Origin of the sequence: Prevotella sp. E9-3, assembly GCF_022024015.1 — a bacterium.
GTDB lineage: Bacteria > Bacteroidota > Bacteroidia > Bacteroidales > Bacteroidaceae > Prevotella.
In genome coordinates, this window is the sequence record NZ_CP091786.1 from 3690972 (window position 1) to 3733400 (window position 42429).

The 42429-nt window shown below is 48.5% G+C and carries 25 protein-coding genes (1 of these 25 cut by a window edge); 17 read left to right on the plus strand and 8 right to left on the minus strand.

What is annotated here, in order from left to right; all coding sequences use genetic code 11:
- The 13 genes from L6475_RS14360 to L6475_RS14420 all read left to right on the plus strand — a co-directional run.
- Nucleotides 1-1302: the 3' end of a hypothetical protein gene (locus tag L6475_RS14360; protein WP_237821220.1), read on the plus strand. The gene continues 1872 nt to the left of window position 1, outside the view; the window shows 1302 of its 3174 coding nt (coding positions 1873-3174); its start codon lies beyond the left edge, outside the window; its stop codon occupies nucleotides 1300-1302.
- 427 nt (nucleotides 1303-1729) lie between these two features.
- Entirely contained in the window at nucleotides 1730-4696 is a 2967-nt protein-coding gene (locus tag L6475_RS14365) for a fasciclin domain-containing protein (RefSeq protein WP_237821222.1), read from the plus strand.
- Between the two features lie 37 nt (nucleotides 4697-4733).
- The gene (locus tag L6475_RS14370; protein ID WP_237821224.1) at nucleotides 4734-8117 is read left to right on the plus strand and encodes a SusC/RagA family TonB-linked outer membrane protein; all 3384 of its coding nucleotides are present in this window, start codon (nucleotides 4734-4736) and stop codon (nucleotides 8115-8117) included.
- 119 nt (nucleotides 8118-8236) lie between these two features.
- Nucleotides 8237-10045: a RagB/SusD family nutrient uptake outer membrane protein gene (locus L6475_RS14375; RefSeq protein WP_237821226.1), complete on the plus strand. Its 1809-nt coding sequence runs from the start codon at nucleotides 8237-8239 to the stop codon at nucleotides 10043-10045.
- 112 nt (nucleotides 10046-10157) lie between these two features.
- Entirely contained in the window at nucleotides 10158-12281 is a 2124-nt protein-coding gene (locus L6475_RS14380; protein WP_237821228.1) for a fasciclin domain-containing protein, read from the plus strand.
- Nucleotides 12282-12410: 129 nt separating this feature from the next.
- Entirely contained in the window at nucleotides 12411-14204 is a 1794-nt protein-coding gene (locus tag L6475_RS14385) for a fasciclin domain-containing protein (RefSeq protein ID WP_237821230.1), read from the plus strand.
- A gap of 24 nt (nucleotides 14205-14228) precedes the next feature.
- Nucleotides 14229-17525 carry a SusC/RagA family TonB-linked outer membrane protein gene (locus L6475_RS14390; RefSeq protein ID WP_237821231.1) on the plus strand — a complete coding sequence of 1099 codons (3297 nt, stop codon included), beginning with the start codon at nucleotides 14229-14231 and terminating at the stop codon, nucleotides 17523-17525.
- A gap of 30 nt (nucleotides 17526-17555) precedes the next feature.
- Nucleotides 17556-19457 (plus strand): RagB/SusD family nutrient uptake outer membrane protein, encoded by a 1902-nt coding sequence (locus L6475_RS14395; RefSeq protein ID WP_237821233.1) that lies wholly within the window; start codon nucleotides 17556-17558, stop codon nucleotides 19455-19457.
- Between the two features lie 183 nt (nucleotides 19458-19640).
- On the plus strand, nucleotides 19641-21320 hold the full coding sequence (locus L6475_RS14400) for a tetratricopeptide repeat protein (protein WP_237821235.1): 1680 nt from the start codon (nucleotides 19641-19643) through the stop codon (nucleotides 21318-21320).
- A 159-nt stretch (nucleotides 21321-21479) separates the two neighbouring features.
- Nucleotides 21480-22493, plus strand: a complete 1014-nt coding sequence (locus L6475_RS14405) for a DUF4369 domain-containing protein (RefSeq protein WP_237821237.1) — start codon at nucleotides 21480-21482, stop codon at nucleotides 22491-22493.
- 87 nt (nucleotides 22494-22580) lie between these two features.
- Complete coding sequence (gene folP, locus L6475_RS14410) at nucleotides 22581-23375, plus strand: dihydropteroate synthase (protein WP_237821239.1); 795 nt, start codon at nucleotides 22581-22583, stop codon at nucleotides 23373-23375.
- 5 nt (nucleotides 23376-23380) lie between these two features.
- Entirely contained in the window at nucleotides 23381-24160 is a 780-nt protein-coding gene (gene cdaA, locus L6475_RS14415) for a diadenylate cyclase CdaA (RefSeq protein WP_237821242.1), read from the plus strand.
- Nucleotides 24161-24163: 3 nt separating this feature from the next.
- On the plus strand, nucleotides 24164-26236 hold the full coding sequence (locus L6475_RS14420; protein ID WP_237821245.1) for an AAA domain-containing protein: 2073 nt from the start codon (nucleotides 24164-24166) through the stop codon (nucleotides 26234-26236).
- Between the two features lie 106 nt (nucleotides 26237-26342).
- Here L6475_RS14420 and rnc read toward each other — a convergent pair whose 3' ends face one another.
- The 6 genes from rnc to L6475_RS14450 form a co-directional block, all read right to left on the minus strand.
- Nucleotides 26343-27476, minus strand: a complete 1134-nt coding sequence (rnc, locus tag L6475_RS14425; RefSeq protein WP_237821247.1) for a ribonuclease III — start codon at nucleotides 27474-27476, stop codon at nucleotides 26343-26345.
- A 135-nt stretch (nucleotides 27477-27611) separates the two neighbouring features.
- On the minus strand, nucleotides 27612-28874 hold the full coding sequence (fabF, locus tag L6475_RS14430; protein ID WP_237821249.1) for a beta-ketoacyl-ACP synthase II: 1263 nt from the start codon (nucleotides 28872-28874) through the stop codon (nucleotides 27612-27614).
- Between the two features lie 196 nt (nucleotides 28875-29070).
- Nucleotides 29071-29307: an acyl carrier protein gene (locus L6475_RS14435; protein ID WP_237821251.1), complete on the minus strand. Its 237-nt coding sequence runs from the start codon at nucleotides 29305-29307 to the stop codon at nucleotides 29071-29073.
- Between the two features lie 235 nt (nucleotides 29308-29542).
- Entirely contained in the window at nucleotides 29543-29638 is a 96-nt protein-coding gene (locus tag L6475_RS14440; protein ID WP_370641685.1) for a smalltalk protein, read from the minus strand.
- A 63-nt stretch (nucleotides 29639-29701) separates the two neighbouring features.
- Nucleotides 29702-30223 (minus strand): HU family DNA-binding protein, encoded by a 522-nt coding sequence (locus L6475_RS14445; RefSeq protein ID WP_237821256.1) that lies wholly within the window; start codon nucleotides 30221-30223, stop codon nucleotides 29702-29704.
- Nucleotides 30224-30394: 171 nt separating this feature from the next.
- On the minus strand, nucleotides 30395-30808 hold the full coding sequence (locus L6475_RS14450) for a hypothetical protein (RefSeq protein ID WP_237821258.1): 414 nt from the start codon (nucleotides 30806-30808) through the stop codon (nucleotides 30395-30397).
- 565 nt (nucleotides 30809-31373) lie between these two features.
- On the opposite strand from L6475_RS14450, the gene L6475_RS14455 reads away from it, so the two are divergent.
- Together L6475_RS14455 and L6475_RS14460 are read left to right on the plus strand one after the other, a co-directional pair.
- Nucleotides 31374-35396 carry a hypothetical protein gene (locus L6475_RS14455; protein ID WP_237821260.1) on the plus strand — a complete coding sequence of 1341 codons (4023 nt, stop codon included), beginning with the start codon at nucleotides 31374-31376 and terminating at the stop codon, nucleotides 35394-35396.
- Nucleotides 35397-35429: 33 nt separating this feature from the next.
- Nucleotides 35430-35606: a hypothetical protein gene (locus L6475_RS14460; protein WP_237821262.1), complete on the plus strand. Its 177-nt coding sequence runs from the start codon at nucleotides 35430-35432 to the stop codon at nucleotides 35604-35606.
- A gap of 144 nt (nucleotides 35607-35750) precedes the next feature.
- Here L6475_RS14460 and L6475_RS14465 read toward each other — a convergent pair whose 3' ends face one another.
- Together L6475_RS14465 and L6475_RS14470 are read right to left on the minus strand one after the other, a co-directional pair.
- Nucleotides 35751-36215 (minus strand): hypothetical protein, encoded by a 465-nt coding sequence (locus L6475_RS14465; protein ID WP_237821264.1) that lies wholly within the window; start codon nucleotides 36213-36215, stop codon nucleotides 35751-35753.
- 83 nt (nucleotides 36216-36298) lie between these two features.
- A complete protein-coding gene (locus L6475_RS14470) occupies nucleotides 36299-37132 on the minus strand; it encodes a hypothetical protein (protein ID WP_237821266.1) in 834 nt (277 codons plus the stop codon).
- A gap of 850 nt (nucleotides 37133-37982) precedes the next feature.
- Here L6475_RS14470 and L6475_RS14475 point away from each other — a divergent pair.
- Together L6475_RS14475 and L6475_RS14480 are read left to right on the plus strand one after the other, a co-directional pair.
- Entirely contained in the window at nucleotides 37983-41597 is a 3615-nt protein-coding gene (locus L6475_RS14475) for an alpha-L-fucosidase (protein ID WP_237821268.1), read from the plus strand.
- Nucleotides 41598-41843: 246 nt separating this feature from the next.
- Nucleotides 41844-42329: a D-Ala-D-Ala carboxypeptidase family metallohydrolase gene (locus L6475_RS14480; protein ID WP_237821270.1), complete on the plus strand. Its 486-nt coding sequence runs from the start codon at nucleotides 41844-41846 to the stop codon at nucleotides 42327-42329.
- The last annotated feature ends 100 nt before the right edge of the window (nucleotides 42330-42429 follow it).

Consider the following 42429-nt stretch of genomic DNA (forward strand, 5'->3'; position numbering starts at 1 on the left):
CTGAACGACAGCATTGCCAAGTTCAAAGGCTCTTCTGACTATGCTCCTGCTATTGCAGGCATGAACGCTGCCCTCGACGAGGCTGTGAAGAGTGAGAACAAATATGCTGAGTACTGGATGAACGGCAAGACCCTGCCCACCCTGCGTGACTCACTGAAGACTGAAGGCGCTTATGGCGCTGCCAAGGAACTGGTAGAGTTCGCTTACAACTATGCTATGAACTGGCTGAAGAGTGACAGCGCTTCTTATAAGAACATCGATGCTGAGGTAAACCTGACCAAGAACTACGTGAACAACTACGCTCCCGTATTCAACGAGGCTGCTGAACTGGCTGCTAAGTCTTCTAACCAAGGCAAGGACTACCTGGAGACTATGATGAACCACCAGAAGGAACAGCTGCTGATCAAGATGCAGGACGAGACCGTCGTAAACACCTACGTAAGCAAGCTGAAGGCTGCTATCGCTCTGGTAGAGATGCAGAACATCGCTGACGACAAGGATGCTACCGACTTCACTGCATTCATCATCAACCCGAACGCTGAGGGTACCGACGGATGGAACATCGAAAAGGGTAACGGCGACGGCCCAATCAAGACCTCTGGTCAGTGGATGGACGACAGCAAAGCTCCTTTCTTCGATTCTTGGAACGGCAACGGTCTGAGCGGTCACAGAGTTTCTCAGGATATCGCTTCTCTGCCTAACGGTACTTACACACTGGGTGTATATGCACGTACTCCTGCCGAGGGTGCTTACCTGTTCACTAAGGTTGATAATGACACTGTCTTCGTTGAGATTCCTCTCTACACCTATACAGAAATTGATAGTGAGACACAAGAAGAGGTTGAAAAGGTTGCCAGCGATTCTCACGGTCCAGTATGGGAAGAGGCTAAAGCAAAGATCGACGAACTGTCTGAGGAAGATGACGAATATGCTTACTACTATGCTATTGCACAGGCTAACGGCGGTATTGGCCGCGGCTGGCAGCATCTAGAGATCAAGGATATCGTAGTTACTGACCACAAGCTGACTATCGGCTTCCTGGCTGGTGGCGAGGCTTTCGGTACTGAGAAGACATTTGCCGGTTCTTGGTACAGCGTAAACGGTTTCACCCTGACTCGCACCGCTGAAGGCAATAACGATGGCTGGGCTGGTCCTATCGCCGACGGTATTGAGAATGTGAAGAACAACGCAGTTGCTCTGGATGGCATCTACACTCTGAACGGTGTACGTGCAGCCAAACTGCAGCGTGGTTTGAACATCGTGATCAAGAATGGCAAGGCCATGAAGGTAATTGTGAAATAACATACTCTCTTATAGTCCTGTGCGCTCGCAGCGAGCGCACAGGACTATTCAAAAAATCAGAATAATCGGAATAATCGGAAAATTCAGAATAATCAGAGTATTCAGAGTATTCAGAATAATCAGAATAATCAGAAAATTCAGAATAATCAGAATATTCAGAATAATCAGAATAATCAGAGCAATCTGAACAATCAGAGCAATCAAAGCTCTAACAGAAACTGGCAGCTCTCCGGGCAGCCCACCAAAGAAGAAAACAACGAAAGCCACCTTATATATATAGCGCGTACGCGCGAGGAAAGGCTTCTTAAGATAAAGACTATTGAGGAGATAGTGACTATAGTACCTATAGTACCTATAGTTCCTATAGTTCCTATAGAAAAAATAAAAAAAACAACAAGAATAAAATACAAATAACTTATCAAAACGTATGAATAACCACTTTACTCTACTGGCCAGGCGAACCTGTATGGGATTCTGTATGGCCATTGTTTGTGGAGGATTCACCGCCTGTAAGGACGATTATGATCTGGACGATGAGGGTAACTATCCCTCTTGGCTGGGTGGCAGCATTTACGAAACGCTGCAAAATCCAGAAATGGTGAACACCGACGAAAAGGTCATTCTCTCGGGAACCTTCAAAAACTACTTGCGGCTCATCGACGATTTGGGGTATGACGAGACATTGGCAAAAACTGGTTCGAAAACCATTTTCCCTGCTAATGACGAGGCTTTTGAGCGTTTCTTTGCCAACAACCAATGGGGAGTGAAAAGCTATGAGGAACTGACAGAGCCCATGAAGAAACAACTGCTCTATGCCTCAATGCTCGACAACACATTGTTGGTGGAAATGCTTTCGAACATTCCCAACGACAACACCTCAGTAACTCAGGGCCAAGCCATGAAACACCAGACGGCTGCCAATATTATTGACACCATCTCCTTCTGGAACACAGAGGAAAAAATGCCCAAGAACAATAGTTACTGGACAAAATATATAGACCGCGGTATTCACCTGGTAATGGACGCCACCCGTCCGATGATGGTGCATTTCACCGAGGAACAGATGACCACCAACGCTATCACCACACAGGGAAAGAACAGCGACTTTGAGGTGATCACCGGTACGCCTTATAACGCACAGGAACATTCGGCCTACATTTTCCGTAACAAGATTATCGGTCCCGATGTGACCTGTAAGAACGGCTATATACACCAGATGCAGGACGTTCTGGTGCCACCGGGAAACCTGGCAGAGCTGATTCGCAACAATGGCGAGAGCAACCTGTTCAGCCGTATGCTCGACCGTTTCTCCGCCCCCTACAAGAACATGGGTGTTACGAAGAACTACAACGACTATGCCCAGGCCAACAACCTGGCACTGGTAGATACCATCTTCGAGATGCGCTATATGAGTGTGTACTCACAGGGCGACTCTCTGAACAAGGACCCCAACGGCATCAACTTCCCCGAACTGTTGCCTTACGATCCAGGATGGAACAACTATAACAATGGTACGGGCGAGAACAGCTATAAGGATATTGCAGCCATGTTCGTGCCTACCGATGACGCACTGGCCAACTTCTTCCTGCCCGGCGGCGAGGGTGAGTTCCTGATCAAACAGTTCGGCAAACAGGCCAACACACTTGGAAACCTGTCTGAGAACATCGACTCTATCCCCTTGAAGAACATCAACCAGCTGGTGAGCAACCTGATGAAGAAATCGTTCGTGAACACCGTTCCTTCAAAGTTCGGACACGTGATGGACGAAGCCAGCGACCCCATGGGCCTCTCGCTTGACGTGATCAACAAGAACGCCGACGGTTCGTTCGACGTGAAGATTGCCAACAATGGTGTGGCCTATATGCTGAACAAGATGTTTGCTCCACCCTCACTGGTGGCCGTATCAGCTCCTGTCACACTGAAGGACAACATGAAGGTGATGAACGAGGCAGTGTATGACGGTAAGACCCGTAATGTGATTAAACTGGGTCTGAACTACTATGCCTATCTGCTGGCCATGAGCGCCAACTACGCTTTCTTCATTCCTACCGACGAGGCTTTTGCCACCTATTATGTGGACCCTGCCTACCTGAAGGAGAGTCAGCCCCGCGCCCTGAAGTTCTACTGGCAGAACAAGACTCCTTACCTGTTCTGTGAGCAGTATGAGTACGACCCCGTGAACAAGACCATTGGTAATCTGATTCCAAAGTCTGTTTCGGCTTCGGAATACAAGTCACAGCTCATCGATATTCTGAACTACCACACCGTGGTACTCGGCAACGGCGAGACCATTGGTTCGAATGGCAACAAATACTATAAGACCAAGCACGGCGGTGCCATCTGTTATATCCATAACAACGAGAAGGTGCCCACTACCGACGGCAAGGTGATCTATAAAGGCGGTACCGTTACTGGCGGCGCTCCCATTGACGGCGACATTGTACTGCCCAACGTGACAGAAGCCGAGAACAAGCAGAACGGTGTGGCCTATACGCTGGACCACATTATTCAGGCTCCACAGCAGTCGGTGCTCAACGTACTGCAGGACAACACGCAGTTCAGTGAGTTCCTGAAACTGTGTAACTGGCATATTGACACCACCGATGAAGACTTCAGCATAGAAGACCTGATGGAGTTTGCCAGCGACAAACTGGTGAAGGAGAGCAATATCACCCACAAAAAGGGTATGGATGCCTATCGCACCTTCATTGCCAAAGGTGGTCTGACCGACAATGTGAACTATTTCAACACCTATAACTACACTGTTTATGCGCCTAACGACAATGCCATGCAGACCGCTTACGGACTGGGACTGCCCACTTGGAACGACGTGAAAGCCGTTTACGACGTATGGTCAGAACAGTGGAAGAACGAGAAAGCAGAAGGCAAGAAGACCGGTTCGTTCAGCGAGGATGTACAGAATGCCCGCAACCAAGTGCTGGCCATGGTGGAGGAAATCAACACCTTCGTGCGCTATCACTTCCAGGACAACTCGGTATTTGCCGACAATGTAGTGGAGAGTGGTGAGTATCCCACCGCTACTTCCGATACACTGGGTATTCGCCAGAAACTGAACGTGAGTGGCGGCAGCAACAAACTGGTGGTCAAAGACCGTCGCGGTCAGACCATCACCATCAACGCCAATGATGCCAGCCACTTGTCGAATGCACTGACACGTGACTACATATTCACCAATCATGCCATCTCAACCTCATCGTTTGCCACTGTCCATGAAATCAGCACTCCACTGAACACCCATACCAACCGCGGTGTGGCCGGACAGGACAATGGTCGCTATGACTTTATGTGGAAGGCCAAGGGAGCTGCTGCCCGACTGAACAAATTCAGGAAGCAGTACGAGAGCTACTTATGGAAACGATATATTAAGGATTGAAAAATGGAAATTAAGAACCTAAAAGATTGAAGACATTATGAAACGACTGATATTATTCATATTTTCATTTTTTAATCTGATGATGGCCATGGCCCAGGAAGTGCGCGTCTCTGGTACGGTGAGCGACGACATGGGTCCTATCATGATGTGTAACGTGGTCGAGATAGACAACAACAACCGTATCGTGTCGAACGTACAGACCGACTTCAACGGTAACTTCTCGATGACGGTAAAGAATGCCAAGAACAAACTGAAGATATCGTATGTGGGCTACAAGACTCAGGTGCTGCCCATCGGCACACGCACCAAGTTCAATGTAGTGATGAAAGATGCCACTCAGATTCAGGAAGTAACAGTTACCGCTAAGCGTAAGTTCAACAGCGGCGGTCTGGCCATTCCCGAACGTGAGGTTTCAGTAGCCGCACAGACTTTCAACATGAGTGAAGTGGAAGGTCTGGCCTTCACCTCTGCCGACGAGGCCCTGCAGGGTCAGATTGCCGGTCTGGACATTGTGGCCAATTCAGGTAACCTGGGTGCCGGTACTTCCATGCGCCTGCGTGGTGTGACCACCATCAACGGTTCGTCAGAACCCCTGATCGTTGTTGACGACAATATCTTCGACAACCCCGACGAGAACTTCGACTTCCAGAACGCCAATGAGGAGACCTATGCCTCACTGCTCTCTGTGAACCCCTCCGACATTGAGGATATCCAGGTACTGAAGGATGCTGCCGCTACGGCCATCTGGGGTTCGCGCGGTGCCAACGGTGTGATCAGCATCCGTACCAAGCGCGGCGCCCGCGGTGCTACCAAGGTTGACTATTCGCTGCGTGTGCAGGCCTCTTGGCAGCCAAAGGGCTACAACCTACTGAATGGTGACGACTACACCATGATGCTGAAGGAGATGTACTACAATCCTGCTCAGAGTGCTAACGCCACTACAAACATCAACGAGATTAACTACAACAAGTCGTGGGCAGAGTTTGAGAACTGGAACAACAACACCGACTGGGTGAAGGAAGTGACACAAACGGGCATCAGCCAGTATCACTACCTGACCATCACCGGTGGTGGTGAGAAGGCCAACTTCCGTATCTCGGCCGGTTACGACCACCAGAACGGTACCATTATCAAGCAGACCCTGGACCGCTTTACCACTAAGCTGGCCTTGGACTACTTCGTTTCTGACCGTATCAAGTTCTCGACAACCTTCCCCCTGACCTATACAGCCAACAACCGCAACTATGACGACAACATTCTGGGACGCGCACAGACCACGGCTCCAAACATGAGTGTATATCGTCAGAATGCCGACGGTACAGACACCGACGAGTATTACATCATGCTGCCTTCGGGCGAGAACAATGAAATCGGTTCAAGTGTGGCAGGCACCTCAGCCAAGCAACTGAGCGATATTCGTTCAAAGGGTAACCCTGTGGCTATTGCCAATCAGGCCTGGCGCAAGGAGAAAACCTATCGCATCTCGCCTGAGTTCAAGATTGACTATGAGCTGTTAGGCAAGAGCGACGACAAGACCCGACTGAAATATACCGGTCTTGTTTATATCGACATCTTCTCAAAGAGCGAGCCTAAATACTGGCCCGGCTCACTGAACACCGACGGATGGACCTCAAGCGACTACAACAAGTCACAGGTATATGACTATAACTCACTGGCACTGACCACCCGTCATCAGCTGACCTTCGTTCCTCATTTCAACAACGAGGACATCAAGGCACAGATGCTGGCCAAGTGGGAACTGATTACCGGCAACGATAACAGCCAGAACGTGGTGACAGAGAACGTGCCCAACGGCACCACCTCACCCACCCTCGACACCTACCTTTCAGGCATGTCAACAGGCAACGGCCAGTGGCGCTCCATGTCAATGGTCTATACCGGTCACTTTGCCTATAAGGAGCGTTACATCCTCGGTCCGTCACTGCGTGCCGACGGTACTACAAAGTTTGGTGACTCTAAGAAATGGGGCTGGTTCCCCGGATTGTCAGCAAAATGGATTATCGGTGACGAACCGTTCATGAAATGGATGAAGCCTGTGGTCTCTACCCTCGCCTTCCGTCCTTCTTGGGGTATCGTAGGCCGTCAGCCAGGATCTCAGTACCTGCAGTATGCCAAGTATAACACTTCGGGTGTTTACGGTAACGTCAGCAATACCCGTCCTGTTACCTACCTAGAGGGTCTGCAGCTGAACAAACTGAAATGGGAGCGTACCACACAGATCAACTTGGGTGGTGACTTCGGATTCCTGAACGACCGTATCACCGGCGACTTCAACTACTATTTCAAACGCACCCGCGACCTGCTGATGTCGGGCGTACGCATTCCATCAACCGCCGGTTACACCTCACTGGCTTGGGCCAACGTGGGCGAGATGACCAACAAGGGTTGGGAACTGAACATTCAGGCCAACAAGTTCATCAAAGTGGGCAAGTTCAGTGCATCGGCCAACTTCAATATCTCTCAGAACTTCAATGAGATTACTGAAATGGACGAGAGCGTGCTGGAAAGCATCAACTCTACTTGGGACTCGAGCAAGCGCGGTCAGTACCTGAACCGTATTCAGAAGGGCAACCCACTCGGTTCTATCTATGGTCTGCGCTATAAGGGCGTTTATCAGTACACCTATGAATACCTGACCAACCTGAAGAAACGCAATGGTTGGGATGGCGAGCAGCTGCGCAACTTCATCAACAACGAGTTCCTGCCCAGCGGCAAGACAGCTCCTATCGCCATCGACAACAACGGACAGGTGATGATGGACTCAAGGGGGCTGCCCATCCGCATGGTTTACAACTATAGCGGCAGTGGCGATGATGCCTACAAGTTCCAGGGTGGTGATGCCATCTATGAGGACGTGAACAACGACGGACAGATCAACTCGCTGGATATCGTTTATCTGGGCAACTCGAACCCCCACTTCAATGGCGGTTTCGGTTTCAACCTCCAGTATGCTGACTGGTCACTGAAAACCAGCTTCAACTATCGTGAGGGTATCAAGATTGTGAACTCAGCGAAGATGAACCTGGAACAGATGTTCAATGCCTACAACCAGAGCTCGGCTGTAAACTGGCGCTGGCGTAAGAACGGCGATGTGACCACCATACCACGCGCCATGTTTGACACAGGTTGGAACTTCCTGGGCAGCGACCGATACGTAGAGGATGCATCTTTCATCCGTATGAGCTATGTACAGTTGAGCTATAACTTCAACAAGAAACTGCTCAAGCCTCTTGGCCTGCGCCGTCTGACAGCCAGTCTGTCGGGACAGAACCTGCTCTGCTTCAGCAAGTACAGCGGCACCGACCCTGAACACTCACCCGGTTCGTGGGGTATTGCCTACGATAACTCGCAGACTCCACGTTCTAAGTCAGTAACTTTCAACCTGCAGGTGGGATTCTAATGATAGACTCTCCCCCGGCCCCTCTCTATGAGGGAGGGGAGTAGATAGAAGGGGAAATTCATCTATCGTTTAAAAATAAATAAGAAATAAACATTGTAATAATTAATCAAGTATTGATTATGAAAAAATATATCACAAAAAAACTCAAGGAATCACTCAGTCGCCGAGTCTTTTCACTCCCCTCCCTCGCAGGGAGGGGCTGGGGGAGAGTCTTGGGGTTAGGTCTTCTGGCCATGACCATGACTTCCTGCAATGATTTCCTTACCATATATCCCACCGACCGCATTGTGGGTCAGGACTTCTGGAAAACGAAGTCGGACGTGGACCAGATGGTTGACGGTGTTTATAAAAGCATGCTCGACTACTCTATCCAGACACGTGCCATCATGTGGGGAGCCTATCGCTCCGACGAACTGGTGAAGCGCAGTGATTTGAGCGACCAGACTCTCGATAATATCGATGCTGTGAACCTGTTGCCTACCATGAGCTATTGCTCGTGGAGTGCCTTCTATCACGTTATCAACAACTGTAATGTGGTGTTGAAGCATGCGCCTGAGGTGATGGAGGAAGACCCCGAGTTCACTCAGGGCGACTATCAGACAGTTCGCGCACAGATGCTGTCACTTCGCTCATTGTGCTATTTCTATCTGGTACGTGCCTTCCGCGATGTTCCCTATATGGAGGAAGCCATCGAGGACGACAGTCAGATTGAACCGGTGGCTCAGAGCACGCCCGCTGTGGTACTGCAGCACTGTATAGACGACCTGAACGAGGCCCTGCCCTACCTAATGAAGAGCGGTGCCTTCGGCTATGGCGACTGGCGCAACTACGGATATATCACCCGCGATGCCGCTAACGCCCTGTTGGCTGATATCTATCTGTGGCGTGCTGCAATGACACACAGTAAGAGCGACTACCAGCAAGTAGTCACTTTGACCGAACGTGTGATTACTGCCAAGGATGAGTATTTCAAAGCCAACAGTACTTCCAGCAACATCGGTACTGGTTTTGTAGATCGCTACCACTTACTGGAAGAATATATGTACATGTACATCTTCACCAGAGGAAATGCCCCTGAGAGCATTCTGGAATGGCAGTACAACGGTCGCAACAATGCTAATACGGCCATTCGCGACTATTATTATAATAATGATGAGAAGGAGCGCAAGAACAGTATTGTCATGGCTTCGCCCGTGTTCAACTCTGCGGCCGACAATGCCGATACCGAACAGGGACAGAAAATCTATCTCTCGACCAACGATTACCGCATGTGGAACAATGTGTATGATGCCGGCGAGGCTGAAGCTGAACAACTGGGCGTTCGCAAGATGGTGACCACAAGTCCGCAACCCATGCTGGAGAATACCTCAAAGACCTACAGTCGTGATTTCAAGGAATTCCAGCAAAACTGGGTGGTATATCGCCTGACCGATGTGATGCTGATGCAGGCCGAAGCTCTTGTGGAACTGGCCACCGACGATACTGATCAGGCTACACTGCAGAAAGCCTTCGACCTGGTTGACGCCGTGAACAAGCGCGCCATGACCGAAAATGCTACCGATGTGCTCGACTTCACCAAATACAACACCAAGGAGAAGATGGAAGTGCTGGTACTCAACGAGCGTGAGCGTGAGCTCTGCTTCGAGGGCAAGCGCTGGTTCGACTTGTTGCGCTATAGCTATCGCCACATGACAGGTACCGACATCAACAGCCTGATGGCCGATCAGACCGTATGGCCCGAGACCTATCAGCCCATGCTGAAAATGATTGTCCGCAAATACGGCGATGGCGGTCTGGGAGCTGCTGTCTATAAGATGAAGACAGAGCCCTTCTTCTACTGGCCAATTCAAGAGTCTGAAACGAAGGTGAACAGCCTGCTGAAACAGAACCCCGTGTGGGAGCAGGAGAAGAGCACTTCGAAGAATTAAAGACCCTCCCCTCGCTCGGCCGTAGGACGCTCGCAAGGCGAGAACCCCTCCCTGGAGGGAGGGGAATGGATATTATAACAAAATAATCAAAAAAGCTTAAGAAATTAAGAATATGAAAAAAAGTTTGTTACAGATAATACGGAACTATATACTCCCCTCCATCACAGGGAGGGGTCTGGGGGTGGGTCTCCTGTTGCTTACTCTCAGCTCCTGTAAGGAAGACATTGACGAGTCGAACCTATATACCTTTACCGGTGAGACCATCGAAGACTATCTTGTTAACCGAAATGATCAGTTCAGTGCTTTCAACCAGATTCTGACTCGCATCGGCTATGACAAGATTCTGTCGGCCTACGGCAAATATACCTGTTTTGCTCCTAACAACGAGGCACTCAACAGCTATATTGACAGTCTGTATAACGACATGAGCAATAAAGACCTGCCCCACAACGGCATGAGTGGTCCTGGTCTGGACGGACTGACCGACTCATTGTGCAAGGATATTGCCCTGTTCCACCTGGTGAGCACAAAGGTGTTCACTGTCAACATGGGTAACGGTATGACCATACGCACCATCCTGGGTCGTGACATCAACACCAAGCTCGACACCATTACCCATAATGTGGTAATCAACCGCGATGCCTTCATCAAGGCCAATGCCATGGATGTTGAGCTGGAGAACGGTGTTGTGCACGAGATTAATCATGTTATTACCCGTTCAAACAGCCTCATCAGCGGTGAGCTGGCCGGACTGGAAAACCTGAGCATCTTTGCTAAAGCCTTGCAGCAGACAGGTTTGATGGATTCACTTACCGCCGAGAGCAACACCAACTATGAGGCGCCCACCAATACTTACGACTTCTACGTTCCTGAAGAATGTCAGATGGGCTACACCATCTTGGCTGAAACCAACGATGCCCTGACGGCTAAACTCACTGCCGAAGGTTTCACACCCGACTTCGATGGACTGGTAGCCTATGCTAATAAGGTGTATGGAAACTGCGCCAAGAGCAAAGATACTGAAAACAAAGAAGGCTGGTACGACTACTATCGCAACCACGGCATCACTGTGAGTACCAGCAGCGACTTTGAAAAGAGCAACAACGCACTAAACATGTTCGTACGCTACCACATCTTGAAATGTAAGGTTCCTTACGAGAAGTTTGTATATGCCTATAACGAAACGGCCGGTATGACCCGTTTCGAATATTATGAGACCATGCTGCCCTACACCCTGCTGAAGGTGACCAACGTAAGCGGCAAGCGCCTCATCAACCGCTGGATAGCCAACAACACCCTGACCGACCGTGTAGGACTGCTGGGAACCAGCTCTATGCACAACGTGATGCCTGGAAAAGAAGGCATCGAGATTCTGAACAACCAGACAGCAGCCAAGAACGGCTATATACACCCCATCAATGGTGTACTTGTCTATGACTGGGACGTACCCAACGGAGTACTGAACGAACGCCTGCGCTTTGATGATGCAGCCCTGTTTGGTGAAATGATGTCCAACTCGTTCCGTCAGGTGAAAGACTCATTGGTAAAAGCCATGAACGGCAACAAGAGTGGTAAGGACGGTGGTCTGGGTGGCGACTATATCCGCATTCCCTCAGGCTACTTTGAGAACCTGCGTATCTATAACGGTGAAGATACTCGCCTGTACTACCTCTCCGGACAGGTGAACAGCTGGAGTAACTACCAGGGTGATGAGTTCAACTGCATGGGCTCGTACGACTTTGCCATGCGCCTGCCACCCGTTCCTGACGGTACCTATGAGTTGCGTCTGGGCTATACTGCTGAATCATCACGCGGTATGGTACAGTTCTATTTAGGCTCATCGCCCGAACTGACCTCAATGCGCGCACTCGACATCCCGCTCGACATGCGTATCATTCCTGCTAACAACAGCGACGGCACTCCCGACGTACAGACCGGATGGTGCAATCCCAACACTACCGACGACCAGGGCGTTGCCACTGATATCAGTATGCGCAACCTTGGTTATATGCGTGGTCCGCTCTTCTACCGACTGGGTGCTCAGGGAGTACAGGCCCGTTTCCACTATAAAGACCTGCGTCGTATTCTGGTGAAACAGAAGTTCGAACAGGGTGAATACTGGCTGCGCTTCAAGAACGTGATTGAAGACGACAAGGCTCAGTTCCACCTCGACTACATCGAACTGTGCCCCGAGAATATATACAATAACTCACTATACGTGGAGGATATGTATTAAGAAGAAAACTCTCCCCCAGCCCCTCCCTGTGAGGGAGGGGAGTAGATAGAAGTGAAATAAAGGGGAATATATCTATTTCTCAAGAATAAATAAGAAATAAACATTGTAATAATTAATCAAGTATTGATTATGAAAAAATATATCACAATAAAGCTCAAGGAATCAGTCCATCACCGAGTCTTTTCACTCCCCTCCCTCACAGGAAGGGGCTGGGGGAGAGTCTTGGGGTTAGGCCTACTGGTCTTCTCCATTGCTTCCTGTTCCGACTGGGACGACCACTTCGATGCCAATACTTCGGTGACGGAATCACAACGTGGATCGCTGCTGACCAACATTCAGAAGAACGATCAGCTCAAACAGTTTGCCGACCTGCTCGAGAAGACCGGATATAGCAGTCAGCTCGACCAGGCACAGACTTTCACCGTATGGGCACCAAAGGACAACACGTTCGATTATGAAGCCTTGAAGAACGAGCAGAACGACCGTGTGCTGCACCAGTTCATTGAAAACCATATAGCTCGTAACAACTATCCTGCTTCAGGACAGATAGACGAGCACATCTATATGCTGAACAAAAAGGTGATGAACTTTGCCTCGGCTGCCGGCGGCTACACCATTCAGGACGTGGCACTGCAACTGCCCAGTATTGGCGGCAACAACGGCATCATCCACATGATCGACGGAAAGATTCCATTCCTGCCTAACATCTACGAGTCACTGAACAACGAACAGTTTAAGTTAGACTTTATCAGCAAATTCTATCATAGCTTTGATACACTGATGCTCGATGAGAATCGCAGTGTGAAAGGTCCGGCTGTTGATGGCGAGATTACCTATCTGGATACCATCTATACGGCGCATAACGACCTTTATAGTTTCTTCAACGCTTACATCAACCGTGAGGACAGTAGCTACTCGATGCTGATGCCTACCGACGATGCATGGAAGAAGGAATATGCACGCGTCAGCGAGTATTTCAAGTATCCCGATGAGTTCCGCGTACGTAAATTCGTTGATATCACCACGAAAAAGGATACCACCATCCAGATTGTTGACCCTGTACACCTGCAGGACTCTATCTCAAAAATGTGGATACTGGAGAATCTGTTCTTCAACAACCGTTTGTATGACAATAAGAAACTGGCAAACCTGAAAGATGGTGAGCCCTTGGTATGTGACTCATTAGTAAGCACTACGGGTAGAATTTTCACTGCCAAAGATGCTGCTGAAATGCTGAAAGGAAGCACACGTGTTGACAAGAGCAACGGTAACATCTTTGTAACAGATGAAATTAAATCTCCTGTATGGTACGGCATCTGTCCGCCAGTGAAAGTGGAGGCCGAATACAGCAACTGGCTGGCCAGCTACGAGAACACCTACGGCACCCCCAGCCGCGAATCGGTGACAGCGGCCAACAGAAACCCTGATGTGCCTGGCACCGTTTCAAATAACTACTATCTGGAGGTACAGCCCTATAGCTCTACTTCCGATGAGAAAGTGACGTTCTATCTGCCCAATATCCGCTCGGCTACTTATCATGCCTTTGCTGTGATGCTGCCCAGCAACATTACCAACCGCTATGCAACAGAGGTACTGCCCAACCGTTTCAAGCTTTTCTTTGGCTATAGCAACACCAATGCCACTTCAGGACGTCTGGAACTGAAAGAAGAGCAGATGAGAAATTCTGAAGGCTCAGCTAACTTCCTTACCAACCCGAATAAGGTTGATACCCTCGATCTGGGCGAAGTGACCTTCCCCACCAGCTACTATGGCTTGGGCGAGAATTATCCTTTCATCCGTTTTGAGAGTAACCCACGCCGAGGTGAGCACGATCGCACCCTGCGCATCGACTGCATCATCCTGTTGCCCAAGGAACTCTATGAACGGTTCTTGGAGGATCCCAACTATAAATTCATTATGTAACCTCACAGTAGAAGATAGAAGATTATGAAACGATACGGAATATTGCTTTTTGCATTCGTTAATGCTTTTGCTTTCCAGACGGTCTATGCTCAGGACAACACGGCCGATGATGAAGACTTGGCTGTTGCTGTAAAGAAAAAGACTGAGATCAAAGTTCCCGACTATCCCACTATGGAGATAAAGGGTATCTGCGTAGATGCCGTCAACAAGGCACCATTGGAGGGTATCATGATACGCACACTGAACGATTCGCACTACACCGCCATGAGTGAGGAGGACGGTTCGTTTACCATCAAGGTACCTTTGTTTGCCACTGCACTGTATGTGCATGCCCCACAGTACCTGAGTCAGCAGGTGGGTCTGGGCGGCCCCGATGCTTTTGTACGCATCGAGATGCTCCCCGACAAGTTCCGCACCATGTATGAAGACGGAACGAATATCACTGCCTCACAGACACAGGCTTTCGGCAACACTACCTCGCTCACCGTTGAAACAGATATTCAAGGTATATTGGGTGCTGATGTGCGCGCCATCGGTCGTTCAGGCGGTCCTGGCTACGGCGCAGCCATGTTCATCCGCGGTTTGAATTCGCTCACCGCCAATGCCCAGCCTCTCATCGTCATCGACGGTATTCCACAGGACATGCAGCAGACACGTTCATCGCTCCACATGGGCGACTACACCAACTTGATGCTGAACCTGAACCCTGAGGATGTGGAGAAGGTTACGGTATTGAAGAATGCTACCGCTATCTATGGAGCCAACGGTGCCAATGGTGTGATTCTTATTCAGACCAAACGCGGTCACTCTATGGCCACACGCATCGATGCCAATATCGGCGTAGGAGTTACACTGAAGCCCAACATCCCTTCAATGATGGATGCTTCGCAGTACCGACTCTATGCTTCGGAAATGCTGGGAACCTACCCCAACATCAATAAATACACCGATGCCAATACCTTCAAGTTCCTTGTAGAAGACCCTTCAAAGTATTATTATAGCACTTATCATAATGATACCGACTGGAGTAAGGAAGTCTATCACTCGGCTCTCACCCAGAACTATAACATCAATGTGCAGGGTGGTGACGATATCGGTATGTACAACCTCTCACTGGGCTATACCGACGGACAGTCAACAGCCAAGGAAAACGGTTTTGACCGCCTGAACGTGCGCTTCAATACCGACATCAAGGTGATTAAACGACTCACTACCCGTTTTGACATGTCGTACACCAAAATCAATCGCGACGTGTTCGACGATGGCGCCCCCGAGGATTTCACTCAGGGTGTGGTATCATCGCCCACCTTCCTGGCTTTGATCAAATCACCGTTCTTGAATCCCTATACTTATAATAATGTGACGCGCCAGTTGTCGTCAACCCTCTCTGAGGCCGACGACTTCCTCACCATGCTCGACGGCGACCTGTCGTTAGGCAACCCCACTGCATTGTTGACAAACGGATCGGCCATCAACAAGAACCGTGTGGAGATGACCCATTTCAACACCGTCATCGCTCCACGTTGGGAAATCAACGACAACCTCTCGCTCACCGAGGCATTCAACTACACCCTCGACCGTATCTCACAGCGCTACTACCGTCCGAAAGGTGGCATGCCTACCTTCCTCATCGATGGTATTGGCCGTGTACAGACCAAGGCGATGTCTATGTTCTCTAAGGAGACAACCATTATCAGCGACACCCGTCTTGAATTCAGCAAGCAGATGCGTGAGCACTATCTGAAAGCTTTTGCCGGCTTGCGCTTCTCTTCTTTTGCCTTTGACGACAACCAGCCGCAGGGCCAGTACTCTACTGCCGGTAACGACAAGACGCCAAATATCTCGACCAACATGGACTTTGTGGAAGCTTCCGGTGCCAACGATGAGTGGCGCTCACTGAACTGGTATGCCAACATTGACTATAACTTCCGCAACCGCTACTTCCTTGAAGCAACCCTTTCGATGGAAGGCAATAGCCGTTTCGGTAAAGAGGCCAACGGTCTGAAACTGGGCGGTGTACGCTGGGGACTCTTCCCCAGTATTCAACTGGGTTGGGTGATGACCAACGAAAAGTGGTTCCCCAAGACCAACCTGCTGAACTATCTGATGCTGCGTGCCGGATGGGATCTGAGCGGCAACGACGATATCAACAACTATGCTGCACGCACCTCATTCAGCGTAAGCAAGTACTTGTGGCGTACCACTGCTGCCCAGCTCGACAATATCGGCAATGAGAACATCTCTTGGGAACAGACACGCCGCATCAACCTCGGTTTCAAGGCCAACCTGCTTCAGAACCGCATCAGCATTGACTTCGACTACTACCAGAACCACACGTCGGACCTGCTCACCCTGAAGCATTTCGACAATCCTATTGCCGGTATCAACCAGTATTGGAGCAATGGCGGCGAATTGGACAACAAAGGTTTTGAGCTGACCTTTACCGGCAAACCCTTGGTATCGAAAAACCTGAACATTGAGGTAGGCGCCTCTATCGGCCACTACGTGAACGAAGTGAAGGCCCTGCCCAACGACAGTAAGCTCTACGTGGACGGGCAGCTCTCGGCCAATGGCTATACCAACAGCATCTATGGCACAGACAATGTGGCTACCATCATCGGACAGCCCGTTGGCGTGTTCTACGGCTATCGCACCCATGGTGTGTTCAGCACCGATGCCGATGCTTTGGCAGCAGGAAAAGGCGGTTATCTGTATCAGTTGGATGCTACCGGCGCTCCTCAGTATTTCAAGGCTGGCGACGTATGGTTTGACGACTTGAATGGTGACGGTATCATCAGCGAGGCCGACAAGACCATTATCGGCGATCCCAATCCCGATATCTATGGTAACATCTTTGCAAACGTAAGTTGGAAAGACTTCACGCTGTTTGTCGGACTGAACTACTCACTCGGAAATGATGTGTTCAACTACCAGCGTAGCATTCTGGAGGGAGGCTCTAACTTCTACAACCAGACCACTGCCATGACCAACCGCTGGCGCATCGATGGTCAGAAGACCGATATTCCCCGTATCAGCTATGACGACGCCATGGGTAACTCACGCTTCAGCGACCGCTGGATTGAGGACGGTTCATACCTCCGTCTGAAGACCGTTCGCCTGAGCTATAAAGTTCCTGTGAACTTCGAATGGCTGCAGGGTCTCAGTGTTTGGGCCGAAGCCAATAATCTGCTCACCCTGACTCATTATCTGGGCAATGATCCCGAGTTCTCTATCAGCAACCGCGTGCTCTATCAGGGCATCGATGCCGGACAACTGGCCATGGGACGTTCGTTCACTGCCGGTGTGAGAATTAACCTGTAATTTTTAATTGAAAATTGAGAATTGAGAATTATGATTACTTTCAAAAATAATATTGCCAGTTCTGTTTGCTGCGGCCTCTTCGCAGCCCTACTGGCCATGCCACTTTTTTCTTCATGCTCCGATTTCTTCGAGACCGACTCTGACCGTCAGATTTTCGATCCTGCACTCGACCAGAAAACGGACTCCATGTTCTACACCCTTGGCATTCTGAAGGGTCTGCAACAAGTGGCCGACCAGTATGTGCTGACGGGTGAGATGCGCGGTGACCTTGTTGCTGTGAACAACTATACCGAGACCGACCTAAAGAAACTGGCCGACTTCACTGCCGATGCCACCTGTAAGTTCGACTCGGCCTACAAGTACTACCGTATCATCAACAACTGTAACTACTATCTGGCCCATCGCGACACCTCATTGCTCACGGGTAGCCGCAAGGTAACCATTCCCGAGTATGCCGAAGCACTGGCTGTTCGTGCATGGTCCTACCTGCAGTTAGCAAAGAACTATGGCGAGGTGCCTTTCTATACCAATCCGCTGACCAGTATCGGCGATGCCAACAGTTCTATCCCTACCAAGAACCTGCAGGCTATTGTTGACGAACTGGCCCCCGAAATGATAAAGTATAGCGGTACCCCCGTTCCCAGCTATGGTGAAGTGAGTGCCGGTGTGCTGAACAGTAGCGACAGCGACAATCCAACCGAGAAAAAGATACAGTCGAAATATGCCATGCTGCCTATCGATGTGGTACTGGGCGATCTCTTTCTGGAGACTCATCAGTATGAACAGGCTGCTCACTACTATTTCCAGTATATCAAAAACAACAATCTGGTGGCCAATCAAGCCAAGGTTAGTCCTACCACAAAAATCATGATGCTCCTTGAAGAGAAATGGCCTTCACAGTTTTCTATCATCGGTACTGGTTTTACATGGCAAGGTATCTTTAACGGCGGTACCAACGATATTGTTACCTATATTCCACTGGCTGCCAACCGCCTGCGCGGTGCCGTGACCGAACTGCCCCGCTATTTCGGCTACGACTTCTACAGCACAACCAGTGGACAGTCTGAGTCGAACGAGCGTTATCTGCTGGAACGTCAGGTAGATGCTTCAGCCTCTTATATTGCACTGGCTGAAGCTCAGGATTTCTACTACACTCCAACCAACAGCACTACAGGTACCATCAATGTGAATATTGCTCAGTTGGGCGACCTGCGCCGTCGTGTCACGATGAACCAGATTTCGAAGAACGATTCCACCTATTCGGTGATGATCAAGTTCAACTCGGCCAATATTCCTCTCTACCGTTCAGCTACCGTCTATCTGCGACTGGCCGAGGCCATCAACCGCATGGGCTATCCCGACGTGGCTTTCGCTATTCTCAAGGACGGTATCTATGATGGTTTAATCGACTTTATTATTAAAGAGGATGGCCAAGATGATACGAAAAAGCGTTATATTCGCAAAGACGACTTCGTATATAACGGTGCCACCAAATCCAGTCCTGAGAAGTTGCTCACCTCTACCCTGCCCTTCCTCTCACCTGAGAATATCAATAAGTTCAAAAACAACTGGGGCATCCATGGCCGTGGCTCCAACTATACCCGCGGCACTGAATCGCCCTATCAGATGGACAGTGTAGTAACGAAGAAGATAGCCGAACTGCAGACAGTCTATGGCATTACCACTACGGGAACACTCAACGACACCATCAATGCCATGGAAGATATCATCTGCGACGAGATGGCACTCGAACTGGCCTACGAGGGAACCCGTTTCGGCGACCTCACCCGTATTGCCCGCCATAAGAATCAGGAAGCGCTCTATGGAGCCAACTTCGGTTCGGCCTGGATGGCAAAGAAACTGGGATACAAGGCTGCCGGTCTGGAAGAGCGTCTGAAGACAGAACAGAACTGGTATTTGCCATTTAAATGAATCCTTTAAGGAGTCTAAACTCTTAATAAAACCCCTATAAGCGCTGCAAAAGAGATTTGCGGCGCTTATTTTATTAATAAAAACAAAAAAACAAAGTGATTCTTCACGTATCACGATTTTATGCGTACCTTTGCATGAAAATGCATAAAAAAGTGTTTTATAAAACAATAATAAACTAAAAAAATGAAGAAACAACAAATCGTTTTGTTATCAGCAGCTGCTTTGTTGCTGACATCATGCTCCGGAAAACTGGGAGCTCTCTCTGCTGACAATTTCAGTGTAAACCCTAACCCCCTTGAGACCCAGGCTGGCGAAGTGCCTGCTACCATCAATGGTCTCTTCCCCGAGAAGTATTTGAAGAAAAAGGCTGTAGTAACCGTAACTCCTGAGTTGCGCTATCAGACTACTGCCGGTATGAAGTCTGTACGTGGTGAAGGTGCTACCTTCCAGGGTGAGAAAGTACTGGGCAACGACCAGACCATTTCTTACAAGACTGGCGGTCGTTACACCATGAAGACCAACTTTAAATATCAGCCCGAAATGCAGCAGAGCGATCTCTACCTGACATTCCAGGCTAAGGTTGGCAAGAAAGAAGTAGAAGTTCCTGCTGTAAAGGTGGCTACTGGTATCATTGCTACCAGCGAACTGTACAAGCGCACTCTTACTCAGGCACAGCCCGCTATTGCTCCCGATGCTTTCCAACGCGTTATCGAGCAGAAGCAGGAGGCCAACGTGAAGTTCCTTATCGGTCAGGCTCAGCTGCGTAAGAGCGAGCTGCAGAACAATTCTGTACAAGAGTTCGTTCGTTTGCTCACTGAGATTGCTAAGGATCAGGAAGGTAAGGTACTTAATGGTATCGAAGTTTCTGCCTACGCATCTCCCGATGGTGGCTATCAGCTGAACGAGAAGCTCGCCGGTCAGCGCCAGAAGGTGACCAGCGACTTCTTGAACAAGCAGATGAAGAAGACCAAGAGCGACGCTCCTGTTGACAACAAGTACACCGCTGAGGACTGGGAAGGTTTCCAGGAGTTGGTAGCTGCTTCAAACATTCAGGACAAGGACGTGATTCTGCGCGTGCTCTCTATGTATCAGGATCCTGAGCAGCGTGAGGAGCAGATCAAGGCCATCTCTTCAGCTTTCCGCGAACTGGCCGACGGTATTCTTCCTCAGTTGCGCCGTGCTCGTCTGATTGCCAACTACGAGCTCATCGGCCGTGACGACGAACAGATTCAGTTCCAGCTCAGCAGCGATGCTACCCAGCTCTCTGTAGAGGAACTGCTCTATGCCGCTACTCTCTATGACAACGAGCCCGCTTCTGCTGAGAACGCTTACAAGAAGGCAGTTGAGATCTATCCTAACGATGCTCGTGCTTACAACAACCTGGCTGTTCTGGCTTACCAGAAGGGCAACTATGCCGAGGCTAAGGTTTGGGCTGAGAAGGCTCTGAAGGTGAACGCCAACCAGGCTGAAGCCAATGCCAACCTTGGTCTGCTGGCTCTGCAGGAGGGCAACCTGAACAACGCCGAGGCTCTGATTGCTAAGTCTTCAAGCGCCAACGGTGTAAACGAGATTCTGGGCAACCTGCACCTGGCTCAGGGCAAGTATGCACAGGCTGAGCAGGACTTTGGCAAGGTAGCCAGCAACTCAGCTGCTCTGGCTCAGATTCTGAACAAGAACTATGCCGCTGCTGCTCAGACTCTGAAGCAGATCAAGAATGGCGATGCCACTACAGAATATCTGAAGGCTATCCTGGCTTCTCGTCAGGGCAACAAGTCTGAGGCTTCCAACGCTCTTCAGGCTGCTTTCGCCAAGGATGCTTCTCTGCGTCAGTATGCTGAGAAGGATCTTGAGCTGAACAAGTAATTCATTTACCCTCTATAGGACTTACCCCCTCACTTGCCATTATGGCAAACGGGAGTAAGTCCTTTTCTAAATATAGTGGCTATAGTAACTATAGTATCTATAGTATCTATAGTACCTATAGAATTTATAGCTACTATTCCTATCAAAAAAACTACTTTTATGCAACGTCGTTATCTGTTTTTACTCCTCCTTGTACCACTGCTTCTTTTCTCCTGTAAGAAAGAGGGCAGGAATTTTCGTATAGAGGGAGAGTTCAGAAACATGAACCAGGCCCAGTTGTTCCTCATCGATCCCGCCACAGGCTATAAAGATACTATCAATGTAGAGCGTGGACGGTTTTTCTATGAGAGCGAACGCCAGGACACTACCCTCCTCTTGCTCATGTTTCCAAACTTCTCGTTCATGCCCGTTTTTACCGGACAAGGGATATCGCTGGAGTTGAAGGCCGATGCCTCTCATCTGAAAGAGGCCACCCTGAAAGGTTCTGACGATAACGATGAGATGACGGCTTTCCGTCTGCGTGCTGCTCAGATGACTCCTCCAGAAGAGATTCAGGCAGCTAAAGAGTTTATCACTGAAAATCCCGCCTCACTGGTCAGTCTGTTTTTGTTGCGCCATTATTTTGTTGATGTGGCCGAACCAGACTATCACGAGACCCTCCGTTTGTGCCGCCTCATGGTTCAGGCCAATCCCCGTCAGCAGGCCGTTCTGCAATTGTACAGACAGTTGCGCATTTTGAACAATGGTGCTGTTGGCAACAAGATTCCCCTATTTGCTGTACTTGATATCAAGAATAGGGTTCTCACCAACGAACAATTTCGCAAGGATGTCAACGTATTCTGTTTGTGGAGCACATGGAACTACGAAAGCCGTATGCTGGTCAATGCCGTTCGCAAACTTCAGAAGAAACACCCTGGTCACATCTCCCTGATGGCTATCAGCATTGATGCCACCCGTCAGGAAGGAGCCGACTGGTTGCGCCGTGACACCATCGGCGACTATGTGGTGAATGACGGCCGTATGTGGCAAACACCAATGGCCAAGGGACTCGGTTTCACCACGATGCCCTCCAATGTCATTGCCGACCGTCATGGTCGCATTCTTCTCCGCAACCTGACGAAACAGGAATCCCTGGAAAAAGAAATAGAAAAACTCCTCACTTCCAAACCCTAATATACATCCACCTCTCATCTCTCACCTCTCAATTATCAATTATCAATTATCAATTATCAATTATCAATTATCAATTATCAATTAAACATGTCCTCCACTCTCAACATCAACGGTCGTCTTTTCGACCTCAGCCGTCCCTGCGTGATGGGCATACTCAATGCCACACCCGACTCCTTCTATGCAGGAAGTCGTACCCAGACCGAACAGGCCATTATAGAGCGTGTACATCAGATTATCGATGAAGGAGGAGCCATGATTGATGTCGGTGCCTACTCTACCCGTCCTGGCGCCAGTGAGGTGAGCGAAGAAGAAGAAATGAAGCGCATGCGCTTTGCCCTTCAGATTATCAATTCCGAATTATCCACCCTCCATTCTTCCCTCCCTATCTCCATCGATACCTTCCGTCCTTCCGTAGCACGGATGACGGTAGAAGAGTTCGGTGCCCACATCATCAACGATGTCAGTGAGGGTGGTGACGAGATGTTCCGTATGGTGTCTCGCCTTGGAGTCCCTTATATTCTGATGTCGGTACAGCCCGACCTCCGTCAAACCCTTCTGGCTTTTTCCCGGAAAGTTCAGCACCTGCGCGACCTTGGTCAGAAAGATATCATCCTTGACCCCGGTTTCGGTTTTGGCAAGACCCTCGAACAGAATTTCCAGCTTATGAACGAGATGGAGAAACTATTGGTCTTCGACCTTCCCCTACTGGTAGGCATCTCGCGCAAGTCCATGATATTTAAAACGCTCAACTGCACGCCTGCCGAGGCTCTGAACGGCACTACGGTATTGAACACCATATCGCTGATGAAAGGCGCCTCCATCCTTCGTGTCCACGATGTCAAAGCCGCTGCAGAGTGCATCACGCTCACCCAATTCCCCTAAAAAAAATGTTCCTACAATTCAGTTTAAAAGACTTCATCGACATTCTCCTGGTAGCACTGATGCTCTACTACCTCTATCGTTTGATGCGCGAATCGCGCAGCATCAACGTCTTTGTAGGCATCATGATATTTGTGCTGGGATGGTTTTTCGTGTCACAGATTTTTGAGATGCGCCTGTTGGGTGGAATACTCGACAAACTGGTCTCTGTGGGTGTGATTGCCCTGATTGTGATTTTCCAGGACGATATTCGCAAGTTCCTCTACGATTTAGGAACACGCCAGCGCATTCAGACTTTTTTGCGATTCTTCTCGTCTGGTCATACCAACAAGCGTAATACTGAAGGCCTGAAGCGTGCCATCCTTCCTATTGTGATGGCCTGTATCTCCATGTCGAAGGGAAAGGTGGGCGCCCTCATCATCATCCAGCGCCATTCCCCCCTCACCGATATTGTGACCACGGGTGAGACCATCAATGCCGATATAAACCAGCGACTCATTGAGAATATCTTCTTTAAGAACTCTCCCCTCCACGATGGTGCTATGATCATTGCCAACCAGCGTATCTGCGCTGCCGGCTGCATCCTGCCCGTGAGCCATAGTCTCGATATTCCCAAGAGCATGGGATTGCGCCACCGTGCCGGACTTGGCATCACACAGGAGAGTGATGCACTGGCCATTATTGTTTCTGAAGAGACAGGCAGTATCACCGTAGCGCAAAACGGACAGTTCCGCAGGCGCATCTCGTCAGAAGAACTGGAGTCCATACTCACCCAGGAAATGATTTAGACCATGCCCTCATCATCGCCTATCCTTGAACTGCAGCACCAGCAACTTTTGCTGCAGATGGAATACGAAGAAGAGAAGAAGGCTTTCCAACAGAAAGTTGATGCCATCGGTTTGCAGCGCCGTATTCAGCGTGGTGATGCCTGGTGGCCCATCCGTGTTGGCCGCAGTTATTACAACTCCTTGAACCAACTCTGTGTGGAAGTGTTCCGTGCCACCAACTCCGATGAAGACATTGAACACAATTTTGAATACGGCCGTCCGGTGAGCTTCTTTAGAATTGATAATTCAAAATTGACAGCTGACAATTACTCTCAGGGCGAGAAAAACGTCGGCAAAACTAATCATACCTCTCAACTCTCACCTCTCAGTTCTAAATTCTCCGGCTCCGTCTCTTTCTGCGATGGCGACCGCATGGTGGTTGTAGTGCCCGACAATTTTCCTGTTGGCAACCTCCAGCAGGAAGGAATTGGCATACAGCTAAGTTTTGACGAAACTTCCTATCGCATGATGTTCGATGCCCTTGAACGTACCATGCGAGCCAAGGGACGACTGGGCTATCTGCGCGATCTTTTCTACAGTCCGTCCATGAAGGCCGAGACCTTTTCCTTCCCCGATATGCATTTCCCCTACCTGAATGTCACCCAGGAGCAGGCTGTCAACAAGGTGCTCAGGGCTAAGGATGTAGCCATCGTCCACGGTCCTCCAGGAACAGGCAAGACCACCACCCTTGTAGAAGCCATCTACGAAACCCTGCGCCGTGAGAGTCAGGTACTGGTATGCGCACAGAGCAATATGGCCGTTGACTGGATATCAGAGAAACTCGTTGACCGTGGTCTGAACGTGCTACGCATCGGCAATCCCGTACGTGTTGACGACAAGATGCTGTCCTTCACCTACGAACGGCGCTTTGAGGCCCATCCCGACTACGAACTGCTGTGGTCTATCCGAAAGACCATCCGCGAACTGCGCAAGAACCGTAAGCGAGGCGATGAGAAGTTCCACCAGAAACTGGAGCGCCTGAAAGAACGCGCTACAGCCCTCGAAATAGCCATCAATCAGGAATTGTTCGGTGAGGCCCGTGTTATCGCCTGTACGCTCGTTGGAAGCGGTCACAGGCTCCTTGACGGTATGAAGTTCGGCACGTTGTTCATCGATGAAGCTGCACAAGCCCTTGAAGCTGCCTGTTGGATTCCCATTCGCCGGGCCTCACGCGTTATCTTTGCCGGCGACCACTGTCAGCTGCCTCCCACCGTGAAGAGCTATGAAGCCCTGAAGGGTGGTTTAGGCAAGACCCTCATGGAGCGTATTGTTGACCAAAAGCCCGATGTAGTCACCCTGCTCACTCTTCAGTATCGTATGAACGAAGAGATTATGCGTTTCTCCAGCGACTGGTTCTATGATAATATGGTGGAATCGGCTCCAGAGGTGAAATACCGTAGCATCCTCGACCTGGATCTGCCGATGACATGGATAGAAACGAGCGCCTTTCTAACTGAGAACTCCGAACTTGGAACTGAGAGGTATGATCACCTTCCAGATTCCAAAACTAATCATACCTCCCAATTCTTGGACAAGTCAAGCGGCAAAGCCGAAGGCTCAACTCCCGATTCTCATTTTTCCAGTGAAGAATTCGTCGGTGAGTCATTTGGAAGAGTGAATAAGGTTGAGGCCCGTCTCACGCTCCTTGCCCTTCAGGCCTATTACGAAATGATTGGTAAGGAGCGCATACTCAGTGAGCGCCTCGATGTAGGTATTATCTCTCCCTATCGCGCTCAGGTACAGCTGTTGCGTAAGATGATCAAGAAGAGTGAGTTTTTCAAGCCTTTCCGCAGTCTTATCACGGTAAACACCATTGACGGTTTTCAGGGACAGGAGCGCGATATTATCGTTGTATCACTGGTAAGAAGCAACGACGAAGGCCAGATAGGATTTCTCCGTGACCTTCGTCGTATGAATGTGGCTATCACCCGTGCTCGCATGAAGTTGATTATTCTTGGCGACCGCCACACCCTTTGTCGCCATCCTTTCTATCGCAAGCTTTGGGAGTATATTCAGGGACTGAGAGGTGAGAACTGAGAGATGAGAGGTGAGAGGTATGATTAGTTTTGCTATGAGGGAATAAATGGAAAGCAAACTAATCATACCTCTCAGTTCTCAGTTCTCACCTCTCAATTATCATCTCTCAATCGTCAATTTTCTCCGCAAACGCTGCCGCCTCAGCAGCAGCAATAATATCCTCTTTATCCAGTTCGGTGGTATTGTGGGAAATGTCTGAGAGGTCGAAATCGTCATCCTCGGCAGCTTTCGCTACTACAGATTCCTCTTTCAGTTCCTTTTCCTCTGCATCCTTCTCAACTGTTTTGGCAGCCTTTCTGGTCTTTTTCTTGTTGTTTGCAGTATGCTCTGAAGACTCTTTGACCTCTTTATTTTCAGTCTCTTCAGAAAATTCTGAATACCATTCAGAAGTCTTGTTCTGCTCAATGATGAAGTTCGTTTTCTCCGCCTCCAGATTAGGAGCAGCCATCGTAGGTTCTTCCTCCATCTTTGTACGGTCGCTCTTGGCAGCAAAGATAGCATCGATAAACTGGGGTTCGCGGCGCAGTCTCTGAAGTGTCTCTTTCGAGGCTATCTGCTGGGCCTCCTTCTTTGAGTAGCCCTTTCCGCTACCGCCTTCCACACCTTCTATCAGCACTTGGAATCCGAAGGTTGGCGAACCCTGACTGTCCTTTTCCTGATTCAGCATCTTGAACTCCATGCGCACACGGTTCTTCTGCGTCCACTCCAACAGTTTTGACTTGAAGTTCACCTCCTTATACGCTACCTTGTCGATATTCACCATCTGAGCCAGAATGCGCTTTTCCATGAATCGCATAACAGCTGCATACCCCAAATCCAGGTAGATGGCGCCTACGAGAGCCTCGAAGGCGTTGCCAGCCATGTAGCTGTTGTGCGAGCGCGACTGTCCGCGACTCTGAATCAGATCGGTCAATCCCATTTCCTCGGCCAGTTTTCCAAGCGTCTCTCGGCTCACCAGCTTCGAGCGGGTATTGGTAAGAAATCCTTCACGCTTGCCTTTGAAATGTGCGAACACGATATGTCCCACCGTAGCATCGAGGATAGCATCGCCCAGGAATTCCAATCGTTCGTTGTTCAGTGGTTTTCCCTTATCGTTGCGTTGTCCCGAGCTTTTATGAGTCAGTGCTGTCTTATAGTAACTGATATCGTTGGGGTAGAATCCCATCACCTTATAAAGAGACCTACGCAACTCTTTATCCTTTCGAAAAGGCAGACGCAAACGCTCAAAAAAAACAATCATATTAATTGAGAATTAATAATAAGAACCGAGAACTGAGAATTGAGAATTGAGAGGTATGATTACACTGTACGCAATAAACTTGCCATCAGCAAAACTAATCATACCTCTCAACTCTCAATTCTCAGTTCTCAACTCTCAATTTTCGTATTTCTTAAACACTACACAGGCATTGTGACCGCCGAAACCGAACGTGTTTGAGAGTCCGGCGCGAACAGTGCGCTGCTGTGCTTTGTTGAAAGTGAAATTCAGATTATAGTCAATCTCCGGATCCTCATCGCCCTCTTCGTGGTTGATAGTGGGAGGAATGATGTCGTTCTTCACTGCGAGTACGGTGGCCATAGCCTCTACAGCGCCGGCAGCACCCAGCAGGTGACCAGTCATTGACTTTGTTGACGAGATATTCAGCTTGAAGGCTGCATCACCGAACACTTCCTTGATAGCCTTGGCCTCTGAGATATCGCCCACATGAGTTGAAGTACCATGTACGTTAATGTAGTCGATGTCCTCGGGCTTCATGCCGGCATCTTCCAGAGCGTTCTGCATCACCAGCTTAGCACCCAGTCCTTCGGGGTGAGAGGCAGTGATGTGGTGAGCGTCGGCACTCATACCGGCACCTACCATCTCGGCATAAATCTTTGCACCGCGAGCCTTGGCGTGCTCCAACTCTTCAAGAATCAAGCAACCGGCACCTTCAGCCATGACGAATCCGTCGCGGCTGGCGCTGAACGGACGGCTGGCCTTCTGAGGCTCGTCGTTACGGGTTGAGAGAGCGTGCATGGCGTTGAAACCGCCTACACCTGTCTCGCAGATAGCTGCCTCGGCACCACCGGCCACAATAGCGTTGGCCTTGCCCAGGCGAATCAGGTTGAAGGCATCGGCCAGTGCGTTCGATGAAGAAGCGCAGGCAGAAGCCGTGATATAGTTGGGGCCGTGCAGGCCATACATGATCGAAATCTGTCCGGCAGCGATGTCGGCAATCATCTTCGGAATGAAGAAGGGATTGAATTTAGGTCCCTGTTCACGGTGTGAACCATAATAGCACACCTCATCCTCGAAGGTCTTGATACCACCGATGCCTACACCAAATACCACACCGATGCGGTTTTTGTCTTCTTTCTCCAAATCCCAGCCACAGTCCTCAACGGCCTGCTTGGCTGCAATCAGAGCCAACTGTGTGTAACGGTCCATCTTGCGGGCCTCCTTGCGGTCCAGGTATTGATTTACATCCAGATCCTTCACCTCACAGGCAAAAGTGGTCTTGAAGTTGGTTGTGTCAAAATGTGTAATAGGAGCAGCACCACTCACACCAGCCAACATGTTCTTCCACATATCTTCGGGGTTGTTGCCCAATGGAGTAACGGCGCCAAGTCCTGTCACTACTACTCTTTTCAGTTCCATAATAATTGTGTTAAAAGCCCCCTAAGTTAGGGGTTGGGGGTCTGAACAATAATAATGTTCTTTTGACCTTTGAAGATCTGTTCAGACCTGAGCCCTAACTTAGGGGGCTTTTTGTCTGTTCAGACCCCCACCCCCCCTCGCTCGGCTCAGCCGCTTTGCGCAGCTAAGAACTTAGGGGGCTCGGAAATACTTTTTATTATTTTGAGTTCTCCTCAATATAAGAAATAGCGTCGGCAACGGTGCCAATCTTCTCAGCCTTGTCATCGGGAATGCTGATACCGAACTCCTTCTCAAATTCCATGATGAGCTCTACAGTATCCAGAGAGTCTGCACCCAGATCGTTAGTAAAACTAGACTCAGGCTTTACAACAGCCTCGTCAACACCCAGTTTGTCTACGATGATTGCCTTTACTTTGCTTTCAATTTCTGACATGATTTTTCTTGTTTAAAATGTTAATAAATAGATTCTTATCGTGAAAAACGGTGCAAAGTAACACATTTTCTTTGAGCTACACAAATTTTTTAAATAAAAACTACACTTTCTTTGCACACACACTACCGATTTGTGCAAAAAAAGGAGTTTAGAAGTGTCTTTGCACCACTAAACTCCCCGAAATACACATCAATTTCTATATAAGAAGATAAGAAACTTCAGCAACCATAATTACTTAGCTCATGAACATTGTGGTGGCCTCAGCACCTCCCAGTGCTCCCAACAGGGCCGAGGCAATGGCTATCACCACTTTTATCACAATGCTCCACATTTTTCTATTTGTATTTTCCATGGTATCAATTCTTTATTTAAGTTTTTGTGAGGTTGTTCCCGTTTAGGGCTGTTCCACTACGAGGCCATCGTTGCCGCCCTGACTCTCAGGAGTTACCTCTACCCCACCTTTTCCTTGACCATTCTCATCATCGTCACTGATCACTTCGCTGAACAGGTTCTTAGGCAGGATGGCAAGCTTGGAGCCGCGGACGAGTTCCTTGACGCGGTGGCCCTGATCAACGGTGGTCTCAGGAATGAACTGAACCTTGAGCGCCTTCACGTGCTTACGCACATCGTAGTCCTCGATATTCTCAACGCCCTCACTCTTCATTGACATCTTAAAGACGCCCAGATAAGGAATGCGCACCTTGAACGATTTCTGCAATTGACGCTTGATGGCAGGTCCCATTTCAGAGAGCACAGCCAGGATGTCGGCACGCTTCAGCGTAGAGTTCTCTTGAATGATGTCGGCCAACTCTTCGATGCCTACTTCGCTCAGGATGGCTACTCGACCGTAATACTTTCCGAAACTCTTTTCGTTGCTACGGATGTTGTTTTGAACTTTCTTTACAAATACTGTCATAATTTTTTTGTGTGTTTTTTAAATTGTTAAATTAATAATGTTAATTGTTTCTCATGGTGTCTCGCGCCCTTGTTTGGCGTTCAACAAGTCCCTCGGCCGTTTGGACATTGCAAAGGTACGATGATTTTTCTTTTCCGCAATAGCCTATATGGATAGACATGCGGATAGACATTAGGATAGAGACTTTGAAATGTTACTCCACAGTGTGTTTTCCATTGTTTCGCGTTCACTCATTCTGAGGTAGCGCTTCATGAAGTTCACACTTTTCACTCCTTTTCTGTTCTGTCCTTTCTCTGCCATTCCATAAGGGTTGTTGGGCACTTTAGTGTGAAGCACTCTGCAACAGCGTTCCACGATACATCTGAAAGTGAGCGGAACCCCATACTCATCAATGATGGTCATCTGGTTGTAGGCATAGTACAATGCCTCCATCAGATCGGTCTTGGTGGCAGTCCACGTCAGTTGTTCTTCCTCACTGTGATTCATAATCTGTTCCACTTCCAGGGTCAGTTTCTCTTTGGCAATGCGCAACCGCTCCATTCGTTCATTGGCAGCGGCTACAGTAGGTACTGTGTACTTTTGCATGGTTTGGTTTTTGTGATACTATATAATATAATAAGGTGTTATCCACCCATCTCTTTTCGCCTACAAAGTTACTCATTTCTTTAATTATATTTTTCAATTATTCTATTAAAATAGTTTAAATTGCAAATTTTATATTTAATTTCTGTTAACTATCAGGGATAATAGTTGTAACTAATACAATTAATCTCTATATTTGCAATTGAATTGACATAAATCAATCAATTCATACCTTCATTGGTATCATGTGGTTTATAGATTGACGATAGTCTGATTATCATTGATGGCACACACTAACAACTACAAAATACTTTCAAGACGAACAAAATATATAAGAACTACATACCGGTAAAGAAATAGAAACTTACTAACATGGAGAAGTCAAAACATTATGCTAACTTTACTTATCGAGAGAGAAGTGTACACCAATGCTCCTCTTTCTCGATATTGTGTACTGTTATTTGGTGAATTAATCCGCATCTTTTTTTAAAAGATTACTCATTATTTTTGCCACGTTAAGACGATTACCATTAAATACTTTTTATCAAAACATTAATACTAACTATTTATGCGTAAAATTAAACTTTTATTGTCTTTTCTCACCCTGTTCATGGGGGGAAATTATGTGAGTGCGCAGGAAACACCAGAAAATAATGGTGTTTACTACCTGTACAATCAATCCAGCGGCCTGTTCCTGACCCGCGGTAACAACTGGGGTACACAGGCAGTGGCAAGACCCGTTGGTCTGCCTTGGAAAGTAGCCTTGAATGATGGTAAATACACGCTTCGCATGTATGACCTTACTGTTGCTGGAATTACTTCTGGTTTTGGCAGCAACGCTTATACCGATAATGGCAGTCCCATTGATTTCACTCCTGCCGGTAATGCTACAGATGGTTTTACTCTGCAGAATGGAAGCAACTATATCACTTGTCCTGCTACTGCCGGTGATATAACCCTCTCATCAACATCCAGTGCATGGCAATTCCTCACTCAGGCACAGTACGATGACATTCTTGCTGCTAAGGCATCAGATCAGGAGAGTGCCGTTGCTGCTGCTAAAGGTATTGTTATTCCTGATGGCAAGACCCTGAGTGAAGTAGTGAGCGATGCCAATAACTGGGCTTCTACTACAACAAATGACGGAGTACCCACTAAGGAAAAATGGACAGCAACAAATCATACATCTCGAAAAGAACAATATATAAACTGGGGTAATTATGGCTCTGAAATGTATCAAGTTTGTAATGGCCACTATACCCGTACCATTTCTGGATTGAAGAAAGGTATCTATAAGATATCTGCACGAGGCATGAAGCGTATGGGTTCTAATGCCGTTTGTACCACCATGGCAAATGCCGGCTATCCTGTTAGCGACACTTATCTGATTGCAAACGGAAATATCATTCGTTTCAAGGCTTGGGCTGAAGACCGAGTTTCTGACTCTAATCCTAACAGCACTGGCGAATTTGTAAACATCGTAAATAATGGCGGCTACACAACTGAAGGCTTCGTTTATGTAGGTGATGATGGTAATCTGAACTTGGACGCTTCTTCCGAGGCTTACTGGGGAACCTGCTGGTTCCTGTTCAATGGTATCTCATACACATTCTACAACGATGAGGTTTCTGATGATGATGCCACCACTATCCTTACTACTGCTAACAGTATCAAAGACAGCAAGATGGGTAGTGCTATCAAGAGCACTCTGACCTCTGCTATCAGCACTTTCGATGCCAACAAGACCATTGCTAACTTCAATGCGCTGAACGATGCCATCAACGCTGCCAATACTTCTATTGCAAGTTATCTGGCACTCGCTACAGCTATTGCTAATGCAAACAACAACACCATTTACAAGCCTGCATTTACTGCCAGTGCAACTCTTTACACAGATGCAGTCAGCGCTGCACAGAGCGTTTATGACAACGCTGAAGTTGACGATTGTGCTGCTACCATCAATACATTGACCAATGCCATCTATGGTGTTTACGAAAACGACTATTCTGTATTTGCTAATAACTATAAATACGACTACTCTACCCTGCTCAATCAGGATATGACAAAGTGGGCTTCTACCGACTATGTTACAATGACTGCCAATGAGCACTGGAACGGACTGACTGGTCAGCGCTATTATGAGCAGAGCGGTGCAGAATGGGGCAAGAACTCTTGGAGCCACGCTGCTTCTGAGACAGCGATCTTGCCTGCCGGAAAATATGTGATGAGTATCACTGCTCGTGCTTCTGTTGATGTAACATCGACTATGAGCGTAAAGGTTGGCAACAATGATGCTATCACTGTATCACTAACCAACAAGGGTGCTGATGGCCGTGGTATTATGACCAACGGTACTGGTAGCTATCAGGACGGCACATACGCTAAAGGCGGCGTAGGTTACGGTTGGGAGTATCGCTTCATCTCTTTTGAAGTGACAGAAAACAATACACCTGTAACCATCAGCTTTAGCTCATCTACCAATGCAAGTCATAACTGGGTAAGTATAGCATCACCATTGCTGAAAGGTGATGTACACCCCAACCAGATCAAACTGAACCAGATTAATTCTTTGCTTACTACCCTGACTGGCTATGAGAATAAGATTTCATCTGAAACTTACGCTACATTTGCTGACCATATTTCAGCTGCCAATGCTGCTACTGTAGAAAGCACAAATCTGGATGCTATCATCACTAATTTGCAGGCCGACATTGCTATTGCAACAGAAGAGTTTGCTGCCTTTGAGCGTGGCGCTGCCATGAACGATCTCATTGCTGGTGCCAACTCGGTTGTTCTTTCCGACGAGGCTACTGCTGCCAACTGGAAACCAACACCTACCTACAACGACTGGAGTACTGAGGCCGACAACACTGGTATGGTAACTCCATTCCTGCAGAACTGGATTGCTAAAGGAAACACTTTGGCCGACAATAGTCTTGCTTATCATTCTATCAGAGGCATTCAGGATGGTTTCTACGAAGTGTCTGCTCTGGTACGTATCTACTCAGAGAGCGGTGAAGAGCCCAGTGCTACTTCTGCCGTATTCACTGTTAACGGTACTTCTGTTGATCTGCTCGATGGTACCAGCTTCGTATTTAACAATATGAAGGGCGTCTATAAGAACGTTAGCGTCAAGCTGCAGATTAAGGATGCCCTCAACATTGGTATTGCTTACAGCGACGCAGGCTTCAACTGGATTTCTTGGAAAAACCTGAAAGTTACCTATCTGGGTACAAAGGTTGCCGACAATGAAGACTACACAGCACTGAACAATGCTATCACTACTGCTGAAGCAAAGGTTCTCGGTTTCGAAAAGGACGAATTTGCTCCTTACAACAATATCGATGCATTGGCTGCACTTGCTGCTGCTCAGGCTATCAATCCTGCCGAAACAAATATCAAGGAATCTGTAAATGCTGTTACCGATGAACTGAACAACGCTGTTTGGACTGCTAACGCTGAAGAGGTGAACGCCATTGCCTTTGGAGACCTTTCTACCTACGAGACTGTTGATGGTAAAGACTATCCTTATGGTTGGAGCAAACTGAATGACGGCTCACGTATCATGGGTGGTTCTGAAGGAACTGAAAATGCTGGACTTTCAGCTTCTTCTACCAAAAAGGCTATGCTTCTGAAGTATAATGCTTCTTATGGTGAGACCACTGGTTATACACTGCCTCTGAAGGCTGGTAAGATTTACAAGCTCACATTTAAGTATTGCGGATGGGGCAACCAACCTACAACAAACATCATACTGACCGATCCTAATGGTAATCCTATCGCTTTGGCTCCTGGCTTCTGTCCTGCTACTAACAACGGACATAGCGATGCTGCCAACTGGTATGACTACACTGGCTACTTCACTTCTACTACTGCCGGCGATTATGTACTTACACTCAAAAAGGTAGAAAGCGGACAGCAGCAGATAGCATGGGCTGATATGGAACTCAAGTCTGCTTCTGAAATTGTATTCGCTGACGGTGATGTTCCCACTTATGCTCCTGGCAACTATCCCGCAGTGAAGATTGCTCGCAACCTGGCTACTAATAAGTGGGCTACTGCTGTATATCCATTCGCTGTAAGCGGTGTTGACAAGATTGCTGTTCTCGATAATTATGCTGCTTCAACAGGACAACTCAGTTTCGTATCTGCAAGCAACAGCACTGCTAACGTGCCATTCCTGATGCGTTCAAATGCTGATGTAAGCGAGATTGCTCTGACCGATGTATATGTAGAGGCTATCAATAATAATCCTTCTGCTACTGCAAACGAAGTTCACTTCATTGGTTCTTACACCAAGAAGGATATCACCAATGCCGAGAAGAACTACGTGCTGAGCGATAACACCATCTATCCTGTTGGTGAAAATGCTGCTACCATCAATCCTTATCGCGCTTACTTCCAGGTTGATCAGGCAGCTGAAGCTCGTGCACTCACTTTGTTCATCGATGGCGAGGTAACTGGCATCAGCGAACTGGTGAAGATGAGCAACGAACAGCAGGGTCAGGTTTATGACCTCCAGGGCCGCAAGGTAGAGAAGACTGCCAAGGGCCTCTACATCAAGAACGGCAAGAAGGTTGTAGTAAAATAATACAACATATTAGTCGATACTAAAAAAAAGATTATGAAGAAGTATATTAAACCAAATTTCAGCTATGAGGATCCTGAAATGGAACCTTTGCTGAGTAGTAATTCTATTCTTGGAGTAGATGGTGCTGACAATTTGAACGTAAGCAATGAAGATTTCAGCGGCGGTAATGCCGACAGCCGTAATAATCTTTGGGACGACGATAATTTTTAGTTATTAAAATATTATTAGTAAATTGTTAATTGAGGCGGCTCCACTGAGATAGTGGGGCCGCCTTATTTTTTGTGTATTTCCCCTCTTCATAGGTTTTCCAGTCTGCTTCACGATTCCTCTACTTCACAGTTTTTCAAGTCTGCTTTACGATTCCCCCACTTCACATAGCTTCCGAGCCATATTGTTCAAAGCCAGACATTGCTGTCGGGTGATGGTGGTACGTTCGTTATGGTGCGCCCAGGGTGCCAACAGCAGCAGGCGCCCCTCAGCACAGGCCTCCATCAACTTGGCCCCTTTCGGTTTGTCCAGATCGGTAAAGCCATTCTCCTGCAGCACAATCAGGGGCAGGCCTTCCGCAAAGGCAGCATTGAGCACCGCCTTCTCGCCACTCGATATCTTCGGTGACACCAGTACCGCTCCGTTCCTGGCAGCAGCAAGAAAACTCTGCACCACCCGTTCCACCTCCTGTTCAGTGAGGCGCCTTGACAACTGCACCTGTTTCAGTTCCGGATGTTTCAGCAACTGCACATTGCCGATAGCCGAAAAGGTAATCCCAGCAGCCACCACATTGCGCTGCACCCTCAGGTACTGCGGGTGCTCGCGTCGCATCAACAGTCGTCGCGGGTTGTCGTGCAGGTAGTCCAGCCACCGCTGCAACTGCCCCCTCCGAAAAAGTATCTTGTCGTTGTACCCTATAGAAAAAAGGAGGCCCTGCGCCGAGGGGCTGCTGGCTGTGGGGCTACCGGCTGTTGTGGGGCTGCTGGCTGTTGTGGGGCCTTTGTAGTTTGTGAGGCCTCCGCTGGCTGTTGTGGGGCTGGTCCTGTTTGTTGCGACTGAGTCGCAACGTACTGTACTGGGCGGCTGTCTTGGATGGGGAACGCCCCGTTGCCATACAGGCGCTTATAGTGGCGGTTGCATCCGGTTTTAAAGCCGGCTATCACCTTACTAAGATGACAGGGCAGCTTCTCCCTCACCCATAGAATGCCATGCAGGTGGTCGGGCATCAACTGAAGGGCAATCACCTTAATCTGAGGATAGTAAGAGGGAATACCATACCACTCCTCCATCACCAAACGCCCCAACTCCGACGGCTCCAACCGCGGCTCGTCACTATGAACTATGCATTCTGAACTATGATCTATGCATTCTGAACTATGATCTATGCATTCTGAACTATGATCTATGCATTCTGAACTATGATCTATGCACTCTGAACTATGATCTATGCACTCTGAACTATGATCTATGCATTCTGAACTATAATCTATGCATTCTGAACTATGAACTCCAGAAGCATCTGAACGCCCTACCACCTGACCAAACAGGGGACGGCGCCCCTCAATGGTCAAAGTAATCATATACATGCTGGACTCGGTATAGTCGTAATCTGCACAACGCCGCTGCATCGACTCTTTCTTGTCGCCTGCAAAGGGGCGATGATTCTCTGCAAAGGGGTGATGATTCTCTGCAAACGGGTGATGACTCTCTGCAAACGGGTGATGATTCTCAAAAGTTTCTTTATCCATTTATTGAAGATATGAATGGTAATAATACCACTTTTGCTGATGTTAATGGTTTTTGGTTTTGCAAAGATAATACAATGTTTGCATTTAAAGGGACCTTTATCCGGTCGATACTTATCATTTTCGAACCTTTATTGTTGCATTTGTTACAATTTATCGATATAATCCCATTATTTATCGATATAATCCGTATAATGTATCAAAATTACACTTATTTTTGTAGCACCGATTAAACTTTAGCTTACCGAAAGCAAAAACTATCAATATATATTATTACTTATTAAAATCTTAACATTAATTTTTCACTATGAATATTAATAATCTTTGGATTTAAATAATCCTATCCGTCGGTAGATGAATGGCATCAGCGACCTGCAGATCTCTTAAAGATGTCTGAGGGTTCGTATGAACGAATGACATATACATTGACAACGGTAAAAAGACTGTTAGATAGTAATGTTCAAAAACTATTAAAGTGATTATTATTAGTCAGTAGTTTAAATTAAATTTCCATGAGGCGATACCACTGTGAAGTGCTATTCGCCTATTTTTGTGCATAACCGATAACTATTTCAAGTTTCGCATGTTACGAAGATATAGGAAGATAGAGGTAGATAGCCGCTTTTCAGCAGCAGAAGATAGAGGACATTACTCCATCTGTGGTGATTCTGCAGAAAAACTATTGTCATTTATCTCCTTCTGTCTCCCTTTATCTTCAAGGCAAGCGGAGCTTGCGAAAGTTAAGTAAAGAGGAAAATATCGATTTTATACTATTAAAAAGCACTATATTCAGGATATCATACAGAAAATGTCGTTATTTTTGCACCAAATACGATATTACTGCAATTCAACAATGAAGAAAATTTTTACTGTTTCAATGCTGCTACTGGCAGCTACTTCTATGAGTGCCCAGCTGGCTGATATGGCCATTGAGCAAGGTCCGTTTGACAACTCTTATGAGAGTGCATCCAACTGGGAATGTCCTGAATGGTTCAAGGATGCTAAGTTTGGCATCTGGGCCCACTGGGGACCTCAGTGTCAGGCCGAGGATGGCGACTGGTATGCCCGTTTTATGTACTATTCGGGCACCGGACAATACAACTACCACGTGAACCATTTCGGCAACCCGAAGAACTTCGGTCTGAAAGACCTGTGCAATGCCTGGAAGGCCGACCGTTGGGATCCGCAAGAACTGGTGAGCCTGTACAAGAGTGTGGGTGCCCGCTATTTCATGGCCTTGGGCAATCATCATGATAATTTTGATATGTGGAACTCACCCTATCAGGAGTGGAACACCGTAAACGTGGGTCCGAAGAAGGATATCATCAAAGGCTGGAGCGATGCCTGCAAGGCTGAAGGACTGCCACTGGGTGTGTCTATCCATGCCTCACATGCCTGGACCTGGCTGGAGCCCTCGCAGAACTATGACGGCAATCTGACCAAGGCCGACGGCACCGGAAAATGGTGGGAAGGAATGGATCCGCAGGAGCTGTACGCCCAGAACCACCCCCACTCTACCGGATGGGCAAACAGCGGCACCATTCACAGTCAGTGGGAATGGGGCAACGGTGCCTCACAGCCTTCTGAGGCCTATAAGAAAAAATTCCAGAACCGCGTTTTGGAGCTCATCAACGACTACGAGCCCGACATGATTTATTTCGACGACACGGCCATGCCTTTCTATGGCTGTGACGACCAGGTAGGCAAGAACATTCTCCAGCACTACTACAACCACAGTGCTGCCCAGCACGATGGCAAGCCCGATGTACTGGTGACGGGCAAACAGCTCACCGATGCACAGAAGGAATATATGATGTGGGACGTGGAGCGCGGTGTGCCCGACCGTCCGCAACAGGCCTACTGGCAGACCTGCACCTGTATAGGACAGTGGCACTACGACCAGAATGTGTATAATAACAACAGCTATAAGAGTGGAGCTACCGTGGTGCGGATGCTCATCGACGTGGTGTCGAAAAACGGCAACCTGCTGCTCTCTGTGCCCGTGAAGGGCAACGGCACTATCGACGACAAGGAGAAAAAGGTGCTAGCCGACATCAAAGCCTGGATGGACATCAACAGCGAGAGTATCTACGGCACCCGTATGTGGAAAACCTTCGGTGAAGGACCATTGGCAGAGGCCGTGAACCCCATGAACAACCAGGGTTTCAACGAGGGACAGAACTACTCATCGAAGGATGTGCGCTATGTCACTAAAGAGGATGCCGTTTATGCCACCATCATGGACTGGCCCGCCGCCGGACCCTTCACCTTCAAGGCATTCTCTATTGCCCAGCCCTCGTACAGCGGAAAGGTACAGAGTGTATCGCTGTTAGGCTATGGCGAGGTGGAGTTCAGTCATACCATCAAAGGACTCACCGTGACCATCCCCACCACCAAGCCAAATGTCATTGCCCCTGTGTTCAAGGTTACCTTTATTACCGACAACCGCACAGCCTACGAGAAACTGCAGGGAACCATCAGCGAGGTAGAGACTACCCTCAACGAACTGCAGTCGCAGGTGCAGGCCTATAACACCGGCAAACTGAGTCCGGCAAAATACGAACAGTTGCGCACGGCCATTCAGCAGGCTAAGGAAACTCCCGAGGAGGCTACCGACCAGCAGTATGACGATGCCTGCGAGAAGCTCATCTCGGCATTCCGCAACTTTCTGAACAATAGTGTGAACAAGGGTGGTGCCTTCACGGGCGTGATAGACAACAACATCACGAAAGAGCAACTCATAGAGGCTGAAAACTTTACCCGTTCGGCCGGTGGTACCAAGCGTTTCGGAGCCCCGAAATACTGGACGGTGGAGAATTTCAACATCCCCAACGGCAACGACGGCACCAAACAGGGACTCGACAAATACACAGGAAAGGAGTCGCTCATGATCGGCGTGTGGAACGACCGTGAGAATAACACCTCCGGCAGTCTGGAGCATGCGCGTATCTACCGCAAGATTACTCTCCCTGCAGGCAAGTACTATTTCGGAGCCGCCTACAATGTGACCCACAACCTGAACGAAGAGGCCTATATGTTTGTGAGCCGTGAACTGAGCAACAGCGCCGAGATTCCACAAAAGAGCATCGCCTTCTACAACCTTAACAAATGCAGCAGCGACAAGAATATTCAGGGTCTTTACTTCCAGCTGGACGAAGAAACCGAAGTATATATCGGTTTTCAGGCCGACATGCTGAACGGTTCGCCCACACAGGAGTTCAGAGCCGAACAGGTGTGCCTCTATACGCTGAAAGAACTGGGCGAACGCCACAGCGAGGACAAGGGATGGAGCAAGATCGAGGCCCTGCCCGACGACGTGAGCCAGTATTTCTTTGCCCTCTACGACCACGATACCGACAACGGTCTGGTGCTGTCGGCAGGCAACAAGCAGGGTGCCAGTTATCAGACCATGTGGTATGAGGAGGATGTATATCCCGAAGGCAACAAGAATGCCCTGTTCACCTTTGATGCTTTCAACGAGGACAACAACTCGGGCGTGAAGGGCGACAACCTGAAATGGCTCATCATCACCAGTGCCGGCAATCCCAATGTGTGCCTGCAGTCGAACGATGCCCCCAACGACTGGAACTTCCGCACCGAGAACAACGGCGACGGATGGACCGACCGCGCCTATGTGAGTCCCGCCTATGTGAAAAACGACCTGCCCTCCGGCTACTGGACCTTTACCAATCATAAGAGCAATGCTCTGCTGGGACACTTAGACGGTACCAACGAGATAAGCGGCAGTGCCACCGCCGAGAACGAGGGCCACTACGACATCTATGCCATAGAACGCGGAAAATACGTGAGTGCTGTTGAGAACATCGACAAAGCTTCTGAACAGAACCCCATCGATATATCCTACGTCATCAACAATGCCGATGGCACCCGATATAATAAGTTCCATGCCAAACAGCCCGTGGGATGGACACTCTCGCTGGAGAATGCCTTCGAAATAGAATACGGCAACTACCTGGAGGCCAGGGTGGGCACCAGCTATTTCAACAAATGGCAGAGCTCGGGCAACCTGACCGACCGCACCATCAGTCAGCAGCTGACGGCTCTCCCCATAGGCAAGTATCGGCTCAGCGTTCGTACCAGTTCCAATGTGATTCATCCGGGAGCCTACCTCTTCATTAACAGTGAGAAGGCCGATATGACCAAACTGAAAAACAACACCATCACCGTCACTGCCGAGACTGCCGACGGCACCCTCACCTTTGGTGTGGAACTGAAAAACTACCAGAGCTTTGACTGCAAGTTCGACCACTTCACCCTCGAATACCTTGGCAATCCAGCTACCTCCGGCATCTCCGATCAAACTCTCAACTCTCAACTCTCCGCTCGACCTTTGGTCGCTCGCAAGGCGAGAACTCACACCTCTCAACTCACCGACCTCTCCGGCCGACGTGTCACCAACCCCACCAAAGGCATTTACATTAAAAACAGGAGGAAAGTAATACTTTGATAGTTCATAGTTCATAGTTCATAGTTATGTCATCATAACCCCTCCTTCGTGAGGGGTTTATTTTTTAATTTCTACTAAACCACGGACTCGTTAAAACAGTTTAATTCAAAATTTTTTCTACATGGAAGTATTGGAAAACCGATTGCGATGACTTACCTTTGCACCCGAAAAACGAACCACCAGCCCCGGAGGTGAAGCGTGCCAGAAGGGGGATGGAACGTAACACACTAAATAACAATAACTACCATGTACACACACACACAAGAGGGCAACGCCTATTGCCCGACATTCAATGTCAATGAGCAACTCACCGAACATTTCAACCTCAGCGAGATGCTTTATTCCTACACTTGCGAACGCATCGGAATGGTAAACCGACTGGACAACCCGGAAGAAATTATTCCCCGACTGCGTACTCTCTGCCAACGGGTGCTCGAACCACTGCGCCAAGAGTTCGGACCTATCCGCATCAACAGCGGCTACCGTTCAGAATGCCTGAACTATGTAGTGGGAGGTGTCAGCTACTCACAACACCTTTACGGAGAAGCTGCCGACATCTACACGCCCAACGAGGAAACAGCCCTGAAGTATTTCAACTTCATCAAGGAAAACCTCGAGTTTGATCAACTGCTCATCGAGCGGCAGAACCGTACGGGCATCGTCTGGGTACACGTCAGCTATTCAGAGCGACACGCCAACCGTAGGAAAATTCAACCCATCATCAATGTATGATGGGTTTTTTATTCTACTGTACTGCAATAGAACTTCCGTTATGCTGCAATAGAACTTCTATTGACGTATAATAGAAGTTCTATTAATTTATAACTGTTAT

Excerpts from the sequence above, each read along its gene's own strand:
- L6475_RS14420 (WP_237821245.1), top strand. The coding sequence starts at position 24,164 with ATGCCCTCATCATCGCCTATCCTTGAACTGCAGCACCAGCAACTTTTG.
- L6475_RS14460 (WP_237821262.1), top strand. The coding sequence starts at position 35,430 with ATGAAGAAGTATATTAAACCAAATTTCAGCTATGAGGATCCTGAAATG.
- L6475_RS14440 (WP_370641685.1), bottom strand. The coding sequence starts at position 29,638 with ATGTGGAGCATTGTGATAAAAGTGGTGATAGCCATTGCCTCGGCCCTG.
- folP (WP_237821239.1), top strand. The coding sequence starts at position 22,581 with ATGTCCTCCACTCTCAACATCAACGGTCGTCTTTTCGACCTCAGCCGT.
- L6475_RS14400 (WP_237821235.1), top strand. The coding sequence starts at position 19,641 with ATGAAGAAACAACAAATCGTTTTGTTATCAGCAGCTGCTTTGTTGCTG.
- L6475_RS14395 (WP_237821233.1), top strand. The coding sequence starts at position 17,556 with ATGATTACTTTCAAAAATAATATTGCCAGTTCTGTTTGCTGCGGCCTC.
- cdaA (WP_237821242.1), top strand. The coding sequence starts at position 23,381 with ATGTTCCTACAATTCAGTTTAAAAGACTTCATCGACATTCTCCTGGTA.
- L6475_RS14375 (WP_237821226.1), top strand. The coding sequence starts at position 8,237 with ATGAAAAAATATATCACAAAAAAACTCAAGGAATCACTCAGTCGCCGA.
- rnc (WP_237821247.1), bottom strand. The coding sequence starts at position 27,476 with ATGATTGTTTTTTTTGAGCGTTTGCGTCTGCCTTTTCGAAAGGATAAA.
- L6475_RS14450 (WP_237821258.1), bottom strand. The coding sequence starts at position 30,808 with ATGCAAAAGTACACAGTACCTACTGTAGCCGCTGCCAATGAACGAATG.
- L6475_RS14370 (WP_237821224.1), top strand. The coding sequence starts at position 4,734 with ATGAAACGACTGATATTATTCATATTTTCATTTTTTAATCTGATGATG.
- L6475_RS14380 (WP_237821228.1), top strand. The coding sequence starts at position 10,158 with ATGAAAAAAAGTTTGTTACAGATAATACGGAACTATATACTCCCCTCC.
- fabF (WP_237821249.1), bottom strand. The coding sequence starts at position 28,874 with ATGGAACTGAAAAGAGTAGTAGTGACAGGACTTGGCGCCGTTACTCCA.
- L6475_RS14405 (WP_237821237.1), top strand. The coding sequence starts at position 21,480 with ATGCAACGTCGTTATCTGTTTTTACTCCTCCTTGTACCACTGCTTCTT.
- L6475_RS14385 (WP_237821230.1), top strand. The coding sequence starts at position 12,411 with ATGAAAAAATATATCACAATAAAGCTCAAGGAATCAGTCCATCACCGA.
- L6475_RS14480 (WP_237821270.1), top strand. The coding sequence starts at position 41,844 with ATGTACACACACACACAAGAGGGCAACGCCTATTGCCCGACATTCAAT.
- L6475_RS14445 (WP_237821256.1), bottom strand. The coding sequence starts at position 30,223 with ATGACAGTATTTGTAAAGAAAGTTCAAAACAACATCCGTAGCAACGAA.
- L6475_RS14455 (WP_237821260.1), top strand. The coding sequence starts at position 31,374 with ATGCGTAAAATTAAACTTTTATTGTCTTTTCTCACCCTGTTCATGGGG.
- L6475_RS14390 (WP_237821231.1), top strand. The coding sequence starts at position 14,229 with ATGAAACGATACGGAATATTGCTTTTTGCATTCGTTAATGCTTTTGCT.
- L6475_RS14465 (WP_237821264.1), bottom strand. The coding sequence starts at position 36,215 with ATGCGACGCGAGCACCCGCAGTACCTGAGGGTGCAGCGCAATGTGGTG.
- L6475_RS14470 (WP_237821266.1), bottom strand. The coding sequence starts at position 37,132 with ATGGATAAAGAAACTTTTGAGAATCATCACCCGTTTGCAGAGAGTCAT.
- L6475_RS14435 (WP_237821251.1), bottom strand. The coding sequence starts at position 29,307 with ATGTCAGAAATTGAAAGCAAAGTAAAGGCAATCATCGTAGACAAACTG.
- L6475_RS14475 (WP_237821268.1), top strand. The coding sequence starts at position 37,983 with ATGAAGAAAATTTTTACTGTTTCAATGCTGCTACTGGCAGCTACTTCT.
- L6475_RS14365 (WP_237821222.1), top strand. The coding sequence starts at position 1,730 with ATGAATAACCACTTTACTCTACTGGCCAGGCGAACCTGTATGGGATTC.